Source organism: Megasphaera sp. AM44-1BH (genome assembly GCF_003467125.1).
Taxonomy (GTDB): domain Bacteria; phylum Bacillota; class Negativicutes; order Veillonellales; family Megasphaeraceae; genus Megasphaera.
This window is the reverse complement of record NZ_QSFA01000019.1, coordinates 1-47,002: the sequence shown is the minus strand read 5'-3', so window position 1 is coordinate 47,002 and position 47,002 is coordinate 1. Positions and strand designations below refer to the sequence as shown.

The 47,002-nt window shown below is 46.4% G+C and carries 50 protein-coding genes and 2 CRISPR repeat arrays; of the genes, 15 read left to right on the top strand and 35 right to left on the bottom strand.

From position 1 onward, the window contains the following. Positions 1–234: 234 nt before the first annotated feature. From DW949_RS11235 to DW949_RS11220, 4 genes are all read right to left on the bottom strand, one after another. A complete protein-coding gene (locus tag DW949_RS11235; RefSeq protein ID WP_118023305.1) occupies positions 235–1,590 on the bottom strand; it encodes an MFS transporter in 1,356 nt (451 codons plus the stop codon). A 125-nt stretch (positions 1,591–1,715) separates the two neighbouring features. Beyond that, positions 1,716–2,231 carry a transcription repressor NadR gene (locus DW949_RS11230; protein WP_118023304.1) on the bottom strand — a complete coding sequence of 172 codons (516 nt, stop codon included), beginning with the start codon at positions 2,229–2,231 and terminating at the stop codon, positions 1,716–1,718. A gap of 2 nt (positions 2,232–2,233) precedes the next feature. Further along, on the bottom strand, positions 2,234–2,755 hold the full coding sequence (locus DW949_RS11225; RefSeq protein WP_118023303.1) for a hypothetical protein: 522 nt from the start codon (positions 2,753–2,755) through the stop codon (positions 2,234–2,236). 197 nt (positions 2,756–2,952) lie between these two features. After that, positions 2,953–4,206, bottom strand: coding sequence for a diaminopimelate decarboxylase (locus tag DW949_RS11220; RefSeq protein ID WP_118023302.1), 1,254 nt, complete (start codon positions 4,204–4,206; stop codon positions 2,953–2,955). A 149-nt stretch (positions 4,207–4,355) separates the two neighbouring features. Here DW949_RS11220 and DW949_RS11215 point away from each other — a divergent pair, with 149 nt between their 5' ends. After that, the gene (locus tag DW949_RS11215; protein ID WP_118023301.1) at positions 4,356–5,213 is read left to right on the top strand and encodes a LysR family transcriptional regulator; all 858 of its coding nucleotides are present in this window, start codon (positions 4,356–4,358) and stop codon (positions 5,211–5,213) included. Between the two features lie 68 nt (positions 5,214–5,281). On the opposite strand, the gene rplT is transcribed toward DW949_RS11215, so the two are convergent. From rplT to infC, 3 genes are read right to left on the bottom strand one after another with little or no spacing between them, the layout of a single operon-like run. After that, entirely contained in the window at positions 5,282–5,632 is a 351-nt protein-coding gene (rplT, locus tag DW949_RS11210; protein ID WP_118023300.1) for a 50S ribosomal protein L20, read from the bottom strand. 45 nt (positions 5,633–5,677) lie between these two features. Next, positions 5,678–5,875, bottom strand: a complete 198-nt coding sequence (gene rpmI, locus DW949_RS11205; RefSeq protein WP_059076967.1) for a 50S ribosomal protein L35 — start codon at positions 5,873–5,875, stop codon at positions 5,678–5,680. Positions 5,876–5,892: 17 nt separating this feature from the next. Further along, positions 5,893–6,408 (bottom strand): translation initiation factor IF-3, encoded by a 516-nt coding sequence (gene infC, locus DW949_RS11200; protein ID WP_118023299.1) that lies wholly within the window; start codon positions 6,406–6,408, stop codon positions 5,893–5,895. Between the two features lie 358 nt (positions 6,409–6,766). On the opposite strand from infC, the gene DW949_RS11195 reads away from it, so the two are divergent. Further along, complete coding sequence (locus tag DW949_RS11195) at positions 6,767–7,273, top strand: Hsp20/alpha crystallin family protein (RefSeq protein WP_199595889.1); 507 nt, start codon at positions 6,767–6,769, stop codon at positions 7,271–7,273. Positions 7,274–7,408: 135 nt separating this feature from the next. On the opposite strand, the gene DW949_RS11190 is transcribed toward DW949_RS11195, so the two are convergent. The 4 genes from DW949_RS11190 to DW949_RS11175 all read right to left on the bottom strand — a co-directional run bounded on the left by DW949_RS11190 (position 7,409) and on the right by DW949_RS11175 (position 10,328). Further along, entirely contained in the window at positions 7,409–7,639 is a 231-nt protein-coding gene (locus tag DW949_RS11190; protein ID WP_059076984.1) for a DUF1653 domain-containing protein, read from the bottom strand. 125 nt (positions 7,640–7,764) lie between these two features. After that, positions 7,765–9,009: a deoxyguanosinetriphosphate triphosphohydrolase family protein gene (locus tag DW949_RS11185; RefSeq protein ID WP_118023297.1), complete on the bottom strand. Its 1,245-nt coding sequence runs from the start codon at positions 9,007–9,009 to the stop codon at positions 7,765–7,767. 11 nt (positions 9,010–9,020) lie between these two features. Next, complete coding sequence (locus DW949_RS11180) at positions 9,021–9,692, bottom strand: TVP38/TMEM64 family protein (RefSeq protein ID WP_118023296.1); 672 nt, start codon at positions 9,690–9,692, stop codon at positions 9,021–9,023. Between the two features lie 18 nt (positions 9,693–9,710). Next, complete coding sequence (locus DW949_RS11175; protein ID WP_118023295.1) at positions 9,711–10,328, bottom strand: hypothetical protein; 618 nt, start codon at positions 10,326–10,328, stop codon at positions 9,711–9,713. Positions 10,329–10,491: 163 nt separating this feature from the next. Here DW949_RS11175 and DW949_RS11170 point away from each other — a divergent pair, with 163 nt between their 5' ends. Further along, positions 10,492–10,902: a (deoxy)nucleoside triphosphate pyrophosphohydrolase gene (locus DW949_RS11170; protein WP_118023294.1), complete on the top strand. Its 411-nt coding sequence runs from the start codon at positions 10,492–10,494 to the stop codon at positions 10,900–10,902. A 13-nt stretch (positions 10,903–10,915) separates the two neighbouring features. Beyond that, positions 10,916–13,837 carry a DUF3427 domain-containing protein gene (locus DW949_RS11165; RefSeq protein WP_118023293.1) on the top strand — a complete coding sequence of 974 codons (2,922 nt, stop codon included), beginning with the start codon at positions 10,916–10,918 and terminating at the stop codon, positions 13,835–13,837. Between the two features lie 20 nt (positions 13,838–13,857). Here the strand turns inward: DW949_RS11165 and DW949_RS11160 are convergent, their stop codons facing one another. From DW949_RS11160 to cas1f, 10 genes are all read right to left on the bottom strand, one after another. After that, positions 13,858–14,355 carry a VanZ family protein gene (locus DW949_RS11160; RefSeq protein WP_233539585.1) on the bottom strand — a complete coding sequence of 166 codons (498 nt, stop codon included), beginning with the start codon at positions 14,353–14,355 and terminating at the stop codon, positions 13,858–13,860. 98 nt (positions 14,356–14,453) lie between these two features. Further along, positions 14,454–15,332 (bottom strand): radical SAM protein, encoded by an 879-nt coding sequence (locus DW949_RS11155; RefSeq protein ID WP_118023292.1) that lies wholly within the window; start codon positions 15,330–15,332, stop codon positions 14,454–14,456. A 174-nt stretch (positions 15,333–15,506) separates the two neighbouring features. Beyond that, a complete protein-coding gene (locus tag DW949_RS11150; protein ID WP_118023291.1) occupies positions 15,507–15,911 on the bottom strand; it encodes an HI0074 family nucleotidyltransferase substrate-binding subunit in 405 nt (134 codons plus the stop codon). Beyond that, positions 15,898–16,209, bottom strand: coding sequence for a nucleotidyltransferase family protein (locus tag DW949_RS11145; protein ID WP_118023290.1), 312 nt, complete (start codon positions 16,207–16,209; stop codon positions 15,898–15,900). The genes DW949_RS11150 and DW949_RS11145 overlap by 14 nt, the downstream gene beginning before the upstream one ends. Before the next feature lie 368 nt (positions 16,210–16,577). After that, positions 16,578–18,048: a CRISPR direct-repeat array (repeat unit 28 nt; unit sequence TTTCTAAGCTGCCTATGCGGCAGTTAAC). A gap of 128 nt (positions 18,049–18,176) precedes the next feature. Next, positions 18,177–18,767 (bottom strand): type I-F CRISPR-associated endoribonuclease Cas6/Csy4, encoded by a 591-nt coding sequence (cas6f, locus tag DW949_RS11140; RefSeq protein WP_118023289.1) that lies wholly within the window; start codon positions 18,765–18,767, stop codon positions 18,177–18,179. Then, a complete protein-coding gene (csy3, locus tag DW949_RS11135; RefSeq protein ID WP_118023288.1) occupies positions 18,764–19,786 on the bottom strand; it encodes a type I-F CRISPR-associated protein Csy3 in 1,023 nt (340 codons plus the stop codon). Before csy3 ends, cas6f begins: the two co-directional genes overlap by 4 nt. A gap of 2 nt (positions 19,787–19,788) precedes the next feature. Beyond that, complete coding sequence (csy2, locus tag DW949_RS11130) at positions 19,789–20,736, bottom strand: type I-F CRISPR-associated protein Csy2 (RefSeq protein ID WP_118023287.1); 948 nt, start codon at positions 20,734–20,736, stop codon at positions 19,789–19,791. Further along, positions 20,733–21,932, bottom strand: coding sequence for a type I-F CRISPR-associated protein Csy1 (locus DW949_RS11125; protein ID WP_158570680.1), 1,200 nt, complete (start codon positions 21,930–21,932; stop codon positions 20,733–20,735). The genes csy2 and DW949_RS11125 overlap by 4 nt, the downstream gene beginning before the upstream one ends. Positions 21,933–22,121: 189 nt before the next feature. After that, entirely contained in the window at positions 22,122–25,481 is a 3,360-nt protein-coding gene (gene cas3f / locus DW949_RS11120; RefSeq protein WP_118023285.1) for a type I-F CRISPR-associated helicase Cas3f, read from the bottom strand. Further along, complete coding sequence (gene cas1f, locus DW949_RS11115; RefSeq protein ID WP_118023284.1) at positions 25,453–26,454, bottom strand: type I-F CRISPR-associated endonuclease Cas1f; 1,002 nt, start codon at positions 26,452–26,454, stop codon at positions 25,453–25,455. Before cas1f ends, cas3f begins: the two co-directional genes overlap by 29 nt. A gap of 205 nt (positions 26,455–26,659) precedes the next feature. Continuing rightward, positions 26,660–27,047: a CRISPR direct-repeat array (repeat unit 28 nt; unit sequence TTTCTAAGCTGCCTATACGGCAGTTAAC). A gap of 275 nt (positions 27,048–27,322) precedes the next feature. Between cas1f and DW949_RS11110 the strand changes: the two genes are divergently transcribed. The 3 genes from DW949_RS11110 (at position 27,323) to DW949_RS11100 (ending at position 29,452) form a co-directional block, all read left to right on the top strand. Next, the gene (locus DW949_RS11110) at positions 27,323–27,916 is read left to right on the top strand and encodes a LysE family translocator (protein WP_118023283.1); all 594 of its coding nucleotides are present in this window, start codon (positions 27,323–27,325) and stop codon (positions 27,914–27,916) included. A 114-nt stretch (positions 27,917–28,030) separates the two neighbouring features. After that, positions 28,031–28,588: a biotin transporter BioY gene (locus tag DW949_RS11105; RefSeq protein WP_118023282.1), complete on the top strand. Its 558-nt coding sequence runs from the start codon at positions 28,031–28,033 to the stop codon at positions 28,586–28,588. A gap of 123 nt (positions 28,589–28,711) precedes the next feature. Further along, entirely contained in the window at positions 28,712–29,452 is a 741-nt protein-coding gene (locus tag DW949_RS11100; RefSeq protein ID WP_118023281.1) for a sulfite exporter TauE/SafE family protein, read from the top strand. Positions 29,453–29,524: 72 nt separating this feature from the next. Here DW949_RS11100 and DW949_RS11095 read toward each other — a convergent pair whose 3' ends face one another. Beyond that, the gene (locus DW949_RS11095; RefSeq protein WP_118023280.1) at positions 29,525–30,526 is read right to left on the bottom strand and encodes a nucleoid-associated protein; all 1,002 of its coding nucleotides are present in this window, start codon (positions 30,524–30,526) and stop codon (positions 29,525–29,527) included. Positions 30,527–30,573: 47 nt separating this feature from the next. After that, positions 30,574–31,341: an IclR family transcriptional regulator gene (locus DW949_RS11090; RefSeq protein ID WP_118023279.1), complete on the bottom strand. Its 768-nt coding sequence runs from the start codon at positions 31,339–31,341 to the stop codon at positions 30,574–30,576. 229 nt (positions 31,342–31,570) lie between these two features. Between DW949_RS11090 and DW949_RS11085 the strand changes: the two genes are divergently transcribed. From DW949_RS11085 to DW949_RS11050, 8 genes are all read left to right on the top strand, one after another. Next, positions 31,571–31,780 (top strand): hypothetical protein, encoded by a 210-nt coding sequence (locus DW949_RS11085; protein ID WP_118023278.1) that lies wholly within the window; start codon positions 31,571–31,573, stop codon positions 31,778–31,780. A gap of 31 nt (positions 31,781–31,811) precedes the next feature. Further along, a complete protein-coding gene (locus DW949_RS11080; RefSeq protein WP_199595887.1) occupies positions 31,812–33,224 on the top strand; it encodes an FAD-binding oxidoreductase in 1,413 nt (470 codons plus the stop codon). Positions 33,225–33,427: 203 nt separating this feature from the next. Beyond that, positions 33,428–33,967 (top strand): 2-oxoacid:acceptor oxidoreductase family protein, encoded by a 540-nt coding sequence (locus DW949_RS11075; RefSeq protein ID WP_158570679.1) that lies wholly within the window; start codon positions 33,428–33,430, stop codon positions 33,965–33,967. 18 nt (positions 33,968–33,985) lie between these two features. Beyond that, positions 33,986–34,255, top strand: a complete 270-nt coding sequence (locus DW949_RS11070; protein ID WP_199595885.1) for a 4Fe-4S binding protein — start codon at positions 33,986–33,988, stop codon at positions 34,253–34,255. Next, complete coding sequence (locus DW949_RS11065; RefSeq protein WP_118023275.1) at positions 34,252–35,433, top strand: phenylglyoxylate dehydrogenase; 1,182 nt, start codon at positions 34,252–34,254, stop codon at positions 35,431–35,433. The genes DW949_RS11070 and DW949_RS11065 overlap by 4 nt, the downstream gene beginning before the upstream one ends. A gap of 14 nt (positions 35,434–35,447) precedes the next feature. Next, positions 35,448–36,353, top strand: a complete 906-nt coding sequence (locus DW949_RS11060; protein ID WP_118023274.1) for a thiamine pyrophosphate-dependent enzyme — start codon at positions 35,448–35,450, stop codon at positions 36,351–36,353. A gap of 13 nt (positions 36,354–36,366) precedes the next feature. Then, the gene (locus tag DW949_RS11055) at positions 36,367–37,899 is read left to right on the top strand and encodes an acyl CoA:acetate/3-ketoacid CoA transferase (RefSeq protein WP_118023273.1); all 1,533 of its coding nucleotides are present in this window, start codon (positions 36,367–36,369) and stop codon (positions 37,897–37,899) included. Between the two features lie 356 nt (positions 37,900–38,255). Continuing rightward, complete coding sequence (locus DW949_RS11050; protein WP_158570678.1) at positions 38,256–39,161, top strand: LysR family transcriptional regulator; 906 nt, start codon at positions 38,256–38,258, stop codon at positions 39,159–39,161. 4 nt (positions 39,162–39,165) lie between these two features. Here the strand turns inward: DW949_RS11050 and DW949_RS11045 are convergent, their stop codons facing one another. The 12 genes from DW949_RS11045 to DW949_RS10990 are packed head-to-tail and all read right to left on the bottom strand — an operon-like array spanning position 39,166 to position 46,772. Next, positions 39,166–39,618 (bottom strand): hypothetical protein, encoded by a 453-nt coding sequence (locus tag DW949_RS11045; protein ID WP_147349060.1) that lies wholly within the window; start codon positions 39,616–39,618, stop codon positions 39,166–39,168. 7 nt (positions 39,619–39,625) lie between these two features. Then, a complete protein-coding gene (locus tag DW949_RS11040; protein ID WP_118023270.1) occupies positions 39,626–40,162 on the bottom strand; it encodes a PilN domain-containing protein in 537 nt (178 codons plus the stop codon). Further along, complete coding sequence (locus tag DW949_RS11035) at positions 40,163–40,924, bottom strand: hypothetical protein (RefSeq protein ID WP_118023269.1); 762 nt, start codon at positions 40,922–40,924, stop codon at positions 40,163–40,165. A 13-nt stretch (positions 40,925–40,937) separates the two neighbouring features. Continuing rightward, entirely contained in the window at positions 40,938–41,381 is a 444-nt protein-coding gene (locus tag DW949_RS11030; RefSeq protein ID WP_118023268.1) for a hypothetical protein, read from the bottom strand. After that, positions 41,368–41,916, bottom strand: coding sequence for a type II secretion system protein (locus tag DW949_RS11025; protein ID WP_147349059.1), 549 nt, complete (start codon positions 41,914–41,916; stop codon positions 41,368–41,370). Before DW949_RS11025 ends, DW949_RS11030 begins: the two co-directional genes overlap by 14 nt. Next, the gene (locus tag DW949_RS11020; RefSeq protein ID WP_147349058.1) at positions 41,861–42,250 is read right to left on the bottom strand and encodes a hypothetical protein; all 390 of its coding nucleotides are present in this window, start codon (positions 42,248–42,250) and stop codon (positions 41,861–41,863) included. The genes DW949_RS11025 and DW949_RS11020 overlap by 56 nt, the downstream gene beginning before the upstream one ends. Then, positions 42,198–42,650: a Tfp pilus assembly protein FimT/FimU gene (locus DW949_RS11015; RefSeq protein WP_118023265.1), complete on the bottom strand. Its 453-nt coding sequence runs from the start codon at positions 42,648–42,650 to the stop codon at positions 42,198–42,200. The genes DW949_RS11020 and DW949_RS11015 overlap by 53 nt, the downstream gene beginning before the upstream one ends. Next, a complete protein-coding gene (locus tag DW949_RS13990) occupies positions 42,629–43,102 on the bottom strand; it encodes a prepilin peptidase (RefSeq protein WP_118023264.1) in 474 nt (157 codons plus the stop codon). Before DW949_RS13990 ends, DW949_RS11015 begins: the two co-directional genes overlap by 22 nt. 35 nt (positions 43,103–43,137) lie before the next feature. Then, positions 43,138–43,521, bottom strand: coding sequence for a competence type IV pilus major pilin ComGC (locus DW949_RS11005; protein WP_199595883.1), 384 nt, complete (start codon positions 43,519–43,521; stop codon positions 43,138–43,140). Between the two features lie 23 nt (positions 43,522–43,544). Continuing rightward, a complete protein-coding gene (locus DW949_RS11000; protein WP_118023263.1) occupies positions 43,545–44,753 on the bottom strand; it encodes a type II secretion system F family protein in 1,209 nt (402 codons plus the stop codon). Further along, positions 44,750–45,700, bottom strand: coding sequence for a type IV pilus twitching motility protein PilT (locus DW949_RS10995; protein ID WP_118023262.1), 951 nt, complete (start codon positions 45,698–45,700; stop codon positions 44,750–44,752). The genes DW949_RS11000 and DW949_RS10995 overlap by 4 nt, the downstream gene beginning before the upstream one ends. Then, positions 45,687–46,772: a GspE/PulE family protein gene (locus DW949_RS10990; RefSeq protein ID WP_233539584.1), complete on the bottom strand. Its 1,086-nt coding sequence runs from the start codon at positions 46,770–46,772 to the stop codon at positions 45,687–45,689. The genes DW949_RS10995 and DW949_RS10990 overlap by 14 nt, the downstream gene beginning before the upstream one ends. Between the last annotated feature and the right edge of the window lie 230 nt (positions 46,773–47,002).

Genomic DNA, 47,002 nt, shown 5'->3' with positions numbered 1-47,002 from the left:
GGCGTTCATTCGTATGTTGCATTGTTCAGTTTTCAAAGGTCATCTGCTATTGAAGTGGTATCTCCAACAGCTCGTTTAGTATATCACACTATTCCGTTTTGTCAAGCACTAATTTTAAACTCTTTTGTTTCAAAACTGTATTTGATGTTCTTCGGTCTCATGCGATGTAAAGAATTTTACCATCAAAAAAAGAGGATGTCAATAGGTACAGCCCCTCTTTTTGCAAAATTTTTTCTATAACGTCTGTTTTACACTTTTTGAACGATGCTGAACCGTCGTAATACTTTCCAGATCTTTTTGTTTGCTTTCAATACCCAGTCCCATTACAACAGCTGCTACGGCGATAAAAACAAAGGCAAACATGTAAAATACGGCGCCGAAACCGAAACTATTCCCAATCATGACACCGACCATCACAGGAGCTGCCATGCCGCCGAATCGGCCGAAGCCGGCCGCCCAGCCGCTGCCAAGAGCGCGGATAGTAGTCGGATACTGTTCTGGCGTATACGTATAAAGGACGCCCCATGCCCCGAGATTGAAAAACGACATAACAGAGCCCCACATCATCAAGGATGCTGCTGTGGAAGCGTGTCCAAAGAAATAGCTGGCCACGCCGCTGAAAAGAAGAAATACAGACAAGGTATATTTTCGTCCCAGTTTATCGACGAGCCATGCGGCACAGTAATATCCGGGCAACTGGGCCAGCGTCATAACAAGTACATATTCAAACGTCTTGACTACGGTAAAGCCCTGTTGGAATACCAATGATGGCAGCCACATGAAAATCCCATAATAGCTGAAATTAATACCGAACCATACGAGCCATAACATGATAGTCCGTTTCATATAGGGTTTCTTCCACAATTCCAGGAACGAGACCGTCGTAGCCGGCGGCAGTTCTTCCGGACCGTCAGAAAAAGGAAGTACAGGTACGTGCAGTTTGCGTTCCAGTGACGTGACGATCGCCCTGGCTTCTTCGGCTTTGCCCCGTGACAGAAGGTAACGGACCGATTCCGGCATATGAAGGCGGATTAAAAATACATATACGGCAGGGACGGCTCCTAGTGCAAAGGCCATACGCCATCCATAAACAGGAATAAAGAAATAAGCGATGCAGGCTGCTGCAATCCAGCCCAGTCCCCAGAAGCTTTCCAGAAGGACAATGAAGCGGCCGCGCACCCGTGACGGAGCGTATTCCGATACCAGAGTGGCTGCAACCGGTAGTTCTCCCCCTAAACCAAACCCGACGAGGAACCGGAATAAAAGCAAAGACTGATAATCCCATGATATAGCACATAGTGCCGAAGCGATACTATATAAAAGTACGGTTATCGAAAAAACTTTCTTCCGTCCCAGATGATCGGCAACGGTCCCGGATATAACAGCCCCCAGAGCCATCCCGATCAGGCCAATACTGCCAATCAGCCCCATCTGGCCGGGAGCCAGCTGCCATTCTTTTGCCAGGACTGGCAGTATAAATGCAATTAATCCCGTATCCATCGAATCAAAAAGCCAGCCCAGGCCGGTTACTAATAAAAGTTTGTAGTGAAACGAGCCTACAGGCAGCGCTTCCAGACGTTCCAAAACCATGTCAATTCCTCCTAATCCATTCTTTACAGATGTCATGACAGCTGTAATATATTGTGTATTGTACACGCAAAAAAAAATAAAAGCAATAGGAAATCAATCATTCCTATTGCTTCTATCTGATGAATTTATGGATTATATAAAATTCCAAGCTTGTCCAATGCGCCTTCAATGGCAGCTATATCCGCTTCCGTATCTGCCTCAATCAGGTGCGAGTGAATGCCCCCGCTGATACGGCTGAGCAATTCAGCGTGGGCAACCTGCATGCGATGGATGTACTGGTCTACATCACGCCGGGAGCGGAGATTCAGTGCCCCTTCCAGATACCCATAGACTTGATGTTCGACAACGACATTGTGCACCCGGCCGCCATTATCCACAATAGCTTCCAGTTCGGCCCGCATCTGTTCCGGACCGTGACATACAACAATCATACGCTGTATACCCACGTGCCCTGCATGGTCCAGTTGATACCCACGGGGTGTAGAAATAATAGAGATTCCCCTGGCACGTAATAACGCCACGTCTCCTACAATAATCTGACGGCTGACCTGGCATTTTTTGGATAATTCAGTTCCCGTGACAGGGCTGCTGGCCTTTGTCAATATATCAATAATTTGTTTTCTCCGATCTTCGCTCTCCATATCTATACCTTCTTTATGACAATCTCTTCTGTATCCTGATTAACAGAAAGGAAAAAAGCCGCAAACAAATTACCTAATAAAAATCCAATCCCCAATCCCGGTATAAAACCAAGGAGCTCATTAAATACCCACGAATGTACCAGAAGGGGCATATAAAATACCAGACACTGGATTCCTGCCAGAACTATCGTAATGCCCAATAAGAACAGAAACATACAGCCTGCACAGGGATAATAAAATTCTCCCCCTGCCTGTTCGTGATAAAAGCGTCGCATTTTTTTCCTCAACAGCACGGCGATTCCTACGCTGAGAAAATTTCCCAGCAGAAACCAGAGGACAGCCATGAAAAAAAAATCGGCAAAGTAATAGATCACTACACAAGCCCAAAGAATATACAATACCGGTACAGGCAAAAAATATGCCAGATTTTCCGAACAATGTTTGCGGTATCGGAACGAAAATACAGAGAGGAAAATGACCATACAGATCTGAAACCCTGTCAGTGCATCGAAACCGGTAAGCATGGCTTCCACTCCTCTCTTCTGCTATAAACACAGCTTATATTAGTATTTTAACATAAAGAGGAAGTAAATCCTATGAAAATCAGACAAAATTTATAGGAAATCAGAAACGGCGCCACGGCAGACCAAGGTTCCATGCCAGTCCTCGATGCACAAAAAAGCCTGCCGTCTGTGGCAGGCTTTTTTCGCAGCATGACATATTATAAATCAGAAAAATCTAATGTAGCAAACAAATCATCTATCGTTTCAGCACGGCGGATCTGGGTCACCGAACCATCAGCATGAAGCAGCAGTTCAGCCGAACGCAGTTTTCCGTTATAATTAAAGCCCATGGAATGACCATGTGCCCCGGCATCATGAATGACCAGGATGTCTCCATCGTCTATCCGGGGAAGGCTGCGGTCAATAGCGAACTTATCGCAGTTTTCACACAGGGAACCGGTCACATCATAAACGTGGTTTTTCGGTTCATTTTCCTTGCCCATGACCGTAATATGATGATAGGCGCCGTACATGCCCGGACGCATCAGGTTAGCCATAGACGCATCGACACCAATATATTCCTTCCAGATGTGTTTATGATGGATAGCCGTCGTTACGAGATACCCATAAGGCCCCGTAATGGCACGGCCGCATTCAAAGGAAATCCGGCACGTATGCAGTCCGGCCGGTTCCATGATGGCATCAAAATGGGCCTTAATGCCTGCGCTGAGTTCATCATAATCAACAAAGGATTCTTCCGGACGGTACGGCAGTCCGATCCCGCCGCCAAAATCAATGAATTCCACACTGATTCCTAACAAATTTTTTACTTCTGCAGCCAGTTCGAACATCATCTTTGCTGTAAAAATAAGTCCGCTGGCGTTCAATTCATTCGATACGACCATGGTATGCAGGCCAAAATGCTTGACACCCTTGTCTTTCAAAATACGGATAGCATCAAATACCTGTTCCCGTGTCATGCCATACTTGGCTTCTTCCGGTTTCCCAATGTATTCGTTGCCGCCCTTAAGCATGGGGCCGGGGTTATAACGGACACAGATCCATTCCGGCAGCGGACCCCGTTTTTCCATGTATTCAATCATGGAAATATCATCCAGATTGATGAGAGCCCCTAATTCCATAGCTCTGGCAAATTCTTTATACGGCGTATCGTTGGACGAAAATACGATATCCCGTCCTGTAATGCCTACTTTATCACATAATTCCAGTTCAGGAAGGGAGCTGCAGTCCGCGCCGACGCCTTCTGCTTTTAACAATTTCATGATATACGGATTCGGCGTCGCTTTGACGGCAAAATATTCTTTAAAATCGTAAGCCCAGTCGAAGGCCTTGATTAATTTACGGACATTATCGAGAATAGCCTGTTCATCATAAATATGGAACGGCGTAGGATACGTAGCAATAATATTGCGAATCTGTTCTTCTGAAAATGGAACGGTCTTTTTGTTCATCCTATTCAACTCCATTGATATAAAAAAATAATTTTAAATTGTTTCTTTTACATACGTATTATATAATGGATAAAGATAATTTGTGAAATAGATTATATTAATTTTTACAATTTGTTTTTCGAATTATATAGTTAAAGGAACGTGACCTTATGGATACTACGACACTGCGTACATTTATTGCCCTGGCCCAGATAAAAAATTTCACCAAAACAGCACAGCAATTATTTGTCGCCCAGTCTACCGTAACCAACCGCATCCGTGATTTGGAAACCGAGCTGGGCAAATCCTTATTTGTCCGCAATCATAAACAAGTGGAACTGACTCCGGCGGGGGAAAAATTCCTCGATTATGCCCAGCGGTTCATCGCACTGGAAATCACGGCCTTCCAGGATCTCCAGAGCAGTTCCGTCTTTGCCCAGAAGATTCACATCGGCTCGACAAATACGATTTATGAATGTCATCTGCAAAAAAGCATCCGCGCCTATATGAAAACCAGGCCGGCCGTTTCCCTGAACATTACCATCAGCCATACGCCGGAAATGCTCCGCAGCCTTCAGGACGGCATACTGGATGTCGTATTCACCTATTCCGCACTGTACCGGGACGGCATTATTTGTAAACTATACCGTACCGATACATTAGACCTGGTATGCAGCAGTGCAGATACGACCTACGCCGGAGGAATACGCAAAGACGACCTGCAAAAGATAGACTATTTATTCTGTAATTTTGCGCTGCAGGGAGTCGGTCTGTATATCCAGGACTTGTTTCCCCGCCATCACCGGTTCCCGATGGAAATTGATAACAGCACCAAGCTGCCCCAATATCTGGCAGAGGGATTGGGCTATTCCTTCCTTCCCCACAGCCTGGTAGAAGACGATCTGGAACAGGGCATTCTCCGCGCCGTTCCTCTTCTCGATTTTGCCCCGCCACGCGTAAGCAGCTATTATGTCACCCGTTCTTCCGCTTCGCTCCCTCATGACCTGGAAACGTATCTGCTAACATAAAAAAAGCAATTCTGCTGCACAGGGAGCAGAATTGCTTTTATAAACATCAGATAAAATACGACCGTATCTTACTGTGCTTTTGCTACTTCAACGAGTTTTGCAAAGGCAGCTGCGTCATTGACAGCCAGGTCAGCCAGCATCTTGCGGTCAACAATGACATTTGCCTTGTTCAGGCCATAAATAAATCTGCTGTAGCTCATACCATTGGCACGGCTTGCTGCATTGATACGGGCAATCCAGAGTTTACGGAATTCACGTTTCTTGGCACGACGGTCACGACGGGCATAGAAAAGAGCCTTCATGACGCTTTCGTTAGCTTTTTTGAAAAGGCGGGAGCGGGTGCCGCGATAGCCTTTAGCCAATTTCAAGATTTTTTTATGACGAGCGTGTGCAGTAACGCCAACTTTAATTCTAGCCATGATTCATTTCCTCCAAATCTATATGTTAACTACGTCAGTATTCCCTTAGATGTAGGGGCACATTTTACGAACAGCATCCACTGTTGTCTTGGCAACCAGTGCTGCTTTTCTCAGATTCCGTTTACGCTTTGGGGATTTAGATTCCAGAATATGGCTCTTATACGGTTTCATCCGTTTGAATTTACCAGTACCAGTTGTTGTAAAACGTTTGGCCGCAGCACGGCGGGTTTTTAATTTCGGCATAATTATATATCCTCCTCTTACTTCGCTTTGTTGACAGCGATGACCATGGTCATGTTTCTGCCTTCTACTTTAGGTTCCTTTTCTACATGGGCAACGTCCTTCAGTTCATCAGCAAAACGCATCAATAATTTTTCGCCCAGTTCCGGATGGCTCATTTCGCGGCCGCGGAACATAATCGTAACTTTGACTTTGCTGCCTTCCCCTAAGAAGCGCTGCGCAGCTTTCATCTTGACATAGAAGTCATGATCTTCAATATTGGGACGGAGCTTGACTTCTTTCAGCATCAGGATCTTCTGTTTCTTTTTAGCTTCTTTTTCCCGTTTCTGCTGTTCGTACCGATACTTACCATAATTCATGATACGGCATACAGGCGGTCTGCCATTCGGCGCTACTTCTACCAGATCAAGGTGCCGTTCTTCGGCAATCTGCCGGGCAGAACGAAGGGACATGACTCCCAGCTGTTCATTATTGTCGCTTACCACACGGACTTCGCGGGCTCTGATTTGATCGTTGATACGTAATTCCTTACTAATCGTCGTTCACCTCCATAAAAAAAAGAACGGAAAGCATGCGCCATCCGTCTGTATGGGTATACATCATTTTACCTTAGTAACAATTTCAGTCATGTAAGGTGAGAGGCGGATAGCTTCTGCTTTGTTTTCAACATTGAAAGTATATCAAAACTCCCATCGCTTGTCAATGGATAGTTGCAATAAAGTTTTTAATAATTTTTATTAGCACTCTCTTGACATAGTGGCTAACAAGACGTATACTATAGGCGTAGACAGAAAGGAAAAGGTTCCAGAGGCTTAAAGGTCAAAAGAGCTAAAAGATAAAAAGTCTACATTTCATCACTATCACATATTCACCTAAGAAAAGAGGTTTTATATTATGAGAAACTTATTTCCTGTAAGCACCGATTTTGCATTTCCTGACAGCACATTTGATAATTTCTTCAACGGTTTGTTCCAGCCCACAGCAGAAACGCAGGTAAAACTGCCCAAAGTGGATATCGAAGATACAGGAAAAGCGTATGTCCTGACAGCCGATCTGCCAGGTATGGCAAAAAAAGATATCACCATTACCTATGCCAACGACATCCTGACTATCGGGGCACAGCATAAGGAAGAAACAGAAGAAAAATCTCCGGAAACCAGTGCTCAGGCTGCTTCTGCCAGCAGTGATACAGCCGAAAAGAGCAGCAAGGCTCCGGCAAAAGAAGAACATCATTTCCTCCGTAAAGAACGTACCAATACGGTATACAGCCGTCAGTTCGTCGTCCGTAACATCCAGCGCGATGGCATCGAAGCTTCGTTTGAAAACGGTGTCCTCACCATCACGTTACCCAAACAGGATCCTGATGCCATTCAGGCCAGCCAGCGGATTGATATCAAATAAGTAGTCCATCTCCCCTATTTTATACATTACTTCCCATATACATCACTTTCCCCATCCCTTAACACAAACGGGGCTGCCTCCCATGAGTATTCCTACTCACGGGAGGCAGCCCTGTTTGCGTTTAATGGTCCGTTCTCAGGCATTTTTTACAAAACGGTAATCTTGTTCTGCCTTGGGATATTTTTCCTTGTCAATTTCACTCATAAAATCTTTCAGCGGACGGGCATAGGTTTTCATCGTCCCCGATAACGCCTTATAAATAACGAATTTTTCTCCCGTTTCCGTATGTTCGGCAAGGGTGATGATCTGATATTTTCCACCCTTGAAATGCAGCCATATTTCATTCGCTTTTGGAAGTTCTCTCATGAATTACATCCTCCTGAAAATAACCGGTATTTCCCTGCCCGTTTTTTGTTTCATCTCATATTATCCGTACTATCCGTCGGCAGGCTAATTCTTATTGTATCACATTTAAAGCAAAATAGATATCGTCAAAAAGTAGTCAGTTCATCAAATATCTTCTCCGCATAGGTATCCGTCATGCCTGCAATATAATCGATACAGGCCCGCCGGTAATCCTGTTCTGAATCTGAAATGTGATAAATGACCGTGTTGCCAAAGCTGTTTCCAAATTTATCCTTTTTGGCAATATGCCGGCCTATATCAGAAAACTTCCGCATCCGTTCCAGAAAATGTTTCCCCAGTGTAGGATAATCATCCTGAAGGCGCCTGATATTGTCCAGTGTCTGTTCCCCGGCATAACACTCTTTTAAGATGCCGTAAATCGATTCCAGGATCAGGCGGGCATAGGCATGATATACTTCCAGCCTTTTATTATGATAAATATACTGATAGTTAAATTTCATGACGCAGTGCATCAGGTCGAGATGGTTCTGGGACAAGACCAGTCCCCGTCCGGGAGAGCTCTCTTTGCACAAATCCGTAATAAGGGGATACATAATAGCCGTATTGCTTACCGACAGCAGATGAGCATGGAGATGTCCATTCAATTCTTCTTTAAGCTCCTGCAGCGGATGACCGTCTTCCGTCAGAATATGAAGGCGGACGGCATCCTCTATATCTCTTCCAAGATACGCAATTTTATCAGAAATTTTGACGACGCAGCCTTCCCATGTATACGGTTCAAATTCATTGGGACGCTGGATGGATTCCAGGTCAATCGCTTCGTCCCTGGGGCGCAGGACCGTCTGATGTACCTCACCACAATGACAGATGATACCATCGCGCACAGCGTATGTCAGAAGCAGATTAGAGGTTTTCCCTTCCGGATCAAGCAGCGTTTCAATGTCATCGACTACACGCAGCCCCTGTTTTTCATGCCAGAATGTTTCATGCAGCTCCTTTTCACTGATCTGCCGCAGGACCCGTTCTCCCAGATGCCCGAACGGGGAGTGGCCCAGATCATGGGCATTGGCAATAGCCTGAATCAATTCCGTATTCAGGCCCAGATATTGACCGATCGTTCCACTGACAGAAGCGACCTGATTGACATGTTCGATGCGGGTGCAGATATGATCATTCTTTGTCGTAAAAAACACCTGCGTCTTATGTTTCAGTCTGCTATATGCCGTCGAATGAATGATACGCGTAAAATCGCGGCCAAATTCCGTGCGGAAGTCATCGGCCCGGTGATACAGGTTCCCCCTGCGGGAAATAGCCGTCTGCCAGTGCGGATGATGCGGATCCATCCGTACAGACGCAAAAGATTGTTCCATCTGCACCCCTTCTATCTTTTCTTATACTGCTTATATACATAATACACGGTCAGGATCAGCGTTGCCCATATAATAATCCGGCCGCCGTATTGCCCAAATTTCAATAAGTCGTGCCCCAGCCATACTTCGACAATGACAGAAGGGACTTTGCCTATAATAGTAGCCGCCAGGTGATGGGAAAAACTGATGCGGCTCATAGAGGCCACTGCCGTAATGACCAGATTCGGCGAATACGGGATAGCCCGGGCGAGCGCTATGGTCTTTATGGTACTGTACTTATCCAGTTTTTCTGTCAGATGGCTTCGCTCTACCAGCTTGCGGGCCTTATCCCGCAGCACTGTCCGCATGATGACAAATCCCAGAATATTTCCCAGTACTTCCCCTATCCAGGAAATAACGATACCTGGCAGGAGACCAAATATGACACCATTGACCGTTAAAAAAGGAATAGATGGCAGGCCCGTCATATTGGTCAGCACAATCATAAAAATGGTAATTCCGATTGCACCATATCCAAAGGAAGAAATATATTCTGTCAGCCCTTCCACATTGCCATCCAGAGTAAGACGGAACAAGGTCTGATAGAAATCAGGGATAAAGTATTGGACTGCCGCCAGTTCAACGATAACAATCACAAGAACAGCCAGTTTCATCAATTTATCTAACAAAGAACTTCGTATCATACCTATACACTTCTCTACCTATAAATCAGGATTTTCTTTACTCCGGAACTGCTGCAAAGAAGCCTGCGCTTCTTCTACGCGAATATGTTGTGCTTCTTTCTCCGCTACATCGACAGACAGCCACCGTTTGGCTTCCTTTTTGATCAGCTTGTACAAGTCCCGCGGAAAATCAGGACACGTCGTCGTGATTCCCCTGGGCTGTACGGCTTCCCGTTCCAGATAATAATTATGAGGATACCATCCGCTCTGGGCCCGGTGCCACGGATCCAGAAATAAATGGTCGGCAAACTGGCCGCTTACGTTCGTCAGTTCGAACTCATCGATAGAGCCAATCGTACGCAGTTTATGAAAAAATACGCGTCCTCCTGTAGATTTCATGCGCAGCCGCGATAAATAGGAAAATTCGCCAATAGGGCCATTGACAGGAATCGGATTATGTATATCATGACCGAAATCGCCACTGGCACCGGGAATAGTATCACAGGCTTCCCCTGCCAGCACGTCCCCGCGTATATCTTCTGGCAGCCTTTCGTTTTGTTTTTCTATACTGTTCATGATGAGTAATGCATCATCATACAACTTTTCACTCCGCGTACGCTGCGGACCTTCTTTATACATTTTTTCAAAAAAGCCCATCCTGTCGTCCTCCTTTTTCTGTCATTATTATAACACGCCGAAAAAAAGCAGGGCAACAGAAGCGACGCACTTAGCGTAAAATAGTTGTCTTCTGTCCTGGTATCCATAAAAGAGAGATAGTATAATAGATCTATATTTATTGACAGAGAAAGGTGACGAGCTGATGAAACAATTAGAAGTCGTAGCGGCTATTCTGACGTATAAAGGAAAAATCCTCTGCATGCAGCGGGGAAAGGGGAACTATCCCTATGTATCGTTCAAATATGAATTTCCCGGTGGAAAAATCGAACCGGGTGAATCACGGCACGCAGCACTGGAACGGGAATTACGGGAAGAAATGAACATTCATACGACCATCAAAGAAAGCGACCTGTATATGACCGTTCATCATCAATACCCCGATTTTGCCATTACTATGCATGCCTTCTATTGTCCGCTCTCCTCACCGGAATTTACCCGCAAGGAACACATCGCATCATGCTGGCTTTCTCCGCAGGAGCTGCCCTCACTGGACTGGGCGGCAGCCGATCAGCCCATCATGGAAAAATTAGTTTCTGAACCGGATAAAAAGTAAAGGGTGCTGTACGATGACGACAGGCAATATTCTGGAAAATTGTTTGCGCGAAGGATTTATCGATTATAATACGAAAGCGGATTCACGGTATGTTCCCCGCATTGTAACCAATAACCGCGCACAAAAGACAAAAGTGCTGGATACGCTGGTTACACAGCTGACCTATTGCGATGAGTTCTATTTCTCCGTAGCCTTTATCACGAAATCGGGGATTGCCTGCCTGAAAGATGTCCTGCTGGAATATAAAGACCGGCCGGTCAAAGGCTATATCCTGGCTTCCCAGTATCTGAATTTCACCGAGCCCGACGCCCTTCGCGACCTGCTTACCCTGGAGGCCTATCTGTGCCCGCCCTCTTCCATCGAACTCCGCATGGTCACGGAAGACCACGGCTTCCACGCCAAAGGCTATTTATTCCATCTGCCCAACCGGAGTCAGGAAAACTACACGATGATTCTGGGCAGCAGCAATCTCACCGCTTCGGCCCTGACGACCAATCAGGAATGGAACGTCTTTTTCACGTCCTCCAAAGACGGCGGCCTCATCCGGCAGATGCGTTCCGAATTCGATACGCTGTGGAAGGAAGCCGTCCCGGTCGATGAAGACTGGATCAAAGCCTACGAACAGGTATACACCTATAACCGGCCCAGGCATACCCATCTGGTACGTATGCAGACCATCAATCCCAATGCCATGCAGAAAGAAGCCCTGCAGGGACTCCAGCAATTACGGGACCAGGGCGCCGACAGAGGGCTCCTCATTTCGGCAACGGGCACAGGCAAAACCTATCTGTCCGCCTTTGACGTGCGCATCTTCCGGCCACGGCGTTTCTTATTCATCGTCCACAGGGAACTCATTGCCAAAGCGGCCCGCCAGAGTTATGAAAACGTCTGGTGTGCCCGGGAAGATACGGGCCTTTTGTCCGGCAGTCAGAAAGACTGGGATGCTCCTTACCTTTTCTGCACGATCCAGACGCTTTCCCAGCCCGACGTATATACGAGATTTTCCCCCGATTCCTTTGATTATATCGTCGTCGATGAAGTACACCGTGCCGGAGCGGCTTCATACCAACGAATATTCCGCTATTTCAAGCCCCGGTTCTGGCTGGGCATGACGGCCACGCCGGAACGATCCGACGACTTCGATATCTACGAACTGTTTCATCATCATATCGCCTATGAAATCCGCCTCCATCAGGCGCTGGCAGAAAACATGCTCGTACCGTTCCATTATCACGGCATTGCCGATATTTCCGTGAATGGGCAGCTTCTGGATGAATCTGCCACCATACAGGACCTGACCTGTGAAGAACGGGTCCGTCATATCCTGTATTACTCCTCCTATTACGGATGCGATGGAAACCGCCTGCGCTGTCTCATCTTCTGCAGCCGCGTCGAGGAAGCCCGCATCCTGGCCGGTTTGCTGCAAAAACAAGGGCGCCGTGCCGTAGCGCTCAGCGGCGATTCCACACCGGAAATGCGGGACGATGCCATCCGCCGCCTCGAAGGCAATCCGGATACGACACCCGACTATATCGAATACATCCTGACCCGCGATATATTCAACGAAGGGGTCGATATCCCGTCTATTGACCAGATCATCATGCTGCGCCCCACCCAGTCGGCCATCATCTTTGTCCAGCAGCTGGGCCGCGGCCTGCGCAAATTCCCTCATAAACGCTATCTGGAGGTCCTCGACTTCATCGGCAATTATAAAAATAATTTTCTCCTGCCCATCGCCCTCTATGGAGACCGCACGTACAACAAGGACGATGTGCGGCGTACCATGTCCCAGAATTTCCTGCCCGGTTCTACGTCCGTTCATTTCCAGGATGTCGTCAAAGAAAAAATTTACGAAGCCATCAATACCCGGAAATCATTGGCCGATGCACAGGAATTAAAACAATCGTATAAAGACTTGCAATACCGTCTGGGCCGGCGGCCACTCATGATGGATTTCGTAAAACTGGGAGATAAGGACCCTTATTTGTACGTCCAAAAGAGTCAATCCTATTTCGCCTATGCCCAAAGCATCGACAAGACACCTACGTCGCTCACGGAAGACCATGAAGCCGTGCTGAAACTGGTCAGCCTGGAACTGGCCAATGGCAAGCGACTGGAAGAATTGCAGGTCCTGCACTACCTGTTGTCCCTCCCAGCCCTTCTCATTGACGACCTCCGGGCGTATATAAGCCATACCTGCGGCTACGAGACATCGGAAAAAACGATTGCCGGCATCGAAAACGTCCTGTCCCTGCATTTCTTTACACAGACAGCACAGAAAAAATACAGGCATATCCCCCTCGTATTGCGCAGGGAAAATCAATTCGTCCTGACGTCCCGGATGAAGGCCCTCACGGAAAACAGCGAATTCCTGACCTATCTGAACGACTGTCTCGACTATGGCATGTACCAGTTCCACAAACAGACCGACGGCCAGGCCTATGCCGGCGAATTCGTCCGCTATGGGAAATACTCCCGCAAAGACGTATCGCGGCTGCTCAATTATAAGACCAACCGGGAAGGAACGCTCAATGGCTATGCCATCGTCGATGACAACGATTTTGAAACGACGGGACGGCGCACCTGCCCGATTTTCGTCACCTACGAAAAGAGCGACGATATTTCCGAAAGCACCAAATACGAAGACCGGTTCATCGCGCCCGACCGCTTCAGCTGGATGACCCGGTCCCGTGTGCGGCTGGATTCAAGAGAAGTGCCCAAAATCCAGTCGCCTCTGACCCGGAAACTGCTCTTTGTCAAAAAGAGTGACGGCGAAGGCACCGATTTCTACTATCTTGGCGACCTGTCTGTCGCTGCCGGGCCGGTACAAAAAGAAATGACTGGCAATAACGGGAAAACCCTGCCAGTCGTCAATTTCCAATTCAAGCTCGATGTCCCGGTCGAAACCAGGCTGTATGAATATCTTACCCACTAAACGGCCGATAAAGGACCTATTTACCTCTTCATCAGCCGGTACACCACACGGATGCAACAAACAAACAGAATCCCTGCCATGCATCCCACGCTATCCAGTATGACATCATGCCACGTAGAGGTCCTTCCACCGGAAAACTGCTGGATATATTCGTCCAGCGATGCCACCAGAATGGCAATGAAAAGCACCCATAGTGTATGCGATTTCCCCGTATAAGCCAGTAAGACCCCACTGACCGTACAGCCCAGCATGGCATATTCTGCCAGATGGGCCAGGCGGCGCAGTGTGCCATCGCTGACATACGGGGCTATTGCCGTGCCCTGCACCCAGGGCCGGACCAGAGCCAGGACACGCTGGCTTTCGTGATGGGAAATGGCTCCCGGCTGCATGGAATGCCATCCGATGACAAAAAGGACGCCAATGACCAGAATCAGGCAAACCCACCTCCACTTTTTATGCTCCATGACATACTCCTCTGAAATAGTACCTGCTGGCATCACGCCGACCATTTTTTTCATATCTATTCCTCCTCATCACGAAGCCAGTCCGATAGGATACAACATGCCTTTTAGTCGCTATCTTAGTCGTTTTTCTTAGCCAGCGACTAAGAAATGAGTTAAATGGCCTGGAGCGATTCCCGGGCCTGCCGGAGTCCTTGTTCGCCATAGCGGTCATATATAGCCTGAAGGCGGTCAAGCATTTCCTGTTTCTGTTCCGGGATTTTCCCATAAATGGCTGTGATGATGGAGGCATTGGTTGCATCGATCAGCGTATTTATGTTCAGGTCCTTCAGAAATTCCTTGAGCTCCAAGACTCGTTCTCCTTCCGTCGCTTCCTGAAACTCACCGCTCTGTACGTCTTTCATCAGCGGCGTATCCGGGAAAATCGTAAGGCCTGCAATGATGATCCGGTCCGGATGCAACTGATTCAAAGCTTCGGCTGTCTTTTTGGCATGATCCAGTCCATATCCCCTGCCGCCGAGACCGCTCAGGAAAATTACTTCATACGGGAGCCCGGCTTCATCCATTTTGGAAAGCTGAGGGACAATCTCGTTGGCATGATAGCCCTTATTCATGTAGGACAGAATCTTTTCATCTCCTGATTCGATACCGAAGACGATGCCGGAATAGCCCAGTTCTTTTAACTTCCGCAACTGTTCAGCTGTTTTGTTCCGTAGACTGACTACACGACCGTAGCCACCGATAGTTTTTACAAAGGGCAGATAGGTATGGATCAGTTCGGCAATCCGTTTCAGCCGGTCAAAACTGAGCAGGAACGGGTCGGCACCTTGCAGCCAGATACGCGGGAAAGGAATCCCGTAGCTTCTGAGTTCTTGCAAATCTTCTATGATTTCATTTTCCAGTGAAATGGCAAAGGGAGCATCTTTATAATAGGTACAAAACCGGCAGGCGTTGTGGCTGCATCCACTCGTGACCTGCAGATAAACACTCCGTGCTTCATAAGGGGGACGTACGACATTACTGGCAAAATGCATGATTCATGACTCCTCGAATAATATATTTGTAAGCAAGATTTCCGCTTCGCTTACGGTATCAAATACTCTCTCATTGGAATATCCTGATGCAGCTATTATTAATAAAGATTGGCAGCCAGGGAACTACCAAAGTCCGTTATCCACGCCAGTCTGTACATTCTGATATAGAATCGATCAAAGGCTTGGAAGTATGTCACCATATTGTTCATCAATATGCTTTTTTAAATCCTGGAATGCGGGAATATACACTTGGATAATCTTCGTTACCAGGCGTTTTGCTGCTTCACCATCATAAAGATGTGTCATGTCATTTCGATCTCTGAGCATCGCCAAGAAGATGTCCGGATCGATAAAATCATAGACGGCGTACGCTTCCTTAATGATTTCCCGCGGTGAACCACTATGAGCTGCGTTACGTCCTTCGTATTTCAATAATTCTTTTAACAATTTCCACGTCAATTCAAACTGCAAGGAAAATTTGTTGATAATACCGCTGAGTATAAATTCGTTATCTAAATCTTCCTTTCCGGCACTGGCCAATACAGTCAGGTTTGAACAAAAATTTTCATATTTTTTCATAAAGCGTAACACCTTCTTTCTGAATCATAGCACGAAAGTCTGGTTCCAGTGGATCATCCAAGTTAATGATATCGAATTTCAATAACGTCCATGCATTTTCCTCTATATTCAAACAAAATTGTGTAAAATCCCCCCCAGAGACAGCCAGGTCTATGTCACTGGCACGTCCATAATCTCCCCGTGATCGGGACCCAAAAAGAATAACTTTTTGCACTCCCCATTTACTGGCAATGGTACTTATTTCTTTTATTAACTCTTCACTGAGTCCTGTTCTCTGTATATCCATTGTATTTATCATATATGTCACCTTCGACGTTCCATCCAGATTCCATGTCGTATTTTTTACGGACTCATACGATATAGTCGTGTCTGTATAATAGATAAATTTATTATATCATTCTGGATTTCCCTACTCAATATAAAGAAACACTACGGAAAGCGTCAATCTTATATCGGTAAAATACGCCATTCCCATCCCCACTATCCCCTCTCCCCCGACCTCCGCTGACATAGTTGACAGTTCAACCATGTCACGTGCAGCAGTATAAATTGTGGCTGGCAGCCATAATCAGCACCTCCATATATACATGCGATATAATTCATATGCACACATTTCGCTTTTATTGTGGTTAACATGTTTTATGGAGGTAAAAACTATGAGTAAATTTTCTAAGCTGCCTATGCGGCAGTTAACTGCGGATGCTGTACGATACCGTCTTGCCTTTCTTTCTAAGCTGCCTATGCGGCAGTTAACGAACGATTTACGCGGTATTGGGATGAATGGAATTTCTAAGCTGCCTATGCGGCAGTTAACTCATCCAGACCAGAAGATTATCAGGCCGTTCATTTCTAAGCTGCCTATGCGGCAGTTAACTGTTATGTATGTTGCCGTTGCTCCTGTTTTATTTTCTAAGCTGCCTATGCGGCAGTTAACTCCTTGATGGCCTGCACCAGACTATATTCATATTTCTAAGCTGCCTATGCGGCAGTTAACAAAGACCCGTCAGATCACCTTCAAGAATCTGAATTTCTAAGCTGCCTATGCGGCAGTTAACTGAAAGTGCCAAATACGTATCAATTGAATCGATTTCTAAGCTGCCTATGCGGCAGTTAACTTTAAGAGATTCTATGAATTCCTGATGCAGCTTTTCTAAGCTGCCTATGCGGCAGTTAACTCACGGACACCGTATTTCTTGATAGCCTGAGTTTTCTAAGCTGCCTATGCGGCAGTTAACCCATTGCTTTTTCTGTACAGCCTATAATCATTTTTCTAAGCTGCCTATGCGGCAGTTAACAAGTGTATAGATTGTGGCGACGGAACATTCAATTTCTAAGCTGCCTATGCGGCAGTTAACATGTACGTTTTTTCAAAAGTTATTTTTGTCTATTTCTAAGCTGCCTATGCGGCAGTTAACGTGGTTGACAAAAGAAGGGCTACTTAGATTGCATTTCTAAGCTGCCTATGCGGCAGTTAACCCATTTATTGCCACCCATCTGGGATACAGTAATTTCTAAGCTGCCTATGCGGCAGTTAACTACAACGTTGAGCGAGTGATACCCATATTAGTTTTCTAAGCTGCCTATGCGGCAGTTAACCAACGAAAATCTACAAAAATTACAATTACCAATTTCTAAGCTGCCTATGCGGCAGTTAACGATTGTTACTAAGACCTGCCCAAATTGTACGGTTTCTAAGCTGCCTATGCGGCAGTTAACACGTATGTAAGCTATACGCCGGACAGCGTCATTTTCTAAGCTGCCTATGCGGCAGTTAACGCTTAACCATGCGGGTTTCAAGACTTAGACAATTTCTAAGCTGCCTATGCGGCAGTTAACATTCTGTACGTCCGATACGAGTCCGGAGTTCTTTTCTAAGCTGCCTATGCGGCAGTTAACATGGATGCATACTGGATAGCCATAGGTTTATATTTCTAAGCTGCCTATGCGGCAGTTAACAACATGCCGTTCAAAGACGCCGCCGCGGTATCTTTCTAAGCTGCCTATGCGGCAGTTAACGTAACGGGTGTCAGTCAGCAGGACCTTGAAACTTTCTAAGCTGCCTATGCGACAGTTAACAAGAATATTTACGACATTAGGAGGTTATATTATTTTCTAAGCTGCCTATGCGACAGTTAACGTAGTCTTTTGCGCAAATATCCTTATGCTGCTTAAGCTCGCAGCGGGTTACCCTTATTTAACCAAAATTTTAGACACTTGTCAAAACCCTTGATTTGCAAGGCCTGCGAGCAACGGAAAATTTTTTGGTCAAAAGTCAGGGACCGATGTTTCAGTACTGAGCCCATATGCAGAGAATCCCTCGCAGGGCTGCTCAACCGCTTCTTTTTTTTGGATGAACAGGCTAAAACGATGATGGTTGGTCATACTCTCCAATTGGATATACGGATATTGAACCTTATGAGTAAGTGCCGGGAAAAGCTTTTGGGCTTCTTCTATCGACATATCGTGCCGTTTTGCATAGCGTCTAGCTTTTCGCATCGCTGTGCCCTCTGGCTGATAGCGGCTGTACGTCACGAAGCCTTTGCATGCTCTGACGGGGACTGGACGAATGGCTTTGATTCTCACATAATCTGGTGTAAAGCGCTTCAATGCCTCAGTCAGATTCAAATGCTGGAGTTCTGATTCTTCTGGAGCAAGTAAACGAAGTTGATGGCCGAGTGTCGGCGTTTCATCGGAATACTCAGGAAAAGCTACGCCACATCGGATAATCCCCTGTTCATCCTTGCTGTTGACTAATGCCAAATGAACCTGACGGTATACTTTAGACCAAAGGAAGGAAGCGGATATATCTTCTGTCGGCTGCAAGATAACATCTTGGAAGAACCACATGTCAATCATTCCTTTCCACTTGCACCAAATACTCCGCCACGAATCAGCATAGCCATTACGTAATGTGCAGCTTCCGGGCTGTCAAAATCAGCACCCAGTGAATATTTATCAAACAGCGTATAAAAATCGCATTTTTCTTTTGGATTGCGGAACGCCTTACCCAGATTCGTCACAGTGCCATACGGTTCGACAGAAATTGGTCCTACACCATCCTTCGTTTCATATGCATTATACCAGGTGTCAATCGTGCGAATCGCATTGCCGAGCTTCTGAGAATGCATGGCTGCCGTGCCGTTCACTTCATACAAAACTTTGCTCTTCTTGCCTTTCCCTTTATCAAGAATGAGTTCTTCGCTCGGATAGACTTCCTGCCCCTTGCCAATCTTGGCAAAAGCTGTAATTTCCAACAGCAGATACGGGATTTTGCCAGACAATGCCGATTCAATCTGTTCTGCTAATGTTTCAACTGTTGCATCACTGTTGTCAAAATTCTGCAGAGAATAATCATACGAATAGAACAGCCACTGCTTATCGTCAGCTTTTACCTGTACTTCCAGGTCTTCTGCACCAACGCGATTCCGCCAGAGGAAGCGCGCATTAGCCAGATTCAGCGCATACCGTTTAGCCAGTTCACCAAAACCATACTGCTCCGCATAACGATCCCCCATCTCCATGATTTTTGCTTTATGGTTCGAAACATTACAAGCTGCCGGCACAGCCGCACCTGGCAGGATTTTCATCGTAAACGTAACTTTTAAAGTATCCTGATCCATCGACAACGAGGCCGCATCAACAGTCTGCAGATTAGGTTTCTCTACTTCTGCATTGAGCTTTGCAGGGTCATTGGCCACGGTTGCTTTCAAACGATTGGAAATCGTACCCCGGACGGATTTCTCGCGTAGAGGAAGGGCGGTCGCTTTACCCTGACGATCATCCCAGGTCGTCCCATACATCAAACCATCTGAGAGAACGATTTTTTTCTCAAAAGATAATACCGTTGCTAGCCCCTTCGCATTTGACTTTGCCATAATTAATCCTCTCCTTCATTTGATTCATTCACACAGACATATAAATCTTTATTCTTATCATAATGATAATGCCACATCATGTCATCAATACAATCAAACCGATGGGCCATCTTGAACTCGCCGAGTGTCAGCACGGGTTCTGCAAAGCGATGTAATGTGCTCGCATCACGCTGATTCGCAACATGCCCGAGTGATGTCAGCCCTTTGAAGCCTGTGACGATGGGTACCAACCAGCCTTTTTCCTTGCGTGGCTGTAAATACCAGGAGTCCTGTCCGTCATCATATTCATAGTGCAGAGCCAGTAAATCCAGCATCGTCTGCAAGATATCCTGCTGATTGTTCTCTTCATTCTTTTGTTTCAGTAACTGCCGACGTTCTACCAAGACATATCCTGGCATGAGGCTGCGAATTGCACGGCGCACATCTCTCTCATTTTCTCCATCCACCAGGAGGAGTCTGGAATTTCGTGTCGAAGTTGATTCCATAGGGTCCTGTATTGGCGAAAAATCAAGGATATCTCCACCTGCAATCTTCATTCCCATCAAAGTCTCTGTCGTCTTCTTAGTGAAAGTCGAAAAGCTAATCGGCGCTAGTCCATCTACTTCAATAAGAAGCGATACCGTCAAGTGGACTCTCGCTTCCTCGATAAACGGAGGCCGCTCAAAGGAAGCACCTTTTTTTCGCAAGGGATTCGCAGTAATAATCACCGAGTTCACATAGTCGCCTGGCCCCTTATAGGTCTGAAGGTCAAAATCATGGCAGGATACAGCCAACTTCGTCAAACGGATGTCAGATAGGGATTCACACTGCCGGAGCTTTCTTTCAAGCGCATGCATGGCGCCCAGCCATGCAGTCATGGCGGGAAAACCAATCGTGAGAGGACTGCTGAATGCATTTGCATTGTGGATTTTGACCTGCCGCAACAACAAATACTTTTTCGTTCTATTCATCCTTCTCTCACCTCCTGCTTCAGGACATCCTCCATCGTCGATGCAAAGGCATGCATCTCCGCGTCAGAAAGCGAAATCTCTTGCAGCTTCTCATAACGACAGAATTTTTTGTAAGCATTTACGAGCCAACGGGCAAAGTCCAAGCAGGCCGGCCAAATCCAATCCGTGTCGTCCTGACGCTGACTCCCGTAGGCTACATCCAGCCAAACCGCCTGCTCATCGGACAGCTCTGTATCCTGGCTCCAACCAGCAGGAAGATTCTGCAGGCGATTCGCTTCGTACAGGACACACTCGACAAAATCCAGGATAATATTCTCACGTCGTTCCCGCGCCTCATGATTGTGGCGCTGTTCCCGCAACAGTGTGTCGAGATTAGACAGCGTATCACTGAATCTACGCCAGTAAAGTGAATCGGAGAAGAAATTCCTTTTGGGCAATCTTATCTTGTGTCCACTGAGTATGGGTGGTTGTGAAGGTAAAACATCTACTCCACGAGATGTATTTCGACAGCTCAGATTTTGCGGCTGAGATCCTCCGAATGCAGCACGTGTAATATTAGGGAATATGCAATGTGATTTCCCATAATGTTCCGATTTTTTATCACGGCATTTTCTCTGCAAGTGTAATGCTGTCTCAATTTTCTCTGTTAAAGAGAACATCATAGACACGGGTGAGATGACCGTTAATAGATGATAGTCTTTTTCACCTGTCGGGAAATACACCTGCCGCAAACGAGTATCTGTCTGTCGCGGCAATTCCTGTGGCTGAATCTCAAGAACCTTCTCTCTCAGCGGTTCATACGCAATTCCCAGAGATTCAATTTCCTTGCGGATGAATGGTGCATCTTCGCGAAAGTATTGCCATGCTGTCTTTGCAGCAAGGTCTTCCTTTTGTTCTTCTGCCGTTGCTTTTTCAGAAAACTTTCCTACCAGGAATGAAGCAAATGCCATATAGGCAGCACCGCCTTTTACAACCAAATCATCTTCGGCTGTTATGTCAGCTGTTGTCAAATATCCTTGCCCAACAGGCTGACTGTTATCGTGTATGCTGATTGCAACATCCGGATTAGTATAGCGAGCAATATGTGATACAGTCCTACAGCGTTCCAGGTTCTGTAGATTGCTTTGTATCCATTCTGCCGGGGTCTGTTCTTTTTTTGCCGCTTTATCGGCAATATAAGTTGCTATCGATCCCATATGCATCCCTCCTTATGCCTTTATTATAATTCATAACATTACTACGGTCAATAATAAATTATATTCCAAAGAAATTTATTCAAGAAGCTGCCTACGCGGCAGATAAATAACTTCAAAACATAACTACTTTCTAAGCTGCCTGCACGGCAGATACTACTGATTCATTATAACAGAAACGAGCTAAACTGACTATCCCTTTCTTTCCTTCACCAAGATGTGAAATGCTCCCAGCTGGTCATCATACCAGTATGTCCTGGCAGATTCATCTGCATAGCCTGGGAGAGTCAGCTGCCCATACCGCTCGGATATACGCTGCAGAACATTTCCTTCATCTTCATCGGAATGCATTTTTCTAGCAGCTTGCGCCTGAAGAGACGCCATATAAGAGCGTGACAACCAGAACCGCTCTCTGTAAGGATTCAGCTTCTCCTCAGGGTATGATTTCAGATTGCACATATCCCCGTATGGTATATATTCACCCTTATCTATTTTATAGAAGCCCAACATCCCCTTCTCTGCATCGTATCGATAGCACAGGTCTTTATCAGGAACCCCTGCACGGAACGGACACAGATACTGTGGTAAGCCTGTCATCCACCAGCAAGTCTGCTGCCAGCCACCCACTTTGTCCGGTGATTTATCGTCGAGACTACGCCAATCTGCCAATCTCTGGTGTTCTAAGTCAATCAATTGCGACTGAGGACGCAGCGGCCTTGGAATTTGCACGCGAGGGATAGCATCGATATGCGCCCAATTATCGGTAGGAACTAACTCCTTCATGTCATGGCTCTGCAACAGATAATGCGGAGTTTTTTCGAAACCGGGTCTACAGAAGACGACTCTCTGTCCGGGATTGGCCATCCCCTTCCAATTAAACTGCATGACACCAATATTGGGAGCAGATATATCCTGCAGACACGGACGATGACGATGTACACGTCCTGCTAGCTGGATAATCGAGCGATAGGAAGAGGGCTCTACGATAGCCCAATCAAAATCATGGTCACGTCCAATTTCTTCTACCGGAGTGGCAATTACCAAGAAAATACACCGTTGCTTTTGGTTCCTATCCAAATGGGCACGAAGAACTGTATCTTGAAATGAGACCCGTTTTTCCTTCTCATGCTTACGGCGCAAAACATAATCGAGGTACGTTTCCTGTTCATGGCGAAGCAGCAAAACCTGACGGCTGTGATAACACATGAGGAACACCGCTGTATCATCCGGCCAGTCAGCCGACAACAGGGAAAGTGTCATATTGACACAGGGATTGATATTGGCAAGTCGCACGAGGCCAAAGGACACTTCCTTGCCCGTTTTCTCATCAATGACATGGTGATTACTATGAAGCTGCTGGACAGCCTGTTTCATAGCCTCAACATACGACTGCCAGGACAGTTCTTTCGTTGCCTGCGGCTGGCAAGAAATTACGACAGCTTTCCGCTTCACGACCTGTGTCCGCAACTTCTTGACGCGCTTCTCAATAAAGTTCTTATGGGCCAACCCATACTGGTTCGGCTGCTGCAGCGGTATGGCGGAGGATGCAGAACGGAACTCATCCACCCAGACAGCAGTCATCGATTTCGCCTGGTCTGAAAATGCATTATAGCAGCACAGGCCATCCTGATAAGCCTGATACATTCCCTGTGCCAAGTCCGGCGGAATCGTCGCAGAAGACAAAATCACATTGCGTCCGAGCACACCCGCTAAATGGACGAGCCGGGCGACGGCTGTCAAATCCTCCGGCGAGAAATCATCCACTTCATCAATGACGAGGTCAGCTGACATCATCCGAAGGAAAGGCAATAGTCCCTTCCCTCCGCGTGTCACCTCTGTCGCACGGATAATCTGGTCGATTGTCGCCACCAACACCGGCTTGAACAGGAAGGCACCATTTTTCTTCGCTTGCGGATTTTTGCGCCCATCGAGGTAAATGTCCAGATACTTCAACTGATCGTGCGTGAAGTTATCTTCAAAGGAAAGCATATCTTCCAGGAGCTCTTCTTCTCCTGAGCCACCAATTTCGCAAGGAGAACTCTTTTGCTCCGACTCTGTATTTTCATTCTTCTCCTGCTGATATAGTGCTTCGATAGCTTGGGAACCAATGATGACGGCCAGTTCATCCTTGGTCAAATGCATGCGTTCCCGATATTCACTGCCTGTCTGGAGCGTTAGTGAACGCAATCCCAATGCCAACGTATATCGCATGACCTTGCCATCTGGTGACAAAGCCTGCATCAGTTTGGCATTGGCTGTGGTCTTGCCACAACCCGTACTTGCCATATTTAGGATGAACCAAGCCTGATCTATTCCATCCTGTTTGGCCGATTGGATTTCGCGAACAGCCTTGTCCTGCCAATGATAGGGCGCCTTCGCCGATGCAAACCGCACGGTATCAGCCACATCCATCTCGCTTGCAAAGAGGGGCAGCTGGTGCGCAATATTGACAGCTTGAGTAGCCACACGTGTCAAATGAGAAGACAATTTATCACAGAGCTTATTTCCATCTGTATTGGCATATAAAACCTTTTTCTGCTCCTCAATTGGTATATCTGTCTGACATTTCTGGGAAGAGACAAAATGGTCTGCCAGCATCAAGGCTTCCCGCACATATAGAAGGAGCGGACGCAAAGCCAAGCTTGAGTCAGTACAGAGCTGTTGCAGCTGTGCTTTTTCCCGGAGTAGACGGGTCAGCCATTTTTTGACCGCCTTATTCCAGTCATCATCATCCAGCAAGAAGCCTTTTGAAAAAGAAAAACAGGGATTCTCCCCTGCCGGTACAACGCCTTCATACCCCCATTCCGCTTTAACTGTCAAAAAAAGTCTTTCCAACGACATGGGTGGATCTTCTGCACAGATTTTGCATTCCATTTCATTCCGAGTTACGGGCAAATGATGATGCGACAGAATCAGCCAAACCAGGATGCGCATAATTGGCGGCATCGCCGGCAATGAATCTGCCTGATTGTTCCGGTTCTTCATCTCGTTCTTTAAGGTTGTCTTTTTCAGTTTGCCATCCAAGAAAAGATGCATCCAAGCATCGTCATCCTGTGTATCACCACTGATTTTCGCCACGGCTGCCAATAACTGGCAGGAGACCCACTCATGGCGATACGGATCTTTTTCCATCGACGACGACCGCAGCTTTTTCTGGAAATGGTCAGACGATTTGCCCCAGTCATGAAAAAGCGCTGCGACAGCTGTCAATGCCTTGAGCAAGGCAAGATATGGCCAACCGCCCTCCCACTCCTTATGCAGGATATTCTTACGCGTTGTATTGACGGGAACCACGCCCTCTGCATTGAATTTATCACGGTTTCCCACTACCCAGAGAAGCTGGCTGCGATTGCGCGAGCGAATCCAACGGCAGGACACCGCTGTGCTTTTTGTCGCACTCCTGCGCAGGAGCTTCCTGACCTCCTGTACGCCTTCCTGTGTCATAATGGTCTGCCATGTATCATTTCCGATGCGGTCTGCAAATTGATCCAAGATGCGGCGAACCGTCAACAAGGCTTTCTTCTCACTGCGGCTGGTAAACAGTACCATCATGATACGGTCCCTCCTTTCCCCACAATTGGCTCACGCGTTTTACTTCTTCAAACAAGAAGTCCATTACCTTGTGTTCCGCAAATTTCTGCAGACAATACGAACGAAATTCCTGATCTCGGAGATTATCTTCCGCACAGATAAATGCACCCGGCAGGACAATGGCATCTTTTACGAGATCGGCAACATCGAAGACCAAGGCCCCGCGCCGTGTTTTTCCATGCATGACAGCAAAGCCATGCGGTATCCCCAATACCCAAAGGGTGACCGCAGCCATGCCATAGGCCAGATAATTGCCGTGATTCAAGAAGATGTTAGCTTTATCTCCCGCAGGAGCATCATGAAGGCGAACAAAATCTGGCATATTGACGTGTTCACTCGCATATTTATAAAGCGCCTTCGTAAAGATTGCCTCACCTGCCAGCAATTGCTTGATATCCACGGCTTGCCGGATGATCCGCTGAAAACGATGCATAGCCGATTGGATTTCATCGTCATCTGCATAGAAGCCACAACTCTGCAAGTCGCGATCTTTCTGCCAGACCTGCTCGATGAACTGGCATCGCTTCATTTGGAACTCCTTCGCCGCTGTTAACCGCTTATCTGCCTGAAACCAAAAGGAAAGCCATCCCTGTACATATTCCGTTGGCCGGTATTCGCTTTGAGGACTGAGCCATTCAATTTCTACACCCGAAAGCAATGGGGTCCCACCATTACCACAAAACCCGACCATTACGCCAGCCATAGCTAACATCCGTATCGCAGCTTGCGTGATGGATGTACCCGTCCCCAACAGCAGTACCGTCGTATTGGCAATCGGTATATTCCAATATTGATTTTCCCGCTTCCCCTCTGTCAGATAAAGCACGCGCCCATCCTTTTGCATAACTCGGCACTTTTCTAGGTAATAAATATTCGCCCTCTTAGAATGTAGAATGACTTTTAAATTCGATGCTTCAATTTCTGCTCTTGTCATGACATCACCTTCATCCTTAGTGTAAATCCGTTAATTACGTCATCAAAAGCGCGATAAAAAACACACGGCCAGTATTCTTATGCATAGGAGCTGTGCCAGAAGACACGTCCTAGTGTATTTCTACATGTCCATAGCAGGCGCGCCACGGGCACGCCTTTACGAAAGTATTTTTACTGTAGCATAAACAGGTTTTGTCGTTTCTGTTTTTCTAAGCTGCCTATACGGCAGTTAACTAGACCTTACGTCCCGGACCATTGAAGTCGTATTTCTAAGCTGCCTATACGGCAGTTAACACTTTTCATATTCGAGGTGGGCGTTCGTCTGATTTCTAAGCTGCCTATACGGCAGTTAACCGTGCTATTCTTGATTAGCACGCCCCTTGTTTTTTCTAAGCTGCCTATACGGCAGTTAACAGTTTATACGTGTCTATATAATTTTTGTATTTTTTCTAAGCTGCCTATACGGCAGTTAACGAAATCATGCCCTTTATACGAATACAGATTTGTTTCTAAGCTGCCTATACGGCAGTTAACCCGTCATACGATGGCAAAACGCTGCACTCAGTTTTCTAAGCTGCCTATACGGCAGTTAACGGAGTCTTTTGCACGAATATCCTCATCCTGCTTAAGCTCACAACAGGTTACTTTTATTTAACCAAAATTTCGGGCTCTTGTCAAAATCCTGTGATTTCTAAGGTCTGCGAGCAAAGGAAAAATTTTTGGTTAAAAGTCACGCCGAAAAAAATAGTGCAACAGAAGCGATACAGCATGTATTGTTTCTCTTGAAAATATATAATAAAATAATAATTGTTTTAACGGATAAATCAGGATTACTGATGAAATATCTTATCTGATGCGAGGTGCTTTGTATGATGTCAGAATTAGCCGCATTTCTTATGTATTGTATAGGCATGTCCTTTACACCAGGGCCGAATAATCTCATGTCTTTATCGGTCAGCCAGAAAGTAGGGTTTAAACAGGCTGCTCCTTTTCTCTGGGGCCTTTTTTTCAGTTTTTTCATTATTGACGGTGCCGCTTATTTTTGTTCTGCCACGCTGCAGGAACTGATTCCCCAATTAGAAACTCCGTTTAAAGCATTAGGCTCTTTATATATTCTATATCTGACATATAAAATTGTTAAACCTCAGCCAGCTTCGGCAGAAAAAGAAGAAAAAAATATAAAAAGCCGTCTTTTTATTTCCGGCTTTGTCCTCAATCTGACAAACGTCAAGGTCATGCTTTTTTTCCTCATGGGATACATGGTCTTTATCCTGCCGGCATTTACGTCTCTTGTTCCCCGTCTTCTTCTGGGCATCGTCATGTGCCTGCTATGTTCCATTTCTAATGTACTCTGGGCCCTGGCAGGCGCAGCATTCCGCCATTATTTTGCGTCCCATGAACGAAGTACTTCTATCGTTCTCGGCGTACTCCTCTTATTTTCTGTAATCGAAATCTGGATATAATCGTGCCGCTTCTTATTGTTAACCTATTTACAATACAGTGAAGTTGACTTATCTGAAAAAAACGGATATAATACTGCCTGTAGTTATTCTTATATGACAGAAAGGTGATCTATAATGGCGACTCGTGAAGCAGTATTACATCCGGCCTATTCTATCCGTACAATAACAAAAATGTCCATATGCGTGGCATTGTGCTGTGTCTCTGCCTATATATCCATCCCCCTGCCTTTTACCACGGCAATGATTACGGCTCTGACAGTGGTCATGAATCTGACTGCGTTTATTTTGAAACCAAAACAAACGCTTATTGTCATGCTCGTCTGGATTCTTCTGGGAAGCGCCGGCCTGCCTGTATTTGTCGGTGGAACGGCAGGATTCGGCAGACTGTTCGGACCGACAGGGGGCTTTATCATTGCATTCGCCATCGCTTATCCCCTTGTCAGCTTGTTAAAAGGCCGGAAAAATTCCTTTATACGTTATTCTCTTATTGCAGTCATCATAGGGATTCCCATCACGTATCTGGGCGGAGTCATTTCTATGATGCTGGTACTGCAGGTAACGTTCTGGCAGGCTTGTGTCATGGCCGTATTCCCATTCATTCCCGGAGATATTGCCAAAGCTGTCCTGGCTGCGTTTTTAGGGGTGCGGATCAATACGCTCTATCACGATTGATTATCCTTTTATACCAAAGACTGCGTATGATGAAAATTCATAGGCAGTCTTTTTTTACATTGATACTTTGTTTCTGCTATGCTACCATTATGATAGAACTATTCCGGAAAAGGAAGTGATTCGTTGGATATCTCTCTCATAACGGCCCATCTGATGCCGGCGCTTGTCATTTTTCTGGCAGCTCTCATGCAGGCCATCACGGGTTTCGGACTGGTTATCATTGCCGCCCCTTTACTGATGATTTTCTATGACCCCAAGCTTACTGTACTCATTATGTTCGTCGTCGCTATGTGTACAAATATCGTACAGCTGCCGTTTGTATTCCGGGAAGCCCGGACACGGGTCGTTGCCGTTATCATTATCGGATATATGCTTGCCCAGCCTCCTGGCATGCTCATTTATCATCATTTTTCCAGCAGCCAGCTGAAAATCCTGGTCGGTTCCGTTATTTTTCTCTCGTTACTGGCTATGCAGTTTTCCCATCATCATTTCCGCCAGTGTCACCGCAATGATATGCTGACAGGATTTCTTTCCGGTCTGTCCGGAGTCACAACAGGCATGGCCGGACCACCACTCATCATGTACTTTGCCTATGCTGACTTTACGCCTCAGCAGCTGCGCGGTACGAGTGTCTTCTTTTTCTTTCTGAGCGGAATTATCTCCATTTCCTTCTTCGCCGCTAATGGTATCGATTTTACAAATGCCGTATATGAGTCGGCGTATATGATACCGGCCCTGGTTCTGGGAATCCTTCTGGGACAAAAACTTTTAAAATACGTATCTCCCCAGTTATTCCGCCGGCTCATTTTCTGTATGCTTTATTTCGTCTGTCTGTACACATTTTATAGTGTATTAGCCGGGTAACTCGTGAAAATCACAACATAACAGCCCATATTCTGCCTATAGTAAGCGGGCAGGATATGGGCTGTTATGGTTTTATTTATTTACAATCTTAGCGATATTTTTTAATTCGATAGACAAGGTTCCGTCAGGGTTATTAATAAACTGAATATAATCAGAATTATCAATATATTCCGATGGAAAAGTGATTTCGATTCCCGTATCAGTCTTTATCTTATGCGTTTTTCCAGTTCGCCGGGCAAAATCCTGCTGCACCGGTACCTGGTCAGGCAGCTGTGCTTCCTGTATTTCCTGTTCAAACTGATTCTGCATTTCTTTGTTATCTGAAAACACAACAGCCCCCAGTTCCTTAGGTGATAAAGAATCGGATGTCTCTGCATGATCCGCAAGGTAATTCTTGGCTTTAGATAAGGCTTCGACACTGCTGCCACCATGATCTTCTGCCACCTGGGCAGCTATTTTGTTTACCATTTTTACTGCATCCCGGCCAGAAATACAGGACGTGCACTGAAGCAGCCGGTCCGGCAGGATATACATATCTTCCCCATTACATTTCCGTTTCTTATCGACAAAGCGGATAGAAAAATCATCAAACCGTATTAAAGCATAAGCTTCTATTTTCTGTCCCGTCCCCGGCAAAATAGCATAATGTTTGATAAGTTTATTGTACACATGTCCTTCCTCATCCAGTACCTGATGAGTATAGGCCGTTTTATTTTCCAGCATCAACACTGCCAGTGTCCGTACATCATCATCGTCGTTAAAATCGACGACGAGAAGGTCCGTTGATTCCGTTTCATCACAATGAGACAGTATATCATATGTTTTTTTTGCAATAGCTGCTGCTGCATCATCAAAGGTTATTTCTTCCATCTGGAGCTTTTGCAATACATGCTGGAACGAACTGGTAGCGTAAAAAACGCCTGTCTGCTGTCCGGCATCTTTCAGCAGTCGTTCTATCCGTTTATCTACATATTCATACACGACATCACTGGAAAAATCGAGATCTTGTTGTGACAGAATACATATATTCGTATTAAAGTCCAGAATATGAAGGATTGCTTTTTGTATCATCATGGTCATTCCCCCTGTTATTCAATGATTGAAATGCCAGTCCGGAAAAGTCAGACAATCGTCTGGACAACGTGGTCCACTAACCGTTGTAACCGTTCCAGATGGTCATGCTTATTTTTTTCCATCCGCGTCGTCGGACCCGATATACTGACAGCGGCAAAAGATCGCCCTGTCACATCTAAAATAGGTCGGGCATAACAGGTAAGACCATATTCAGCTTCTTCATTATCACAGGCATAGCCTTCTTCCCGCACCGTATCCAGCAAACGCAATAATTCCGATGCATCTTTTACGGAATGGTGTGTCATCTGTCTGAACTCTGTCTTCTTTATGTATTCGTTGACGGTCTGGGCCGACTGATATGCCAGAATAGCCTTTCCCGTTGCCGTCATATGAGCAAACTGGCGATATCCCATGGCTGTTTCCATTTTCAGCTGATTCGTTCCCAGTGCCCTGTCGATAAACATGACGTGAACGGCATCGTCCAGTATAGCCAGATGACAGGTTTCGCCACATTCTTCCGCCAGTTTCTGTAAATACGGATGTACAAGAGAAACCAGCTCCATCCGATTATACGCCAGCATTCCCAGGGAAAACATATTCAGCCCCAGACGATACGTAGCATGGTCTGTCTTGGTGAGAAAGCCCCGGTTCTCCAGGGTCACAGCAAAACGAAATGCCGTACTGCGGCTGATAGATAACTGTTTTGCTATATCATTGACGGTCAGCTCTTCATAATCAAAAAAAAGATTAAATAGCGATAACGCATTATCGACTGAATTAAGTATATATTTTTTTTTATCCTCTGCCGGAATCATAATCCTGCCTCCTGGTCCTGATATAAAATAGGAAGTTCTATACGGTTTAAGTATATGAAATGATGAATCATTTTAATTATATACTAAGCCACAAAGAATTACTACCAGACCGGCAGGCACAGAATATATCGTCAGGATACGCATTGTTTCCATTACTTATTGACAAGAGAATATTGATTTTATATAATAGCATTAAAGAATTCGTATATTGAACTATGTGTATTATTATATGAACTATAAACGCAAAGCCATGACATTCATAGTAGGAGTGCAGCAGACAGCGCTTTCCGTAACTCTGGCAATCACCTATTTCGACCCGATGTCAGCCATTCCGCCAGCCATCCTGATTGTCTGGACTACTGTATTTGGAACACTGATAGCCACGGTCTGGAAAAACCGCACAAAAGAAACAAAAAAAATACCAGTTGATATAATCTGAACGATAGTTACCCTGACAAGGAGGAATTATTATGTCCCATTTCAACCCTGTAACTCCGGAATGTATCGAAAAACTGACCCAGATTCTTGGCCCTAAAGGCCTGACGACGGATGCAGAAAAACTGGAATCATATCAGACCGATGAAGAAGGGAATCCGGTATGGTTTCACAAGCCTGAAGTAGTTGTTTTTCCGGAAACGACGGAACAGGTAGCGGAAATCGTAAAACTGGCCAATACCTATCTGATTCCCATTACACCCCGTGCTGGCGCAACAAACGTCTGCTGTCAGGCAATTCCTGTTTATGGCGGCATCGTTCTCACGATGGACAGGATGAATAAAATCCTGAAAATCGACCCGGACAATATGTATCTCGTCACTCAGCCCGGTGTCAGGACCATCGATCTGCAAAAAGCGGCTCACGAGCATGGCCTGTTATATGCAGGTGATCCATGCAGTGCCGACAGCTGTATGATTGGTGGCAATATAGCTACTAATGCAGGCGGCAATAAGGCCGTAAAGTATGGTACGACCCGTCATCAGATTTACAGCCTGAAGCTTGTCACTCCAACAGGAGCCATTGTAACAGTCGGTGCCCGGCTGCAAAAATGTTCTACCGGATATTGTCTGGAACAGCTCATCTGCGGTGCGGAAGGGACGCTTGGCATCGTAACAGAAATCACATTAAAGTTATTGCCCCTGGCCCCTTATAAATTCGATCTGGTGGCCATCTTTAAAGAGGAAAGTGCAGCTCTTGCATTGCCTAACCGCATAAAAAAAGCCGGCATCGATCCTACCAGCGTGGAATTCATGGATAATAAATGCGTCATGCTGTGCAGTAATTTTGTCAAAGTTACGGCTCCCCATGGAAATGAAGGATGTTGTTATGTCATCATCACTGTAGAAACGTTCGATGAAGACGAACTGGACAAAAAAATGGAAATCGTCAGCGATATATGCGATGAACTGGGTGCCGTCGATATCCTGCAGGCCGATGACCGCATCTGGAGCATCCGCCGTTGCCTCGCAGAAGCTTGTCGCGATGCCGATAAAATGTTCATGACCGAAGATTTTGTTGTCCCTCTGGATAAAATCCCCGATGTGATGTCCATGATTCCTGAACTGGAAAAGAAGCATAACCTGTATTTAATAACTTCAGCCCACATTGGTGATGGAAATATGCATACACTGGCTCTCAATACGAAAGGCCAGTCGCCAGAGCAATGGCTGCATACCCTTGACGCATTCCACCACGATCTCTTTCCACGCATTTATGCACTGGGAGGCAAAATATCCGGTGAACATGGCATCGGCTATAAGAAAAAAGATGAATTCAAAGCCTGCACCCAGCCTGCTGAATATGAATTAGTCTGTGCTATCAAGCACGCCCTGGATCCGAATAATATCATGAATCCCGGTAAAATAGTCGATCTGGAAGAAGTATAATTTCATATTGCATCACGTAACGGACTGCCCTTTTCAGGCAGTCCGTTTATTCGCATATCAATACATCAATATCTTTATATGAACAAATTTGGCGTGTATTATTGACATTTCACTTTATATTGTCTATAATTCAGGTATAGAGTTCATATATTAATACATCAGTTTTATTATAAGAACATTTTTTTGTAAAAGGAGCGATGACAATGAAAGAAATCCGTTTACATGGCCGTGGCGGCCTGGGTGTCGTCAAGGCATCACAACTCGTCGTCCGGGCAGCTGTAGAAGGAGGTCTCTATGGCCAGTCTATTCCGGCATTCGGAGTTGAAAGAAAAGGCTCCCCCGTGTTTGGATATCTGCGTCTGTCCCATACACCCATCCGTCGCCGCATGCAGGTCTATACACCAGATATCCTTCTGATTCTCGACGATTCTCTGATTACCTCACCCGACACGTATGCTGGGTTAAAAGATGGCGGCATGATAATTATCAATACAAAAAAAGCAGTGGAAGATCTGCACGTTCCCAAAGAAACCGGAACAGTGGTAACGGTTGATGCAACGACAATTTCAGAAGAGCTGCTGGGCCGGAATATGCCTAATACGGCAATGCTGGGAGCTTTTACTGCTGCTACCGGCCTTGTCGATATGGAACGTCTTTTGCAGGATATTGCCCAAACCTTCGGAACTATAAATCGTACAGCCGCAGAAAAAGCTGCTGCTTCTATTCAGATTCATCGCTTATAAAGGAAGGAAGGTATCAATATGAGTGAACGTCACTATATCACTCCAGTCGGAGATACGGGAATGTACATACTAGATACGGCTTCATGGCGGGTATTCCGTCCTGTCATGGATAAACATATCTGTATCCGCTGCGGGCAATGTTTTGCGTACTGTCCGGTCAATGCCATCATCTCCCGTGGCAACGACTATATCATCACATATGATTATTGCAAAGGCTGTGGAATCTGCGCGGCAGAATGTCCTAAAAAAGCAATTTCTATGGAACCAGAAGGAGGTAATGCCCAATGAGCAAGCAGGTTGTACTGACAGGAAATTATGCAGCTGCTGAAGCCGCTGCACTTTGCCGGCCTGATGTCATTGCCGCTTATCCAATCACACCCCAGTCATCAGTAGTCGAACGACTGGCTGGCAAAGTATATAACGGGGAATTAGATGCAGAAATGATCCAGGTAGAATGTGAACACTCGGCTATGAGCGCCGTACAGGGTGCCGCTGCCGGCGGAGGACGTGTTTTCACCGCCACATCAGCACAGGGACTCGCTCTGATGTATGAGCCGTATTTCCGCATGTCTACTCTCCGCCTGCCTATGGTTATGGCCCTGGCTACACGGGAAATGACCTCTCCGGAAACGGTATGGAGCGGTCAGCAGGATGCTATGAGTGTACGGGAAGCAGGATGGATACAGGTATTTTGCGAAAGTACACAGGAAATCGTCGATATGATCATTCAAGGGTATCGCCTTGCCGAAGATTCCCGTGTCCGCATCCACGTCAACGTCTGCTATGACGGTTTTTACAGTTCCCATCTGACAGAAGGAGTGCTGATTCCGGATCAGGCAGCTGTAGACGCATTTCTTCCCGATCCGGCACAATCCATGAAAGCCGTTTTGGATCCAGATCATCCTCTTTCGCTCGACCCGCTTACTGCCGGCCCTCTTCTCATGAAATACCGTAAAAATCATCTTGAAGCCATGGAACAGGCCCTGACGGTACTAGAAGAAATTGATGCAGAATTTGGTAAACAATTCGGTCGTTCCTACGGCGGCGGTATCGAAAAATACCGTCTGGATGATGCCGATGTCGTTTTGGTTACTATTGCCGGAATGTCAGGTACAGCCAAAGATGCTGTAGACATCGCCAGAGACCGCGGAATCAAAGCCGGTCTCATCCGTATCCGCTTTACACGCCCCTTCCCGGCTGCAAGGATAGCAGATGCCCTGGCCGGTAAAAAAGCATTCAGCGTCATAGACCGGAGCTGCTGCTTCGGCTGGAGTCAGGGTCCCATGCATATGGAAGTAAAAGCAGCTCTTGCTGATCAGGGAATACATGCCTGCCATTTTTCAACAATCGGAGGCCTCGGTGGCGCCGATATCTCACTGGATGAAATACTGGGTGTCATTGATATACTGGAAAAAGGGAAAAATCAACCTGGTGAAAGACCGGTACATTGGCTCTTAAAAGACTGAGGAGGTATGTCATTATGAGTTATATTGATATATTAAAAAACGCACCTGACCTGGTATCTCCCGGTATATCAGCTTGTCAGGGATGTGGTGCCGAACTGATTCTGCGCCGTGTATTGCAGATTGCCGGACCTGATTCTATTTTCGCTATACCGCCAGGATGCATGGCTGGTGCCGGTGTTGTCGGATGGAATGAAGCAAACGGCCAGAAAACGCCTGTCCATATCACACTGCTGGACAATACAGCGTCGTTTTTAAGCGGATTGTCCCGTATGTATCAGCGCAAAGGGCGCAGTGATGTCAATATTGTCGCCCTGGCTGGTGATGGGGCGACGGCAGACTGTGGATTCCAGAGTCTGTCTGCCACGGCTGAACGCGGTGAAAAAATGCTGTATATATGCTATGATAATGAAGGATATATGAATACAGGTTATCAGCGCAGCTCTACGACAACACGGGGTTCACGGACATCGACGACACCTTTGGGAAGTGTCATCAGCGGTAAACCGCAGGAACAAAAATATATGCCGCTGATCATGGCTATGCACAATATAGCGTATTGCGCCACCGCATCACCGAGTCATATGAAAGATTTCATAGAAAAAATACAAAAGGGACTGGCTGCCAGCAAAGAAGGATTTGCCTATATTCATGTCTTTTCACCATGCCCTACAGGCTGGGCTTACAAAAGTCATGAAGGAATTTCCATTGCCCGCCGGGCCGTCAAAAGCAATATGTTCCCTCTCTGGGAATGTAAAAACGGGACCTATAGATTAAATGATACGAATCCCAAACCGATTCCTGTATCCGAATTTGTAAAAGGCATCGGTAAATTCAAAGCACTTAGTGATACGGCAATTTCTGAAATACAACACATGGTGGATGCCCGTTTTGAACTTTTAAAAAAATTATCGGAATCATAAAGGAGGGTATCCTATGACTCAGGTTATCAGCGCCAGAGAAGCAGCAGCGCTTGTCCATGATGGCAATACGCTGGCACACAGTGGTTTTGTCGGATTCGGTCTGCCGGATTATCTCTTAGAAGCGTTGCAGGAACGATATGAGCACACATCATCACCTAAAAATCTGACTCTCATAAAAATAATTGGTGATAGTGATAAAAAAGGGCATGGCAGCGACCGTCTGGCAGCGGAGGGCCTGGTCCGGACACTTATCTCCTCTCACGCAGGGCTGGAACCGGATTTTTCCCGGTCTATCCAGGAAAATAAATGTCTTGCCTACATGCTGCCTCTCGGTGTCTTATTGAAACTATTCCGTGCCCAGGCAGCACACCAGCCCGGCGTCTGGACGGAAACAGGTCTCCATACCTTCGTCGATCCCCGGCTGGAAGGCGGTAAAGCCAATGACCGGACGCGTCACGAAGGTCCGGATCTGGTCCGTCTTACCCATGTCGATGGAAAAGAATATCTCTTTTTTCCGGCACTGCCCATTCATATTTGCTTTCTCCGTGGTACGTATGCAGATGAAGAAGGAAATATTAGTATAGAAAAAGAAGCCCTGCAGTGTGATCAGCTGGAACTGGCCGCGGCTACCCACAATTCTGGTGGCATTGTCGTCGTACAGGTCGAAGATATAGTAGCCCGTGGTACTCTCGATCCCCGTCTTGTAAAACTCCATCACTTTATGGTCGATTACGTCGTCAAGGCGCCTCCCGGACATCATTGTCAGAGTCTGGCCACAGACGCATTCCGGCCCGAACTCACAGGAGAGATCAAAAAGCCATTGGCAGCTTTTTCTCCTATGCCCCTTTCCATCCGTAAAATTTGTGCTATGAGGGCTGCCCAGGAATTAAGTCCCGGTTCCCTCATAAATCTGGGAATCGGCATGCCTCAGGGAGTGGCTTCCGCTGCCGCTGAAATGGGGATCGGTAATCTCATGTTTTCAACAGAATCAGGTGTTCTCGGCGGCATTCCTCTGACAGGTCTTGATATGGGGGCTGCCGTAAATCCTGAAGCCATATATAAAACAGCTGACATCCTGGATTTATATGATGGCGGTTGTCTCGATCTGGCCGTTCTCGGCCTGGCCGAAATGGATTGTGCCGGAAATGTCAATGTTTCCCGGTTTAACGGTCGTGTTGTCGGACCAGGGGGATTCATTGATATTTCTCAGAATACCCGTCATATTATTTTTCTTGGGACCTTTACCGCTGGTGGATTACAGGTATCCTGTTCTGACGGAGCATTACACATTGTACAGGAGGGGACATATAAAAAATTCAAAAAACAGGTAGAACAAATCACCTTTTCTGCTGAGTATGCTCTGGCCCACCACCAGACCGTACAGGTTATAACAGAACGGGCTGTATTTGTTCTCACCGATAAGGGCCTCATGCTGACAGAGCTGGCACCTGGCATAGAGCTGGAAAAAGATATCCTTCAGCAAATGGATTTCCAGCCTCTTATAGCTCCTTCCCTGAAAAGAATGGATACATCGTTATTTATATAACCCCACAAACATACAGCAGGAACCGCTTAAATGCGGTTCCTGCTGTATGTTTGTGGGAGATATCATATATTTGGGCGTATATATGAACGGGCAATGTACATATTATAAATTACTGATAATCATAAAAAGTATCAACAGAATACCGGTCAGAGCAAGCATTTTTTGTGTCATCTGAATAGTCATGGCAAGTTCCTCCTGTTCCCGTATCAGAATACAAATTTTTTTTCACTTCTGGAAAGACCGGTCTTTTATTTCCTCTTTTCATGTATTATACTATCACTAACAAACCTATCTGTAAAATTGAAATACTTGAACAATTGTATCGGAAATTCCGAACACGCAGAGGAGGAACCGGAATGGAATTACGCCAGTTAAAAACGTTTACTGCCATCGCCCACCTGGGCAGTTTTTCGAAAGCTGCACGGAAAACAGGCTATGCCCAGTCTACGATTACCGGGCAGATCCAGCAGCTGGAACAGGAACTGGGAACCCATCTTTTCGAACGCCTGCCACACCGCACTATCCTGACCAGCCAGGGACAACTATTGCTGCCCTATGCCGAACAAATAGTAGAACTGGCCCAGACGGCCAGGGAAAGTATCATCAACGAAACCTGTCTGAGTGGAACGGTTACCATCGGTACGATGGAATCTGTAGGTATTATGAGACTTACCAGTGTCCTGGAAGAGTTTCATATACGGTATCCCCATGTCGATTTACGGCTGCAGTTTGGCTCCTGGGACCTTTTGTACCAGGCTCTGCGTGAGGGGCGTATCGACGTAGCCTTTCTCCTGGGGCAGCATATACAGGATTCATCCTGTACTGCCAGGATTTTATTCGATGAGCCCATGTATCTTCTGGCTGCACCAGAACATCCTTTGGCGTCACGGGACACGGTAGAGATCGGCGATCTTTCCGGTCAGACACTGATTCTGGCAGAAAAAGGCTGCAGCTACCGCACGGCTTTTGAAAACACGCTTGCCCAGTACCACGTACTTCCAGCACAGGTGTTGGAAGTAGAGAGCATATTTGCTATCAAGAAACTCGTGGCCAGTAATTTAGGAATTACCTATATGCCGGCTATGGCCGTCCAGGATGAACTTCATGCGCAATCACTCATACGCCTGCCCTGGGGCGGGCCGGATTATCATATTAAAACATTGATGATTCATAAAAAGAATAAATGGATTTCCCCAGCACTAAAAACATTTTTTTCATTGATCCGGGAGCGGTTCTCCTGTACGGACACGGACAAGATGTAATCCATCAAACTTCCGCATCATAGTTTTTCTTTTGCGCACCCATTTTTTTCGTTACCATCATCCGGATATATAACGCTGTTTCTTCTGGTTCTATGCGCTCTATATGAATCCCGCATGATGGATAATTCACAGACATGGTGTTCAAAAAATAGATAAGATTCTGATAGGAACCCATTAATTCCATCCGGTACTGCCCGACCGTAGTGGTTTCTTCCTGGATAGATACCAGATGCATCTGGCTTTCCCGGGCAGCTTCTTCCGAAGCAGCAATACCATCCTGTAGTAAGGGCATATCATAATCTGTCTTCATTTTTGGCATAGAAGACAATATGACACTATTTTGTTCCAGCAACTGTATCGCTTTCTGCCATTCATTCCGGGTATTGTACAAGGTAAAACTGCACCATAGGGATAAAAGGAGAATCACCCCGAAAAGTCCGCCCAATCTCTTCTTCACGTCTTGTCTATGCATCTTTTTTAGGTTTTGACGTATCTTCATGATATAACAATAAATGCAGTTCTGCCGTATTTTCATTTCCCTTCATCTGCCATTTCCGTATATATGCTTTGGAAAACCATGGTGAGTTCTGTAATTTTTCTTTCCACTCCCGTACGGCTGACTGCTGACGACTGGATATGTCTATCTTCAGCGTGCCCCGTTCTGCCAGAATTCGTTTCACCGTGATAGCAGCCGGCTTCGTATCGGCCAGGCATACCAGCATCGCCTGCCAGTGAGGACCCCCTGTATCCTGCAGTAACTGTACTCTTTCTTTCCTTTTTTTCATCCTCGTATTATGGACCTGAATCTCCGACTGTACGGGCAGCAGAGTCTGATCAAATCGTTGTTTCATCGTCTGGATTTCGTATATATACAGGAAATTCAGTATCCACACAGTCAGGACACCAACGATGGCAAAATAAAGAAAAATGGTAAGAAAAACAGACCTGCTTTCATTATGCGCTTTTTCTGTCTCTGGTAATAAATTGATTTTAATATTCATCTATATAGTTCCCAATAACGATGGTGGCCCCTGGATGTGCCATTTGTGCTGGAACTGTTCTGTTTTTTTCTGCCATACAGGCTGACACAGGTTTTGCGTAGCGATTTCTTTCACATTCATACGAAACCACTCCGTACTATCCACCTGGCTTATGGCACCTTGTTGAAATGCATATGATATGACAACGCCTTCTTTTATTTCCATAACATGCAAATCTTTATGTTCCTGCAGAAAAAACGTACCGTCTGTACCAGCATATTGATTATTGATGACGCCCGGAAGCAGCAATATATTTCTGACACGCAGTCCCGCATCATTTGCAGCCTTACAAACGGTTTCGATGGCAAACCGGGGATAGGCCCCCAGGATCCACGGATGCATATCCTGCCCATCACTTTTATGTATGCGGCAGATATCAAAGATATATTCCGTTTCTTTCCCAGCCAATGGTTCTGACCAGACAACAGCCTCTCTTCCTTCGGCATCGCTTTCTGCCGGCAGTTCACAAAGCTGCCATAAAACAAGAGGACCGCTTAATACCAGAGACAGGGACCAGCCACAAAGATCATATATCTCCAGGACATGTTGCAGAACAGCCTGAATCGTATCTTTTTCTTCCATCCACCGTGCATTATGAATTTCCGCATACGTATCTCCCAGGACAATCCGGCACCGATGCAGCCAGTCATATTCTTTTTTGATGATATGAATTGCGTGAGGAGAAAGCCAGAGAACCACATCCTTTTGTGCCCACTTTTTCATCTTACAGCACCTCTTATATTTTGTAGTCATGAAATGTAAACACCCATTTCTGACCCGGATGATCATAGACCGCATCAAAAGAAAGCGCCCGTGTCTGTTGTACGGCATCGGGTCCGACACGGGCTATTCCCCGCAGTGTTCCCGATACACATTCTGGTCCAGTCTGATACAATACGCGTACTACTTTGACATTTCTGTCCGGGCCTGATGTTTCAGCCAGTTTTGAAAGATTTTGTTCCCATTTCTCCGGAAGTTCCGGATCCTTTTCTATCCCGCATTGCCGCTGTCCCATAATCAACGCACTTTCTGCCAGATAAGACGCCTCAACAGCATAGCTATACATTTCTATCTGTTTTTCGTATTGATGGGCTAACGCGGCTGCAGCCATAGAAAAGCCAAAGATGATCATCCCTGTCCACAGTGTAAAAAGCATAATAAAACCATTACGACGCTTCATAGGCTATCCCGTTTCCAGGACGTATCCACAATTCACACCGCCAGATACAACCTGCTTCATGTATCAGATTCATCGCTATGCGGACACATTCACCTTCTTGTGAAAAAACAGGGCATCCCGGCTCCAGGGGCTTTACGGTAATTTTATTTCGTCCTGTTTCTTCTGTTCCAGTCACAGGCTGTACCGTCCCGTCATCAAGGCATTTATATACGATACCCTGCCGTATCAGGAAACCGCTGCGCAGCTTCTGGTCCGTAAGGAATCGTACCGACGAATCGGTCACACGCAGAGAAGAAGCCGTGGAAAGAGATACAGTCAGTGTATCTTCCAGATGTATTCCCTGTAAGGCCGTTTCCTGCCAGGAACAGCCATATTCAAACATGCGCACTGCCTGTACGGCCGCAGGCAGTACTGCCAGTAAAATCAGTGCCGTCAGAGAAGACGCCAATACCATCTCCAGCAATATAAATCCATTTTGCTTACGGCTCGTTTTCCCATCCAAGACGCGTACAGTGAATCTTTTTTCCTCCATCATCCAGCACCTCCACATCATATCGCACACATTCAGAATCCCATATGGATTTCTCACTATGCACGTAATATGGCTTTCCCTGTACCCAGCGTATCGTATCTTCTGTTCCATCTTTTTTCATTCTCTGATATTCCATTTCATTCCTGGCTATACTGGCTGCCTGCTGCCATGTATTTGCCCGGGAATATATGCGCACGGTCTCCTGCATCATAAAGACAGACGGCAGTATGAAAGCCAAAACAACACCAACGGCAGCCATGCCATCGAGCAGCAGGAATCCACAGTTATACCATCCGGATGCGCCCGGTCTGGGCGGCAATAACAATTTTCTTTTCATGGCCGCATCTCCCTTGCAATACAATTTTCATCTGATTTCCTTTAGGCCGGCCCTGTTCATCAAAATAAAAATCTTTTCTGTATGCCGTACTGCATAGTTTCACATCTTTTTCATAGCTTCGGCGCTTTATAATCCGTGTACCCGCCAGAACGACATATTCCTGCTGACGGACCGAAAGCTTCCAGATTGGCCCGCTGCCATTATTACCAACAGCATGCTGGCGGACTGCAGCCAGGTCCCATGCCATTTCTCTAGTAAGCGCCTCGAGGTGCATTTTTTCTGCAGGGGATCCGGGAGGAATGACAGTCAAGCCGACAAGGGTTAGTAATATGGATACAGCCAGACATAATTCAAGCAGCAAAAATCCTTTGTTTCTTTTTATATCAGTAATCCGGTCCATGTAATCCATTCTCCTGCAAAAAAAAAGGAAATCCACCACCCGCTTATTAAAAACGGGGCAAAAGGTATGATCTTTTTATGACATATAAGCCAATATATGACAGCACATGCCAAAGCAGAACAAAAGGCAACGCAAAGAGTACTGTACAACATCATGCCTGAACTGCCCAGAGAAAGGGCACCTATTAATTTCACATCTCCCCAGCCAATACTCCCGGGCATAAAGAAAGCGGCCAGGGACAATCCGGCCAGACAGGCCAGACTGAGAATCCAGTCTGGCTGTACCAGCCGGAGCAGGCAGGCAGCTCCATTTACCGAAAGCAGGAGCAGGACCAGTCCGTCGGGAATCCAGTAGTAACGGATATCCGTATATATGATAACCGACGAGCATACGATCACTATACCCAACCAGCAAAGTACGGGAAAAGAACACAGCTCAAGGCTGTCTGCCATCCGTATCACCCAATTCCTTTCTCAAACGTATTCCTTTATGGCTCATTTTTTGTATTCCCTTCGGGATTTTTTGACGTATAGGTAATCCCATTGAGTGTAACCTGTACTACCCCATCGGCAATGCTGTACTGCTCAGCCCCGGCAGGCGGTTTCGGTACAAATTCAAGATACTCTTTTTCTGCCAGCGTTTCGACTGTATCAGGATACGCACCGGTATCAAACTGATACACGGCAGCAGCGTTACTGATTGTCCTGAGGTCGGCCTGTATTTTCGCCTTATTGGCTTTATCACCAGCAGAACTGAATTTGGGAACGGCAATCGTCGCTATAACCAGTATAATAGAAACGACAATCAGCATTTCCAGAAGGGAGAACCCATTCCGGACGGGATGACACCATTTTTTTACCATCGAGTACATATTCAAACACTCCTCTCCATATGTTATACAATAGCAGCCGCCGCATCCAGAAGCGGCAGCAGTAAAGCCAGGACTACCAAACCTATAATCAGTCCCATAAAAGCCAGTGTCAGCGGCTCTAAAAGGCGGCATATACGCTGGGACCAGCGGGCAATCTGCCAGTCATAATAAGCAGCAATTCTCAAAAAGGCTGTATCGTAATTACCCGTATTCTCTCCCACAAGAATCATAGCCTCCAAAAAAGGAGTCGTGATGTCTTCCCTCTGTACAGCTTCCAGAAACGAATGACCGGACCGCACCCAGTTGCTGCAATATTCCATCCGCTTCTGAAACCAGATGCCCGGCGTAACAGCTGCCGCATCCCGTATTGCCGAAAGAACAGGAATACCACTGGCAAGCTGCATAGCCATGACCCGGCTGAAACGCTGCCAGCACCATGACAAATACATTCGTTTATAGGGGGGAATCCGCATCATATATGACGTAATGGACAAACGAATATGCGGTCGCCTGTATCCATATACTACGAGGGCCACCAGTAACCCTGAAACTCCCAATAACACGACACCGTAACGGCAGCAGATTGCCTGAAACCAGAGAAGACCTCTTGTCAAAAATGGCAATGGCACATTCATCGCAGTGAACATGGATGCAAAGACAGGCAGGATATAAAAAACGGCTCCTATGAGCAGCAGACCCGTACCTGCGAGAAGAAATGCAGGGTAAATCATCGCCTGTATCAACTGCTGCTTCTGCCGGTTTTCTTCCTGATAATAGGTCCCAAGAATGGATAATACGGATTCCAGATTTCCCGAATGCTCGCCAGCCCGCAATAAACAACAGGCCATCCCGGGAAAAATCTGTGATGTCTCCATTGCAACCGAAGGACTGGATCCATTTTCCATCTCATCGCCTATCTGCATGAGCACGTCTTTTTTACGGCTTTGTGGCAACTGTCTGACCAGCAGGCACCAGCTGTCCACAAAAGGAATACCTGCTTTCGTCATTTCTGCCAGTTCTTTAAAAAAGCTTCCCAGTTCCTGTGGTTTCATTTTGTGCCGGCGCTCTGGCAGCGGTAATGTCCGCTGCGGCAGTTCTTCAATGCGCAGAACCTGCCACTTTCCCGCTTCCATCATTTTATATACTGCAGTTCTTGAGGGAGCATGCAAATGCCGTGTCACAACACTGCCCGAAGAATGTCTGGCCGTCACCTTATAATGTATCTGTTTCATCCTGCTCCACCCTGTCTGGCCTGTTCCATTGTGCGCATCCCCAGAGCTGCTCCCATTTGCATGAGCGATGGCAGCTGATGCTCCCTTCCAGTGCGGATCAGCTGGGATACGGCAGGTGTCTGCAATAAAACCTCTCTGACAATACGGGTCTTCTGCCGGGAGCATACTTTCTGCTGGGCTAATACGGCCTGCAAAACCTGTGACAGCCGGTACCGGATTTCCTCCTGCCGGCTTCCCGGATATGCTCCGACAAAACGGGTTATCGCCTGAGCGGCAGACCGGGTATGCAGTGTAGAAAAGACGAGATGGCCAGTCTCAGCCGCAGTCAGTGCGGCGTCCATGGTCTCCTGGTCACGCATCTCCCCAATAAGGATTACATCCGGATCCTGCCGCAGCGCCTGACAGACAGCCTGGGAAAAACTGGTAAAATGACAATGCAGTTCCCGCTGGGTAATGAGAGAATGTCCTTCGCCGAGTACGATTTCTATAGGATCTTCCAGCGTAATGATATGATATTTTTTATGGTCATTCAGATATTGGATCATCCGCCACAATGCCGTGGTTTTCCCGCATCCTGTCGGTCCACAGATTAAAATCAGGCCATCAGGACAACACGCCAGCCGCTGCAGTAACGGCTCATCCTCATCCGCTGGCAGCGATGACAGAGGATATAAAATGCGGATGTCGGCATAAAACCCGCCATATGCCTGACAAAGTTGTACGCGGAGCCGGATCGTTTCATCCCATCGCGCAGACAAAGATTCATCTTCTCCATCGCTCCAGCCCTGGGCCAGCAGCCAGTATCGGATTTCCTCTTTTGTAACAAACCAGTTCTTACAGGGAATCAGTTCCATCCCTATGCGCAGCATCACCGGGCATCCCTCCTGCACGTGTATATCCGTTGCCTGTTTTATTACGGCAAACGCAATGACATCAGCAATCGACATCGTCTCCCTCCTCTTCGTAAATACGGTGGATTTCCTTTTCGTCTGTCAACTGTTCCCGGAGGGCATGGCGGATACATTCATTCATGAAAACCGCCTTATCCTTTGATGCTGCTTCTAACAGTTTTTTTCGTTCCTCCCTTTTCTGTACAGCCTGTCTCATAGAAGGACCGGAACGAACGACCTCACAAAGACAGAACCGCCCGCGATAGCCGTCTTCCGTGCGATATCTTGCCAGACGCTGGGAAGCCATGCCTGATAAGGCTTCGGCTACCAGAAACGGTTCTAGTCCCATATCCAGCAGACGCAGCGGTACATCGACGGCCCGTGCGGTATGAAGGGTACTGAAGACACGGTGTCCCGTGAGCGCCGCCTGCAGGGCAATACCGGCCGTCTGTGCATCCCGTATTTCGCCGATGACTAATATATCCGGATCCTGACGGAGTAACGCACGCAGCCCGTTTTGAAAAGCCAGTCCTCCTTTTTCATGAATCTGGCTCTGACAAAATCCATTGACCCGGAGTTCTACAGGATCTTCCAATGTGGCAATACTGATTTCGGGACTATCCAGTTCCCGCAGGAGCGCATACAACGTAGTCGTCTTACCACTGCCTGTGGGGCCGCAAATAAGAAATAATCCCTGGCTTCCCCGGACGATACGCCGCAGAAGCTGCCTGGACGGCTCATAGGGAATCAGTTCGTCCAGATGGAACGGCTGATGGTCTGCAAACAGGCGGAGGACGATTTTTTCTCCCCGTACAGTCGGCATCGTACTGACCCGTACATCCAGCATATGATTTTTCCCTTTCCAGACACACCGCCCATCCATGGGCAGCCGCGTATTGGCAATATCCATATGACTCATGACTTTGATGCGTGCTGAAACAGGGGACAAGAACGTTGTTTCCATATGACCGATTGTCTGTAGTATGCCATCAATACGAAAACGGACGCGCACATTCCTGTCCAGTGGTTCAATATGTATGTCACTGGCGCCCATCTCCGCAGCCTGTGCCAGCAGTGAATGGACAAAAGGCTGTACAGACATTCCCTTCTGGAAACTCCATTCAGACATCGTCATTTTCTCCTTTCTTTCTGGTCTGTTCCCAGCATAGCATGCAAATGGTCCCGTGTGTTGATTTTAATCAACATCTTATGTAATTTTAATTTTATTCTCATAATCTCATTGTATTTTAATGATATTCTTATCAAATTTTAATACTTAATCAAAAAGGGGGGGCTGTAACAAAATGAGTTTTTGATATGCTCCCCCTATGAGAGACAGTAAAAAATAAAACTGTCATC

Bases quoted from the DNA above. Each gene is read 5' to 3' on its own strand.
- DW949_RS11235 (WP_118023305.1), bottom strand. From the start codon at position 1,590: ATGGTTTTGGAACGTCTGGAAGCGCTGCCTGTAGGCTCGTTTCACTAC.
- DW949_RS11230 (WP_118023304.1), bottom strand. From the start codon at position 2,231: ATGGAGAGCGAAGATCGGAGAAAACAAATTATTGATATATTGACAAAG.
- DW949_RS11225 (WP_118023303.1), bottom strand. From the start codon at position 2,755: ATGCTTACCGGTTTCGATGCACTGACAGGGTTTCAGATCTGTATGGTC.
- DW949_RS11220 (WP_118023302.1), bottom strand. From the start codon at position 4,206: ATGAACAAAAAGACCGTTCCATTTTCAGAAGAACAGATTCGCAATATT.
- DW949_RS11215 (WP_118023301.1), top strand. From the start codon at position 4,356: ATGGATACTACGACACTGCGTACATTTATTGCCCTGGCCCAGATAAAA.
- rplT (WP_118023300.1), bottom strand. From the start codon at position 5,632: ATGGCTAGAATTAAAGTTGGCGTTACTGCACACGCTCGTCATAAAAAA.
- rpmI (WP_059076967.1), bottom strand. From the start codon at position 5,875: ATGCCGAAATTAAAAACCCGCCGTGCTGCGGCCAAACGTTTTACAACA.
- DW949_RS11195 (WP_199595889.1), top strand. From the start codon at position 6,767: ATGAGAAACTTATTTCCTGTAAGCACCGATTTTGCATTTCCTGACAGC.
- DW949_RS11190 (WP_059076984.1), bottom strand. From the start codon at position 7,639: ATGAGAGAACTTCCAAAAGCGAATGAAATATGGCTGCATTTCAAGGGT.
- DW949_RS11185 (WP_118023297.1), bottom strand. From the start codon at position 9,009: ATGGAACAATCTTTTGCGTCTGTACGGATGGATCCGCATCATCCGCAC.
- DW949_RS11180 (WP_118023296.1), bottom strand. From the start codon at position 9,692: ATGATACGAAGTTCTTTGTTAGATAAATTGATGAAACTGGCTGTTCTT.
- DW949_RS11175 (WP_118023295.1), bottom strand. From the start codon at position 10,328: ATGGGCTTTTTTGAAAAAATGTATAAAGAAGGTCCGCAGCGTACGCGG.
- DW949_RS11170 (WP_118023294.1), top strand. From the start codon at position 10,492: ATGAAACAATTAGAAGTCGTAGCGGCTATTCTGACGTATAAAGGAAAA.
- DW949_RS11165 (WP_118023293.1), top strand. From the start codon at position 10,916: ATGACGACAGGCAATATTCTGGAAAATTGTTTGCGCGAAGGATTTATC.
- DW949_RS11160 (WP_233539585.1), bottom strand. From the start codon at position 14,355: ATGAAAAAAATGGTCGGCGTGATGCCAGCAGGTACTATTTCAGAGGAG.
- DW949_RS11155 (WP_118023292.1), bottom strand. From the start codon at position 15,332: ATGCATTTTGCCAGTAATGTCGTACGTCCCCCTTATGAAGCACGGAGT.
- DW949_RS11150 (WP_118023291.1), bottom strand. From the start codon at position 15,911: ATGAAAAAATATGAAAATTTTTGTTCAAACCTGACTGTATTGGCCAGT.
- DW949_RS11145 (WP_118023290.1), bottom strand. From the start codon at position 16,209: ATGATAAATACAATGGATATACAGAGAACAGGACTCAGTGAAGAGTTA.
- cas6f (WP_118023289.1), bottom strand. From the start codon at position 18,767: ATGATTGACATGTGGTTCTTCCAAGATGTTATCTTGCAGCCGACAGAA.
- csy3 (WP_118023288.1), bottom strand. From the start codon at position 19,786: ATGGCAAAGTCAAATGCGAAGGGGCTAGCAACGGTATTATCTTTTGAG.
- csy2 (WP_118023287.1), bottom strand. From the start codon at position 20,736: ATGAATAGAACGAAAAAGTATTTGTTGTTGCGGCAGGTCAAAATCCAC.
- DW949_RS11125 (WP_158570680.1), bottom strand. From the start codon at position 21,932: ATGGGATCGATAGCAACTTATATTGCCGATAAAGCGGCAAAAAAAGAA.
- cas3f (WP_118023285.1), bottom strand. From the start codon at position 25,481: ATGATGGTACTGTTTACCAGCCGCAGTGAGAAGAAAGCCTTGTTGACG.
- cas1f (WP_118023284.1), bottom strand. From the start codon at position 26,454: ATGACAAGAGCAGAAATTGAAGCATCGAATTTAAAAGTCATTCTACAT.
- DW949_RS11110 (WP_118023283.1), top strand. From the start codon at position 27,323: ATGATGTCAGAATTAGCCGCATTTCTTATGTATTGTATAGGCATGTCC.
- DW949_RS11105 (WP_118023282.1), top strand. From the start codon at position 28,031: ATGGCGACTCGTGAAGCAGTATTACATCCGGCCTATTCTATCCGTACA.
- DW949_RS11095 (WP_118023280.1), bottom strand. From the start codon at position 30,526: ATGATGATACAAAAAGCAATCCTTCATATTCTGGACTTTAATACGAAT.
- DW949_RS11090 (WP_118023279.1), bottom strand. From the start codon at position 31,341: ATGATTCCGGCAGAGGATAAAAAAAAATATATACTTAATTCAGTCGAT.
- DW949_RS11085 (WP_118023278.1), top strand. From the start codon at position 31,571: ATGAACTATAAACGCAAAGCCATGACATTCATAGTAGGAGTGCAGCAG.
- DW949_RS11080 (WP_199595887.1), top strand. From the start codon at position 31,812: ATGTCCCATTTCAACCCTGTAACTCCGGAATGTATCGAAAAACTGACC.
- DW949_RS11075 (WP_158570679.1), top strand. From the start codon at position 33,428: ATGAAAGAAATCCGTTTACATGGCCGTGGCGGCCTGGGTGTCGTCAAG.
- DW949_RS11070 (WP_199595885.1), top strand. From the start codon at position 33,986: ATGAGTGAACGTCACTATATCACTCCAGTCGGAGATACGGGAATGTAC.
- DW949_RS11065 (WP_118023275.1), top strand. From the start codon at position 34,252: ATGAGCAAGCAGGTTGTACTGACAGGAAATTATGCAGCTGCTGAAGCC.
- DW949_RS11060 (WP_118023274.1), top strand. From the start codon at position 35,448: ATGAGTTATATTGATATATTAAAAAACGCACCTGACCTGGTATCTCCC.
- DW949_RS11055 (WP_118023273.1), top strand. From the start codon at position 36,367: ATGACTCAGGTTATCAGCGCCAGAGAAGCAGCAGCGCTTGTCCATGAT.
- DW949_RS11050 (WP_158570678.1), top strand. From the start codon at position 38,256: ATGGAATTACGCCAGTTAAAAACGTTTACTGCCATCGCCCACCTGGGC.
- DW949_RS11040 (WP_118023270.1), bottom strand. From the start codon at position 40,162: ATGAATATTAAAATCAATTTATTACCAGAGACAGAAAAAGCGCATAAT.
- DW949_RS11035 (WP_118023269.1), bottom strand. From the start codon at position 40,924: ATGAAAAAGTGGGCACAAAAGGATGTGGTTCTCTGGCTTTCTCCTCAC.
- DW949_RS11030 (WP_118023268.1), bottom strand. From the start codon at position 41,381: ATGAAGCGTCGTAATGGTTTTATTATGCTTTTTACACTGTGGACAGGG.
- DW949_RS11025 (WP_147349059.1), bottom strand. From the start codon at position 41,916: ATGATGGAGGAAAAAAGATTCACTGTACGCGTCTTGGATGGGAAAACG.
- DW949_RS11020 (WP_147349058.1), bottom strand. From the start codon at position 42,250: ATGAAAAGAAAATTGTTATTGCCGCCCAGACCGGGCGCATCCGGATGG.
- DW949_RS11015 (WP_118023265.1), bottom strand. From the start codon at position 42,650: ATGGACCGGATTACTGATATAAAAAGAAACAAAGGATTTTTGCTGCTT.
- DW949_RS13990 (WP_118023264.1), bottom strand. From the start codon at position 43,102: ATGGCAGACAGCCTTGAGCTGTGTTCTTTTCCCGTACTTTGCTGGTTG.
- DW949_RS11005 (WP_199595883.1), bottom strand. From the start codon at position 43,521: ATGTACTCGATGGTAAAAAAATGGTGTCATCCCGTCCGGAATGGGTTC.
- DW949_RS11000 (WP_118023263.1), bottom strand. From the start codon at position 44,753: ATGAAACAGATACATTATAAGGTGACGGCCAGACATTCTTCGGGCAGT.
- DW949_RS10995 (WP_118023262.1), bottom strand. From the start codon at position 45,700: ATGTCGATTGCTGATGTCATTGCGTTTGCCGTAATAAAACAGGCAACG.
- DW949_RS10990 (WP_233539584.1), bottom strand. From the start codon at position 46,772: ATGTCTGAATGGAGTTTCCAGAAGGGAATGTCTGTACAGCCTTTTGTC.